The organism is Gordonia metallireducens (genome assembly GCF_021245825.1).
Classification (GTDB): Bacteria; Actinomycetota; Actinomycetes; order Mycobacteriales; family Mycobacteriaceae; genus Gordonia; species Gordonia namibiensis.
In genome coordinates this window covers 1-44,585 of sequence record NZ_JAJQJP010000036.1, presented here as the reverse complement: position 1 = coordinate 44,585, position 44,585 = coordinate 1, and the positions used below count along the sequence as shown (strand labels likewise).

Sequence of the window (44,585 nt, the reverse complement as noted above, 5' to 3'; positions counted from 1 at the left end):
CCCCCCCCCCCCCCCCCCCCCCACCCCACCCCCCCCCCACCCCCCCCGCCCCCCCCCCCCCCCCCCCCCCCACCCCACCCCCACCCCCCCCCCCCCCCCCCCCCCCCCCCCCCCCCCCCACCCGCGCACTGTTTTTAATTATAGGGCGACCACCGAGATCTACACCCTCGAGTTCGTCGGCAGCGTCTGATTTGTATAAGCCGCCCCCCCCCCCGCTGGTTGAGTAGGCGAGGAGCTTGCGACGAGTTGCCCCCGCTGGTTGAGTAGGCGAGGAGCTTGCGACGAGCTGCCCCCGCTGGTTGAGTAGGCGAGGAGTTTGCGACGAGCCGTATCGAAACCAGCCCGACCTCGATACACGGCGTCCTCGCTCCGCTCTGTCGACGCACTCGGCCGGCAGCGACCCTCACACCTCCATCAGGCAGTACCCGATCGACTCGGGTTGGAGGAACGTCCAGCGGGCCTCGCCGGCGGCGCAGGTGATGGTCGACGCGCCTCGTCTGGTCACCTGCGCGAGCACCGTCCGCAACGCGGGTGCGCTCGCGCACGGGACCTCGCGATAGTCGGCCAGCGACCCGCCCTCCTTCGGGATCAGGTAGCAGAGTCCCTCGTAGAAGTTCGGCGTGAGGCACAGCTTCCGGGTGCTGTTCGGAAAGGTCAGCGTCGAATTCTGTTCGCTGGCACAGGGAGTCGCGGTGGGGACGATCGACGCGGTGTAGAAGTTCATGCCCGCCGAGTCGCAGTCCACCTTCGACGCCAGCACCGTCGTCGACGACCCGGCCTGCATGGCGATGTTCACGCACTCGCCGGCCTGCACGTCGTCAGGCCCCGTGACCGACAGCGGCGTCGTATCGGTGGTGCGCGCCGCGGGACTCTGGCTCGGGGTGGTCGCCGCCGGCGCCGACGCGGTCGTCGACGTTCCGGAAGCGTCGGGCGTCGACGACACCTTGGTCGCCACGTAGACGACGCCGGCGACGATCGCGAGGACCAGAACCAGCGCCACGGCACCGAGCGCGATCAGCACCCCCGCCCCCTTCTTCTCCGACGGCGGCGGCGGGTAGCCGGGTTGTGACGAATAGCCCTGGTATCCACCGGGATACGTCCCCGGTGGGAGCTGTCCGGGCGGATGGCCCTGTGTCCCAGGTGAGGCCGCAGCGGCCGGCCGGCCTCCATACGGCGGCTGCGGTGGCTGATGGGCATCCGGCTGCTGAAAGGAAGCACCCGGCGGTCCGGGCGCGGTCAGTGCACGTTGGAGTTCGACGCCGAACTCGCGGCACGACGGGTAGCGACGACCGGGCTCCTTGGCCAGCGCGCGGTTGAACACCGCGTCGGCGGCGGGTGAGATCCCGGGACGCAGGCTCGACAGTCGCGGCGGCATCGACTGCAGGTGGTGGGCGATGATCGACGCCGTGCTCGCGCCCTGGAACGGCGGTCGGCCGGTGAGGAGTTCGAAGACGGTGGCGGCGAGGGCGTACTGGTCGGCGCGGGCGTCGACCGCGTCGCCGAGCAGCTGCTCCGGCGCAGCGTAGGCCACGGTGCCGAGGAAGACGTTCGTCGACGTCAGGTGGCTGACGTCCTGCTCAGACTTCGCGATCCCGAAGTCCGCGAGCAACACTCGCGGTTCCGGACCGTCGAGTCCCTGGAGCAGGATGTTGGCGGGTTTGACGTCGCGGTGCAGCAGGCCGGTCGCATGGGCGCGGTCGAGGGCGGCGCCGACGGACCGGACGATCGCGATGACAGTGCGGGGGTCGAGGCCCTGCGGGGTCTTCCGCAGCAGTTTGAGGGCATCGATGCCGTCGATGTACTCCATCGCGATCCACAGATGACCGTCGTACTCACCGGAGTTGAAGATCGTGACGATCGACGGATGCACGACGCTCGACGCGTGTTCGGCCTCTTTGACGAAGCGTTGCCGGTACATCGGGTCGCGACTGAGTTCCGCGGGTAGGACCTTCAGCGCCTCGTCGCGCGGCAGATGTGGGTGCCGGGCCAGGTAGATCTCGCCCATTCCGCCTCGACCGATGAGTCGGATGATCGTATAGCCGGCGAAGTGCTCGCCGGGATTCCGCGGCATCGCCCCTCCTCATCCTTCTCGGGCAGGTGCGCCAAGTCTGCGCCTCCAGACCGTGTGCGGCGACCACAATGTGACCCGAAGTCGCTCAACCGGACCACTCCGGGTGGACCTGGCCGCGCGGCGGCGAGGTCAGCCGCCGGACAGCGACGCCAGGCAGAACACACGCGGCTCGGGCTTGTCGTAGGTGGCCTTGACCTGACCTTCGGCGCACTCGAGGGAGCCGTCGCCGTCCGTCTCGACGCGATAGATCACGGCTTCGGCGCCCGCATCGGCAGTGCAGTCGACCTCCTTGAAGTCGACCAGCGAGCCACCCGCCGACTGCGGGATCTCGTAGCACTGGCCCCGCACGAAATTCGGCATCAGGCAGAGCCGATCAGAGGTGTCCGGGAAGGTCAGATAGTTCTCGTACTCTCCGCATTCGCCGGGCACGACCTGGGAGGCGATGAAGGTCATCCCGTCGGCGTCGCACTCGGCCTTTGTCGCCTCGACGTTCGACTTGTCGCCGTCGGCCGACCTGACCTGTACACATTGCCCGATCGCCACGTCGGTCGGCTTCAAGACGTTGTTGGTCACGCGGTCGACCGAGGAACACGCGGCGAGGACGAACAGCGCGGCACACCCCACGATCGCGGTGACCCCATGTCCCGCGCGACCATGCTGGTGAACCACCACCGGCGCTGTCATGCGAGGGATCGTACGCTGCGGCGACGTGGCGAAACGCAGAAACAATCGGGCAGCTCGGAACGAGTCCCAATTCTGCGCCGCGAGCGATGTGCCACCCTGGACGCATGTCCTTCGAGAGCAGGACCGCAACCCGTCTGCGGCCGTTCATGACCACGATCTTCGCCGAGATGTCGGCCCTGGCCGTCGAGCACGACGCCATCAATCTGGGACAGGGTTTCCCTGACACCGACGGCCCCGAGTCGATGCTCGAGGCCGCTCGCCGCGCGATCACCGACGGCCGCAACCAGTACCCGCCCGGGATCGGCGTCCCGGAGTTGCGACACGCGGTCGCGCGTCACCAGCGCGAGCAGTACGGCCTCGACTACGACCCCGACCGCGAGGTGCTCGTCACCGTCGGCGCCACCGAGGCGATCGCCGGCGCCGTCGTCGGACTCATCGAGCCCGGCGACGAGATCATCATGATCGAGCCCTACTACGACGCCTACGCCGCCACCGCCGCGATGGCCGGAGGTGTTCGACGCGTCGTCCCGCTCATCCCCGACGGCGACGGTTTCCGCCTGGACCGCGAGCGTCTCGCGGATGCGTTCGGACCGAAAACCGCGGTGTTCATGCTGAACACGCCGCACAACCCGACCGGCACCGTGCTCTCCGACGACGATCTCGCCGAGATCGCCCGACTCTGCATCGAATTCGACGTGATCGTGGTCGCCGACGAGGTGTATGAACACCTGCTGTTCGACGGCCGCACCCACACCCCGATCGCGACCCTGCCGGGTATGAAGGAACGCACGCTCCGGATCTCCAGCGCCGCCAAGACCTTCAACTGCACCGGCTGGAAGGTCGGCTGGATCAGCGGACCGCCCGAACTGATCGCCGCGACCAAGACCGCCAAGCAGTACATGTCCTACGTCGGCTCCGGACCGTTCCAGCCGGCCGTCGCACACGCCCTCGACAACGAACTCGGCTGGGTCCGGGCATCGGCCGCCGCGCTGCAGAACAAGCGCGACATGATCACCGCCGCTCTACTCGACGCCGGTTTCGATGTACACCGCAGCGAGGCAACCTATTTCGTCTGCGCCGACCCACGCCCCCTCGGCGTCGACGACGGCATCGAGTTCTGCCGGTCCCTCCCCGAACGCATCGGCGTCGCCGCGGTCCCGGTCAGCGTGTTCGCAGACGACCGCCAACCCTGGCACCACCTCATCCGCTTCGCCTTCGCCAAACGCGACGACGTCATCGCCGACGCCGCGGAGCGTCTACGAAAGCTGTAACCTCGCTCCTTACGTAGCGAGATCGCAAGCACGGCGCCGCGCCTTGAGTAGCGAGAGCACCACTCCGCTCCTTGAGTTTGCGAGCTTGCGAGCACCACTCCGCTCCTTGAGTAGCGAGCTTGCGAGCACCACTCCGCTCCTTGAGTAGCGAGCTTGCGAGCGTATCGAAAGGAAGCGACGCCCCCCCGGCGACCCGAGCTCCAAACACGTTGCGGCAGCTGGCCCCGGATATCGGGACCAACTGCCGCAGGTGCAATCAGCGCAACGCCGGCACCACGTGCTGCTCGAACATCTCGAGGTCCTCGCGGTCATGAGCGATGTTCGGGAAGTAGAAAATCCCATAGGACATTCCGGCGTCCTCGAGTCCGCGGAGGTTCTCCGCGACCTTCTCCGGCGTCCCGACCGCGGGCATCCCGCGGAAGGCGCCCATGCTGCCCGACGCCGCCTCGGGTCCGACGATCTTCGCGAGCCGCGACTCGAGGTCGTCGAGCTTGCGTTCCACGTCGGCCTCGGTCTCGCCGAGCATGACGTTGTAGTTCGCGGACCGGACGATCGCGTCGAAGTCGCGTCCGAGGTCGGTGCAATGTTGTTGCAGCACAGATGATTTGTGGGCGAAGCCCTCAGGCGTGCCGTCGAAGTTGGTGTAGTCGGCGTACTGCGCTGCAATCCGGAGCGTCTTCTTCTCACCACCGCCGGCGATCCACAGCGGCAGCTTCCCGGCGGTCGGTTGCGGCTGACAGATGGCGTCGTTGACGGTGTAGTGCTTGCCGTCGAGGGTGGCGCGGCCGGTCTCCCACGCCTGCTTCATGATCTGCACGCCCTCGTCGAGCCGGGCGAGACGCTCACCGGCCGAGGGGAATCCGTATCCGTAGGCGCGCCATTCGTGCTCGTACCAGCCGCCGCCGATGCCCATCTGCACTCGGCCTCCGGAGATGAGGTCTGCGGTCGCCGCGACCTTCGCCAGGTACATCGGGTTGCGGTAGCTCATCGCGGTGCACATCTGGCCGATGTCGACGCGGCTCGTCGTCGCCGCGAGTGCGGAGACGAGGGTCCAGGCCTCGTGCGTGGCCTCGTCCGTCGGCAGCGGAACGGTGTGGAAGTGGTCGTAGACCCAGACCGAGTCCCAGCCTGCGGATTCGGCGCGGTTCGCGACCGACGACATCACCTCCCACTGGTTCGCCGGGTCGATACCCACGAGATCAAGCCGCCAGCCCTGGGGAATGAAGAGTCCGAATCGCATGCCGTCGAACCTACCCCGCGTCCGCAAACCCAGCCCTTTCCGTGTTTCGAGCCCCTCCAGGCCCGGCGGGTTCACACAACAGGGGGCCCGCCAAACACTTACAAGCAGTCCGGACTGTTTGTGTGTTACGCTCGCCACTGTGACCGAGCCCACCAGCACCCCGCGCCGGCGTACCCAGGCCGAACGCACCGCGGCGACCCGCACCCGGGTCCTCGACGCCGCGGTCGAAGCATTGGTCGAGGTCGGCTATGCGGCCACCACGACCCAGGAGGTCAATCGGCGCGCAGGTGTGTCCCGCGGCGCATTGCTGCATCACTTCCCCACCCGGGAATCGCTGGTCGTCGCAGCCGTCGGACACCTCGTCGATCGTCGCCTCGAGGAAGTCCTGTCGCGCCCGCGTACGGGCGATGAGGGACTCGAGGTTCTGATCGAGTCGTTCAGCGGACCGCTGTTCGACGCAGCGCTCGAACTCTGGGTGGCCGCGCGCTGCGACGTCGAGCTGCGCACCGCGCTGATCCCGCTCGAACAGCGGGTCTCCGACGCCCTGGCCGTTGGGTGCGCCGAGATCTTCGGCGACCGCTACACCCCGGCCGAACTCGAGCTCTCCATCGAACTCGCACGCGGCCTCGCGGTGTCGCGCATCCTGCGATCCCCCGACGCCGACCGCGAATACATCGACCGACTTCTGCCCATCTGGAAGGACCTGTTGAACCATGGCTGACATCAGTTCGCTACCCGAGCACGTCGACGTTCTCGTCGTCGGCGTCGGATTCGGCGGCCTCGCCGCACTGCACCGGCTGCGCAAGGATCATCCCGGTCTGACGACCCTCGCGATCGAGCGCGCCGAGGGCGCCGGCGGGGTCTGGCGCGAGAACGACTACCCCGGCGCGGCCTGCGACGTCCCGACCTCGCTCTACTCACTGTCGTTCGCCCCGAACCCGGACTGGTCGCACACCTACGGTCGACGCCACGAGATCCACAGCTACCTGCGTTCCGTCGCAGCCGATTACGACGATCGGATCCGCTACAACTGCGCCCTGACCGCCGCTCGGTGGGACGGTGCCGCCCAGGAGTGGGTCGTCGACACGACGCAGGGTCAGATCCGGACCCGCTTCCTCGTCGCCGCTCCCGGCGCACTGTCGGAACCCGGCGTGCCGGATGTCCCCGGCGCCGACGAGTTCACCGGCAAGATCTTCCACTCCGCCCAGTGGGATCACACCCACGACCTGCGCGGACGCAAGGTCGCCATCGTCGGCACCGGCGCGTCGGCAATCCAGATCGTGCCGGAGATCGTCGACACCGTCGGACATCTCACCGTCTTCCAGCGCACCCCCGCCTGGGTCGTGCCGCGCCTCGACCGCAACATCGGCCCGGCCGAACGCGCCCTCTACAAGCGTGTCCCCGGCGTGCACCGCCTGGTCCGCAAGATGGTGTGGGCCTACCGCGAGGCCTACGTGCTGATGATGGCCCGCAACCCCAAGCTGCTGCCGATCGCGAAAACCCTTGCCCTGGCCCAGCTCCGGGTCCAGGTCCGCGACCGCTCCCTCCGTAAGCGCCTCACCCCCGAGTACACCATCGGCTGCAAGCGGATGCTGTTGACCAACAAGTGGTTCCCGGCCCTCCAGCGCGACAACGCCACCGTGACCGGCGCCATCACCCGCCTCACCGCGAACGGCGCCGTCGACGATCAGGGTCGTGAGCACGAGGTCGACACCGTCGTCTTCGCCACCGGGTTCACCCCCACCCAGCCGCCCATCGCGAAGGCCGTCACCGGCCGCGACGGACGCACCCTGGCCGAGACCTGGCAGGGATCGCCTCAGGCCTACCGCGGCGTCGAGGTCCACGGCTTCCCGAATCTGTTCTTCCTGTACGGACCCAACACCAACCTGGGCCACAGCTCGATCGTGCTGATGCTCGAGCCGCAGGCGTACTACATGTCGAAGACGATCGCCGAGGTCACCGGCTCCGGACACTCCTCGTTCGAGGTCACCCAGGCTGCACAGGACGCCTACAACGCCGAGCTCGACCCCGAACTCGCACGCACCGTGTGGAATTCGGGCGGCTGCTCGAGCTGGTACCTCGACTCCACCGGCCGCAACTCCGTCATGTGGCCCAAGTTCACCAGCGACTTCCGCCGCCAGATGGCGTCCTTCGTGGCCGCCGACCACCGCTTCGACGACGCCATCCCGGCCGTTGCCGAAACCGTCGAGGCCTCCGCCACCGACACCGATCCCGAAAGGACCCTCGCCCAGTGAAAAGACTTGGTCGCAACGACGCCGACCACTACGACGCCATCGTCATCGGTTCCGGATTCGGCGGCTCGGTGGCCGCACTCCGGTTGACCGAGAAGGGTTATCGCGTCGCGGTCATCGAGTCCGGCCGTCGTTTCGCCGACGGCGACCTGCCCAAGACCAGTTGGCGCCTCAAGGATTACGTGTGGGCCCCGGCCCTGGGCATGTTCGGCGTGCAGCGGATGCACCTCCTGCGCGACGTGTTGGTCATGGCCGGCGCGGGTGTCGGCGGCGGATCGCTCAACTACGCGAACACGCTCTACCGTCCGCTCCCCGCGTTCTTCGACGACCCGCACTGGGGTCGGATCACCGATTGGGCCGCCGAACTCGACCCCTACTACGACCAGGCGTCGCGGATGCTCGGCGTGACCACCTACCCAAAGGTCACGCCGGCCGACCGCGTCATGCGCAAGGTCGCCGAGGACATGGGCGCGGGCGACACCTTCGTCCACACCCCCGTCGGCGTGTTCTTCGGCGAGCCGGGCAAGACCGTCGAGGACCCGTTCTTCGGCGGCGCCGGCCCCGCCCGCACCGGCTGTACCGACTGCGGCGCCTGCATGACCGGTTGCCCCGTAGGCGCGAAGAACACGCTGGTCAAGAACTATCTGTATCTCGCCGAACAGGCCGGTGCGACCGTCATCCCGATGACGACCGTCGACACCGTCCGCCCGCTGTCGGAGGGCGGGTACACGGTGGGGACGCATCGAACCGGCCGACGCTGGTCGCGTCGGGGCCGTCGCTCGTTCACCGCCGACCACGTGGTGTTCGCGGCCGGCACGTACGGCACCAACAAGCTGCTGCTCGACATGCAGCAGAGCGGCAACCTGCCCGGCCTGTCGTCGCGTCTGGGCAAGGTGGTCCGCACCAACTCGGAGGCCGTCCTGGCCGCAACCGCCACCGACCTGAAGGTCGACTACACCGAGGGTGTGGCGATCACGTCGTCGTTCCATCCGAACGAGCACACCCACATCGAACCCGTGCGATACGGCAAGGGCAGCAACCTGATCGGAATGCTGCAGGCGATGCTCATCGACGGCGACGGCCGCCTGCCGCGTCCGCTGGCCGCCCTCGTCGAGATGATCAAGCATCCGCTGGTCACGCTGCGTGGACTCTCGGTTCGACGCTGGTCGGAACGCACGATCATCGCCCTGGTGATGCAGACCGCCGACAACTCGCTCGAACTGTTCGCCCGCCGCGGCCGTTTCGGTCCGATGCTGCGCAGCAAGCAGGGTGCCGGCGATCCCCCGCCGACCTGGATCCCGGTCGGCCATGAAGCCGTCCGCAAGATGGCCGACGAGATCGACGGCGACGCCGGCGGTTCCATCGTCGACTGGCTGAACATCCCGATGACCGCGCACTTCCTCGGCGGTTGCTCGATCGGACGGTCCGCCGCCGACGGCGTCGTGGACCCGTACCACCGCGTGTTCAACCACCCGGGTCTACACATCGTCGACGGTTCGACGGTGTCGGCGAACCTGGGCGTGAACCCGTCGCTGACGATCACCGCTCAGGCCGAACGCGCGCTCGCCATGTGGCCGAATGCCGGTGAGGCCGACCCGCGTCCGGAGCTCGGGTCGGCGTACCAGCCGATCTCCCCGGTGCCGCCGGTGCGTCCGACGGTGCCCGACTACGCACCCGCCGCGCTGCGGTTGCCGATCACGCCGATCTCCAACGCCGGCTGAGGATTTCGTAGAAGTTGTGGGCGTATGGCGTCCACAACTTCTACATCCCCTCCTTACTGATCACCACACCCCCGGCGGCCGCAGCTGAATGCTGATCCGGGCGCCGACGCCGCGCACCTTGGGGACCGCGTGTTCCCACGTGCGCTGGCAGCTGCCACCCATGACCAACAGGTCACCGGACGACAGGGTGAACTTCAGCGACTTCCCGCCGCCCCGCGGCCGCAGCATCAGCGGCCGTGGGGCGCCGAGGGAGATGATCGCGACCATCGTGTCGTGCGTCGACGCCCGGCCGATGCGGTCCCCGTGCCACGCCACCGAATCGTTGCCGTCGCGGTAGAGGCTGATCCCCGCGGTCGCGAAACCTTCCGGCAGCTCGTCGCGGTAATGCCGCGAGAGCGATGACCGTATCTCGGTGATCAACCCGTCTGGGAACGGATCGTCTTTCTGATAGATCGAGACCAGCCGCGGGACGTCGACGACGCGGTCGTACATCTGTCGTCGCTCGGCTCGCCACGGCACATGACGTCGAAGCCGATCGAACAACTCGTCCGGCCCGCTGATCCAGCCCGGGCACAGGTCCACCCACGCGCCGTCGGTGAGTGGACGCCGCGTCATCGAGGTCGACAGGTCCGAGAGCGCCGGTTCCGCGGCGACCTCGGCGAACAACGAGCCCTGGATGCCGATGGACATGCACCCACCGTACACCTAGATCGAACGCACGTTCGATAAACCGCTCACTGGTTCCGTTCGCGCTCACCTTTGACGAGTGAGCGCGAACGGAACGAGTGAGCGAAAGTCGGGCTACTCCCCGCCCAGATGTCCGCTCAACCGGCCGTGGCGTTCGGCGCTGGCGTCGTCGAGCCCAACGATCGTGACGTCTTTGCCCTTGGCCTTGTACTTGGTGGTGATGGCGTCGAGGGTCGCAACCGACGACGCATCCCACACGTGCGAGTCACTCATGTCGATGACGACGTGGGACTCGTCGGCGGTGTAGTCGAACTGGTAGACGAGGTCATTGCTCGACGCGAAGAACAGCTCGCCGCGGACCTCGTACACGCGGGTGTCGGGGTCGGGCCCGGCGACCACCACGACCTCCGTCATGTGCGCGACGCGACGCGCGAACAGCACCGACGCGGTCAGTACGCCGACGACGACGCCGTACGCGAGATTCGACGTCGCGACCGTCACCGCGACCGTCGCCAACATCACGGCGGTCTCCGACCGGGGCATGCGCCGCAGCGTCTTCGGGTAGATGGAATGCCAGTCGAAGGTGCCGACCGACACCATGATCATCACCGCGACCAGTGCCGCCATCGGGATCTTGGCGACCACGTCACCCAGTCCCACGACGAGGATCAGCAGAAAGACACCGGCCAGGAACGTCGAAATCCTTGTGCGCGCACGGGATTCCTTGACGTTGATCATCGTCTGCCCGATCATCGCGCAACCGCCCATGCCGCCGAAGAAGCCCGTGACGAGGTTGGCGATCCCCTGCCCGACGGCCTCGCGGGACTTGTTGGAGTGGGTGTCGGTGATGTCGTCAACGAGCTTGGCGGTCATCAGCGACTCGAGGAGGCCGACGATCGCGATCGCGAGAGCGTACGGCGCGATGACGGACAAGGTGTCCCAGGTGAACGGAACGTCGGGCAGCAGCAGTGTCGGCAGACTGTCCGGGAGTTCGCCCTCGTCACCGACATTCGGCACCTTGAGGCTCGCGATGAGGGTGACCGCGGTCAGCAGCACGATGGCGACCAACGGCGCCGGCACGATGGTCGTCAGGCGCGGGAACAGGACGATGATCGCGATGCCGATCGCCACCATCGGATACACCAGCCACGGCACGCCCAGCAGGTGCGGCACCTGCGCGGAGAAGATGAGGATGGCCAGCGCGTTGACGAAGCCGACCATCACGCTGCGCGGGATGAACCGCATCAGTTTCGCGACGCCGAGCGCGCCGAGGAGCACCTGGAGGATGCCGCCGAGCAGGACCGCGGCGATCAGGTACTGCAACCCGTGGCTCTCGACCAGTGGCGCGACCACCAGCGCGACGGCTCCGGTGGCGGCCGAGATCATCGCGGGACGACCGCCGACGATCGCGATGGTCACCGCCATGGTGAACGACGCGAACAGGCCGACGCGCGGGTCGACGCCGGCGATGATCGAGAACGAGATGGCCTCGGGGATCAGGGCCAGTGCGACGACGAGTCCGGCCAGGATCTCGGTCCGCAGCCGGCTCGGCGAGCGCAGCGTCAACAGGACGGACTGGCGGTCGGCCGGGGAGATGGCTTCGGGGGCGGCCTTTGCGGAACTCCGCACCGCGGACTCCTCTGTATCGGGAATTGTCGAACCTGCGGACTCTATACGCGCGCGAGGCGTCACTCACACTTTCGAGCCAGGCCGTGAAGCCCGTCCACGCAGGTCAAGCGGCCCCCACCCGATCCGGCAGTGGCCAAGTGCACATTCCACCCACCGCGCAGAGGTCGAAATGTGAAATGGCCCACAGCACTCTATTCGAGTCGATGCTTTAATCATTCCGTTATAAAACGTTACAAGGGGGAACTCGATGAAGCGCTCCGGTATCGCCGGCCTGTTGGCTGCTGCCGCCATGCTGATCCCGATCGCTCCGGCGACCGCCGATCCGGTCGGCGACCTGTTCGGTAGCGCCAGCGGCAGCCTCGACGCCGGAAGTTCGGCCTTCGGGTCGTCGGGTGACAAGGTCACCCACTACGGCAAGCTCGGCCGCCCGGACGCACGCAACGGCGTGAAGTCCATCAACGTCTGGGTCTACAACCCGAAGGGCGTCCGTGAGATCACTCCGGGCACTTTCCCCAAGAACTCGCGTCTCGGCGTGCGCTGGAACTCCATCATCGACGCCGGCCCCATCGTCGACGGCAACGAGTGCCGCATGGAGGTCCGCCTCGCCGGACCCAAGGTTCCCAAGGAAGCCGCGCTGTACAAGACGCAGGACTGCACCGCGGTGAAGTCCTACTTCTTCAAGGGCGGCGGCAACTTCACCATCCGCGTCACCGACCTGGTCTCCGGCGCGTCGAACAGCATCGCGTTCTCGGTCCAGTAGTCACACCCGGATCGCTGGTTGAGTAGGTCCGAGGCGCAAGCCGTCCCATCGCCGGCCGAGTAGGACCGAGGCGCAAGCCGTCCCATCGCCGGCCGAGTAGGACCGAGGCGCACGCCGCCCCATCGCTGGCCGAGTAGGACCGAGGCGCACGCCGCCCCATCGCTGGTTGAGTAGGTCCGAGGCGCTAGCCGTCCCATCGCTGGTTGAGTAGGTCCGAGGCGCTAGCCGTCCCATCGCTGGTTGAGTAGGTCCGAGGCGCTAGCCGAGGACCGTATCGAAACCACTTGTGGACAAAGTGAGATGCCGGCACGGCGCTGTGCGTTTCCGGACCGAGCGCTCAGTCATCTCGATCGATAGTCCTTGCATGGGCGCGTACCTTTACATTCTCGAATGCTCCGACGGCAGTCTGTACGTCGGAAGCACACGAAACCTAGAGAATCGGATCCAGCAACACGACAGCGGGCGGGGTTCGGTGTACACCCGATCTCGCCGACCAGTACGGCTCGTCTACCAACAAGAGTTCGAGCACGTCGGCGAGGCATATGACGCCGAAGTACATCTCCACGGCTGGTCGCGAGCAAAACGCTTGGCGCTCATCAATGGGCAGTTCGAGTTGCTGCCGGAGCTGGCGCGCAAGAAGTGGAAGCGGGACGCCGCCCCGCCGGGCGAATAAGCCCGCTGCGGAGCTGGTTTCGATACGGCTCGTCGCTAACGCTCCTCACTACTCAACCAGCGGTCCCGCTGGCCGAGTAAGTGGGACCGATAGCCAAACCAGACACGACCCCTGCTGACCGAGTAGGCCCGATAGCCAAACCAGACACGATCCCCTGCTGGCCGAGTAGGACCGAGGCGCTAGCCGAGGTCCATATCGAGGTCAGCCCACCAGCCTGGTTTCGATACGGCTCGTCGCTAACGTTCCTCACCTACTCAACCCGCAGAACCCGCCGACACGTCGAACTTCTCCCCTGTCAGCTTCTCCGATTCCGCCCAGAGCGCCGCGCGGAAGTCGGCGTCGTCGGCCGCCTTCTTGTACTTGTTGCGTCCGGGAGCACCGTGCAGCCCGAAGAACTTGGTCGGTCCGTAGTAGGTGCCGGACGGCAGGCTCGACATCGTCGCGGCGTAGAGCTGAGGCAGTGCCCCGTCCGCGGCCGGCTGCGCGATCGGCAGCTTGTTCGACAGCTTCGCGAGGACGTCCACGAAGTTCTCGCTCCGACCCTGCAATTCCGTTGCGGCGTAACCGGGATGGGCGATGAACGACTGCTTCGACGACCCGGCCTCCTCCAGCCGCTTGGCAAGCTCGAGCCCGAACATGAGGTTGGCCATCTTGGAGTCGCCGTAGGCCTGCCAGCGGCGGTAGCGGCGCTGCTCCCAGTTGAAGTCGTCGAGCTGGATGTTCCCGATCTGGTGCACGCCCGACGACACGGTCACGACGCGGTCGGTGATCTTCGGCAGCAGCAGTGCGGTGAGCGCGAAGTGGCCCAGGTGGTTGGTGCCGATCTGCATCTCGAAGCCGTCTGCGGTGCGGCGGAGTGGCACGGCCATGAGTCCGGCGTTGTTGATGAGGACGTCGGCGCCGGTGAAGCTCGATGCGAACGCCCGAACCGACGCCAGGTCCGCAAGGTCTAGTTGGGCGACGGTCGCGTTGGGTCCGAGCTTCGACGCCACGGCGTCGGCCTTGGCGGTGTTGCGGCACGCCATGATGACGTTGGCGCCGGCGGCGACGAGCGCCTTGGCCGACTCGGCCCCGAGGCCGCTGTTGGCGCCGGTCACCACGAAGGTGCGCCCCGTCTGATCTGGAATGTTCGCTGACGTCCAACCGCTCATCGCAGCCCCCTGGGATGGTGTGTCGGTCCGGCGTCCTCGCCGCGACCCTGCGGCCCACGCTATTGACGCCCCGGAACGCCGTCAACGATTCGTCTCGAGTTGCGGGGGGTTTCGACACCGCCCTCGGTTTTCGCCTCGGCCGGGCTCAGCCAGCAGAGGGTCCGGTCAGCCGCCGAAGAACGTCGTCAGCCGCAGGGGGTTGGCGCCGACGATGCGTCGTGCGGGGCGCAGCAGTTCGGCGATCAGGTTGCCCGACGACCCGAGCCGTTCGACGAGTTCGGAGGGAGCGTAGAACTCGGTCGGCTGGGACCGGCCGCGCATGATCCGGCTGCCGAGAAGTTCCCATTCGTCGGATTCGGGACCCGCGGATTCGATGGCGGCGCCGCTGGCGAGGGCGGGGATGCGACCCGTTTTGGCCATGTCGGACAGGCGGGCGCACTCGTTTACCGGATCGCCGATGACGGTGTATTCGTAGCGTCGTTCGGCGCCGATGTTGCCGGCGAAGACCTCGCCGTGGGAGACGCCGATCCCCCAGCGGATGTCGAGACTCTTGGCGAGGCGGTCGGCGAGCTCTCGGGCGGCGGCGAGCGCATGGCCGGCCGGATCGTCGATCTCGACGGGCGCGCCGAAGACGGCCAGCGCGGCGTCGCCCTCGAATTTGTTGACGAAGCCGGAGTGATGGTCGACGACGTCGAAGACGATGCTGAAGAAGGCGTTGAGGAGTTCGGCGACGTCGTCCGGACTGCGGTGCTGGGAGAGTCGCGTCGAGCCGACGATGTCGACGAAGAGGACGCCCACCTCGGTGTTGGTGCCGTGCATGCCGACGCCATCGGAGATGGCGAGGTCGGCGACGGTGTCACCGACGTGCCGGGCGAAGATCTCGCGCATCCGGTCGCGTTCGGCGAGTCCTTGCACCATCACGTTGAATCCGTGTTGCAGGACACCGAGTTCCGACGAGTCGTAGACGGGCACGCGGGCGGCGTAGTCGCCGTGATCGACGCGGTGGACGGCACGACGCATCTCGGTCAGCGGATCGGTGATGGCCTGGCCGACCAGGTAGATGACGCGGATACCGGCGGCGAGTCCGACCACGGTGAGGATCACGGTCGTCCAGTCGACGGCGCCGGCCACGTCGGGCAGCATGCCGGTGAAGCGCCCCGCGTTGACGGTCAGCAGGCCGATCATCGGTACAGCCGAACTCACCGCCCACACGGCGAACAACCTGACGCGGACGCCGTTCATGACGTGGTTGGCGGGGAAGTCCTCGAGGACGACGATGGCCAGCGGCCGGGCGGCGCGCTCGACGAACAGGTAGGTCAGACACGAGCTCGACAATCCGGCGAGCGTGAACGCCACCGCGACGCCGGCAACGGTCGCGACAGTGAGGTCGTCGGCGACCAGTACATAGAACAGTGCGGCGCTGAACCACGCCCCAACTGTGGCGAGCAGTTGGTAGCCCGGGATGCGTTGCACGGCGCGTCGACGCGCATGGTCGGCGGGTTGGCAGCTGACGAACCATTTCAGCTGCGGCCGGAAGACGAGCAGGCCGAGTATCAGGTTGACGAGGATGCCGGTGATGATCGCGCCGACGACGGCCGGGAAGTTGGGGGCGCCGAGGGTCTCGGCGAACGTGAGCTGTCCGCCGTTGAAGGCGAGTTGCACGAGAAGGAAGGTCTCGACACCGATCAGTGCGTTGCTGGCCACGACACCGGTCATCGCCGTGACGGTCGCGTGGCGGGCGATCCGCGCCCGCATGTCCGGTCCGACCCGAGCCCACGCCTTGGGGCTCGGAACCGTGGGCAGTCCCCACAACATCCCGGAGGTGCGGCGTCTCAACCGCGACCACGGCACGCCACGGCGGGTGCGGCGCCTGCGTCCCATGGACCTCTCCTGCCTGCTGGCGATACTCGCAGCGTACCGAAGTCGGTGACGTCCATGTCACATCCAAGGTCCCGATGTGGGTGGTTCCACTGACTCACGGCCTTCTGCTTACCGGCCCACCCGTACCCGCCGGTCGACACTGTCGAAACCTGCACCGAGAACAACAGACCGGCACCGACGCGGGGTCGCGCGGTGCCGGTCCGTGGGCCGTCCGGACTCTGGGGTGTCGAGCCCGGACGGGGTTTGTGGGCGATCAGGCCTGGAGAGCCTCGATCTCGAGCGTGATGGTGATCTTGTCGCCGACGACGACGCCGCCACCCTCGAGCGGCATCTCGATGTCGATGCCGAAGTCCTTGCGGTTGATCACGGTCTTGGCGTCGAAGCCGGCGACCGTGCCGTGGCCCATGCCGGGGTTGGTGCCGTTGAACTCGAGGTCGAGGGTGACCGGCTTGGTGATGCCCTTGAGTGTGAAGTCACCCTCGAGGGTGTAGTCGTCCCCGTTTTCGCGGACGCCGGTCGAGACGAAGGTCGCGGTCGGGTACTTCTCGGCGTCGAAGAAATCGGCCGACTTGATGTGGCCGTCGCGCTGGGCGTTGTTGGTGCTGATCGAGGTCACGTCGATCTCGGCCTGCACGGACGGTGCGCCGTTCTCGTCGACGGTGATGGTGCCGGAGAAGTTGTCGAAGGTGCCGCGGACCTTGCTGACCATGAGGTGCTTGACGGAGAAGCCGACAGTCGAGTGGGTGGCGTCGATATTCCAGGTACCTGCGGGAATGGGTGCCTTGACGGTGGTTGCTGAGGTCATGGTTGCGTCCTTCCAGACGGGGCGAGTTCATCTCGGTTCGCATGGGCCTTCGCGACCCATTGACACTTTAAACGGACCGCGGTCCGATTACATTCCCCGGCCACGCATCAACCAACGTGATCTCGGTCACGATCGAACAGGTCGGGCCCGACCTCCTCGTCGCTCTCGGGACCGCTCGCCCGACCCGTTCCATAAGTCGACAAATAAACCGGAAGTCGACCGATGGGTTTTCGATATCTCGCCACACTCAAAAGACCCGTAAAAGAAAGTCAAAACAGGAGGTCATGAGCCATGCGAAAGTGTTCCGGAGCCCTGATAACCGCCGCGGTGGGGATATTGGCGGTTTCCGCCACGACCGTCGCGTCTCCTGCGTCGGCGGGACCGAACGACGTCCTGGCGATGCCGCCGTTGGTTCAAGGTCAGGAGGTGACGGTCACGATCGTGAACAACTCCGACAATCCGAAGCTGTGTGCGGTCGAGACCCTCCCGGTTCCGGAGGTCCCGGTGCGCGGCGATTCGTCGTTCAACGAGAACCCGTCCGATTCCTTCGAGGCCCCGCAGGGCAACACGGCGAAGACCATGACGCTCGCGCAGGGCAGATACAACGTCTTCTGGGCATGTTCGGGTTACGCCAGCAATTCCGACGAGTTCAACGGTTTGGGTTGGACCGTCTGGGGCACCAATCCCCCGGTCCCGATCCAGAATGCCGAGGAGACCATCAAGCAGCAATTCCCCAGCGATCCGCTGCCGGTCAACGTGACGGCGCGGGACTGCTATCTCTCGATCTGTTAGTCCTCGAAGGGATCCGAGACGAGGTCGGACCGACGACGGGGGACTACCGCGAGCCGATCACCAGCGCCGCGACCATGAACGCGATCACGACCAGCGAGATCGCGCAGCCCAGGATGACCTGGTTGCGCATCGACATGGGTGCGTAGGGATCTTTGTACTCGTAGCGGTACACGACCTTGGCCGGCTCGATCGCAGGCGGCTGCGGCGTCGTGCTCGGTGCCGGAGCCCATTCACTTGAGCGGACCTCGAAGGACGGATCGGCCGCCGTATTCGAAGTATTGGCATTGTTCACGCCCGTAATCATGCCTAACCGGTGGGTGAGGTGCCATACAAATGCGTGTCGTCCGGTTAGTGGAAATTCGTGCCGCAGAGCGCATCTGAATACGTCGACAATTAGATGGGACGATCGTACATGTATGACGATTGACCCAAATGGCGATTCATTTCCAGGCGAAAACGGGCTGTTCGAAACCGTCGACGCGAGTCTGCCGATCCCGCAGAACCACCTCCGCGAACTGGTAGATCACCGCTGCGGTCGGCGCATGCACCAGCGATTCGACGATGGGCAGTTGAATCACCGGACGATCCGATTGCGGGATGTTCAGGAACCGCGGTTCCACAGCCAATTCCTGGAAGGTCACGAAGAACAGCTGCGCCACCTCGGCCGGATTCGGCGTCGGCTCCTGATACTCCTCGGCCCAGCAGACGATCGGGGTGATCACGAAACCGGACCGGGTCGGATAGTCGTCGAGTGTCCCGAGCACCGAACCGGGCGACAACTGCACACCGAGCTCCTCGTCGAGCTCCCGCAGCCCCGCGGTGATGTGGTCCTCCCCCGGGTCGAGCCGGCCACCGGGAAGCGCGAACTGGGCCGCGTGGCGACGCATCGTCGGCGGTCGCTTGCAGAGCCAGATGCCCTGTCGGCCGTCCTTCTCCGCCACCGCCAGCACGACAGCCGCTGCTGCCGATCCGGGGACGTCGACGGTCCGGTGCTGAAATCGTTCGACCCGTTCGGCCGCCACTGCCCGCTCGAGGTGAGTCACACCCTCAGTTCATCACGCCTGTCGTTCGACGCCGTGACGGCCTGCGCCAGGTGGTAGCCGAGCACGCTGAGTGTGAACAGGCCGATGGCCACGTTCAGCAATGCCCCGAAGCCCTCCATCGCGAAGTCCACCAGGGCGTTGCTGAGCATGAACACCAGCGCCGCGATGCGCAGTGTCCGCAACGGCCAGATGCCCGCCAGGCCCCGCCGGCGCGCGACCATCGCAGGTAGGGCCATGACGAAGACCACGATGCCGCTGATGAAGAGAATCCAGGTGGCCGGAGCGTTGTCCGCGAGCTCGAGGTAGAAGTCGACGTCGTCCGAACGATGTTCGGGGAAGACGAAACTCAACGCGCCGACGACCACCGCGAGCCCCGACGCCACCACGAGGCCCCAACCGACGATCGACACCCACCGTGGGCTGCGGAAGAAGTCCGGGATCAGTCCCACGGCCCGACCCCGCAGGATCATCAGCCGATCCGGCGTACCTCTGCTCGATTCCAGCAGGGCGCGCACGTTGGCGATGGTGGCGGTGTCGAAGCCGTTCGTCTCGGCGACGACGAGAAAATCCTCGGCCAACTGTCGACGACGCTCCGGGAGCCCGTGTGCGACACCTTCGGCTGCGATCGACGCCGCGTTGGCGAGCGCCTCGGCACCTGTGGGCGGTTTGAGGTCGCGGACGATACGACTGGCCAGGAGGACCAGGACCACGAGGACGTACATGATCTCCGGGGCCGGCCCGTAGAAGTAGTCGTTGTCGCGGGTGACGAACTTGCCGACTTCGTCTAGGAACAACCCGAAACCTATACCGCCCACGATGACCGCGGTGACACGCGCGTTGGCACCCAGGAACAGCCACCCGATGACGAGCGCCACCATCATGAGCGCCCCGCCCCACAGCGCGTGCGCGATGTGCAGGGTGCCGTTGCCGACCTGGGGGTAGCCGGTCAGCTCGAGATACAGGCGGGTGATGAGGATGGTGGCGATCGCGATGATGAGGAACCATTCGACGGCCGCGGTGCCGTGGGCGCTGCGGACGATCACCGAAGTGGTGCGAGTTCTCATGAAGTGAGTATTGCGGGTCGACGACCCGGCACCACGACAAACACTGCGGGTGGCACGAAACAAACGAGACCGCACCGCGACAAGCCGATTTGCTCGGCTCGTCGCGGTGCGGTCGTCGTTGCTTCTCAGGCCTCGAGCAGATCGGGGTCTAGGTCCCGTCCACCTGCCGGGCTGCCGATGCCGCGGATACCGAAACCGCTGTCCGCCCAGAGGCATTCACCGGTCACGACGCGTGCTGCGTCGGACGCCAGGTAGACGAAACCCTCGGCATAGTCGCTGGGCTCGGGGATGAAGCCGAGCGGAATGACCTCCTCGGCGCCGGGCAGCACCGCGTCGAGCGGTTCCTGGCCCAGGGCGGCGAGGCCTTCCATCTTCGTCCGGGCCACGCCGATGGCGACGCCGTTCACGCGGACCTTCGGCGCGAACTCGAACGCCAGTCCACGCACGATGCCCAGGTTGGCGTGCTTCGTGGACACGTAGAGCGTGCCGTCGTCGACGGCGCGGTAGCTGGCGATGGAACACGAGAAGATCATGTTGCCGCCGGTGCGCAGCAGGGCGGGCAGTGCCGCGCGGGCACCGAGCAGGTAGCCCTTGACGTTGATCGCGTAGATCTCGTCGATCGCCGCCTCGAGCTTGTCGAGCGGGACCTCGGCGAGGGAGAGATTGCCCGCTCCGACACCTGCGTTGCCCACGAAGACGTCCAGCTTGCCGAAGGCCTTCACGGCCTCGTCGACGGCGCGCTGGTTGTCGGCGAGGCTCTCCACCGACCCCAGCGTGGTGACCACGTTGTCGCCGAACGTCTCCGCCAGCTCGCCCAGGCGTTCTGCGTCGCGGTCGAGCACGGCGACCTTCGCGCCGGCCTCGACGTAACCCTCGACGACCGCACGCCCGATCCCGCCTGCACCGCCGGTGACGAGTGCGACCTTTCCGTCCAGTGTTGCCATGTGCTCGTTCCTCTCAGGCACTGACCGCGCCTCCGTTGATGTTGATGACCGCGCCGGTGGTGAAACTCCCCTGCTCCGATGCCAGGAAGGGCACCGCCGCAGCGATCTCACCGGGACGACCGAGCCGGCCGACCGCGATACCCGACGCGATCGACTCCTCGGTGACCCCGGACGCTTCGAAGTACTCGCCGAGATGTTCGGTCTTGATCGTCCCGGGATTGATGACGTTGGCGGTGACCCCGTGGGATGCGACCTCCGCCGCCAGTTGTTTGGTGAACCCGACCAGACCGGACTTGGCGGCCACGTATCCGATCGCGTTACCCAGTTGCGGTGCCGCGACGACCACCGAGCCGATGTTGATGATCCGACCCCACTTGCGGTCGATCATCTGCGGCAGCACGGCCTGGCAGAGCAGGAACGGAACGGTCAGATTGAGATGGAGCTGTTGATTCCACTCGTCTTCCGTCGACGTCAGGGTGTCCACGACGTCGGTGAAACCGCCCGCGTTGTTGACCAGGATGTCGACCTTCGGCGCCGCGCCGACGAGTGCGGCCCGGCCGGCCTCGGTGGTGAGGTCCGCGGCGCATCCGTACACGCGTCCCGGCGCGATCTGTTCCAGGCGTTGCTGCAGGTCGCCGAACTGGGCCGGGTTCCGACCGCCGACGACGACCGACGCACCATGTTCGAGCAGGGCGGTCGCGATGGCGAAGCCGATGCCGCGGCGGGCACCGGTCACCAGGGCGACGCGCCCCTCGAGATCAGTTGTCGCCATCGCGGCGCACACGTCCGCCGGGCTTGCCGATACCGCGGATCGACAGACCGCTGTCGACCGAGACCATCGTGCCGGTCATCGCGGCGGTGCCGACGCGCGAGGCCAGCAGGGTGAACACCTCGTTGTAGGCGTCCACACCCGAGACCTCCTGCAGCGGAAGCGCTTCGCGGGTTCCGTCGAGGACCGAGTCGGCTGCGGCCTGCCCCAGCGATCCGGTGCCCTTGAGGCGCGTGGGTGCGACGCCCGGCGCCACGCCGTTGACGCGAACGTCCGGTGCTAGTTCGTAGGCGAGCTGCTTGACCAGACCCAGAACCGCATGCTTCGACGCGGTGTAGAGCGCACCACCACCGCCGGCGTTCGAGCTCGCGTACGACCCGGTCAGGATGACGTTGCCCTGCGACTTGATGAGCTCGTCGAGGCAGGCCCGCACACCCAGCATCGGCGCCAGGACGTTGACTCCGAAGAGTTCGCCGAAGGCCGCACCCAGACGATCACCGGGGATGTCCTCGAGCGGGCGGGCGGCGTCGGTGATCCCGGCGTTACCGACGAAGACGTCGATCTTGCCCCAGGCCTCCGTGGCGGCATTGGCCGCCGCGAGGTTGCCCTCCCAGGTGCTCACGTCGGCGACGAGCGGAATGACCTTGTCACCGAACTCATCTCGCAGACTCTCCACGGCGGAGGAGATGTCGACGGCGACGACCCGCGCGCCCTCGTTGATGTAGCGCGACACGACCGACCGGCCGATACCCGCGCCCGCGCCGGTGAACACGATGACCTGATCGCTCAGAGCACTCATTTTGTTTGCCTTTCTCTCATTGCTTCGATCCACCGCCCGTACGCGTTGGCGTTCCTTCTTCGTCCGTCAGGCGGACCGTTGTGTCGCGGAAACCCCTACCGAGCAATGCATTTCGTTGATTCTAGCAGTCCCGGACCGGGCCACTTCCGGCGCCCCGTCGTCAGTTCCCGAGACCGGATCCGACAGTCGTACTGTCCTTCTCGTCTCGCTTCGACGCCACCAGGTAACCCACGGCGTAGAGGACGATGGACGAGAACAAGACGACCAGCTGCGCCGACTGGTTCCAGATCGCCGGAACCGTGGAGCTCTCCAGCAGGATGACACCCACGATCGACGGCACGATCCAGGCGATCAGACCCCAGCCCAGGCGGGGCAACCGCGCGTCGTCGACCTTCGGCCCGAAGGCGCGGTCGCGGGCGTTCAGGGCGAAGTGGGTGAGGACGACACCGACCCAGCCCACGACGAACACGCCCTGCCAATTCAGCGCGGTCTGCACGTAGCTGAACACGTCGGTCAGCATGAGCAGGAAGACCACAACCGCCACGGCAGCCACCCACGCCGCATGCGGCAGGCGGATCTTGGTGAAGGTGCTGAGGATTCGCTCGAAGTTCGTCGTCGACTGGTAGTAGTTCAGGGTGTTCACGCGGGTCTGCGAGATGACGATGAACAGCAGGCCGAAGAGTCCAGCGCTCATGAGGACTGCCTGGACGACACCGATCTCCGACGCCGGTTCGGTCGGCAGGGCCACCTGCACCAAGAAGATGCCGGCCACGCCGTTGATGATGAACAGGACGGCGTAGAAGACCCAGCCGAAGGTGACGTTCTCGTGGAACCGCTCGTCTTCCTTCTTCGCGAATCGTGCGAAGTCGACGGTGGTCGGCATCGTGATGAGGATGCCCAGGTAGAGGACCACACCCAGCAGCCAACCGGGCAGCGCACGTCCCTCGTCGGGGACGACGCCCTCGAAGCTCGTCCACGATCCGGAGTCGAACTTCACTGCTGCAGCGACGATAACGACGATCAGACCGATGAAGTAGAACGGCAAGAGGTATCCGTTCAGCTTCGCCATCCAGTCCTGGACGCGCCCCAGCATGAGCGGCAGCATGCCGAGCACCACCACGGCGTACCAGATCCGGATGTCGCCGGCCTCGAAGTACACCTGGAACGCGACCGCGAGCGTGCTGCTCTCGAAGATCGCGTAGTAGAGCACGGTCGCCGCCACCAGCAGTGCGGTGAGGGTCGCACCCCAGCGTCCGAAGATCGCCTTCGTGAGCATGGTGGTGTTGAGTCCGTAGCGGATTCCGAGGCGGGTCATGACGATGCTGACGGCACCGTAGAGGACCGTCGACACCACGACGGCGATGATCGCGTTCACGGTTCCGTACAGGCTGGCCGCGAGTGCGCCGTAGAAGAGCCAGACCATCGCCGACAACAGGGACCAGTACGACATGGTCACCTGCCAACGACCCAGCCGCATGGAGTTCGGGACCGCGGCGGTACTGAAGTTGGCGTCCGAACCCTCGTGTTCCGAGTGTTCGGTGGGGGGACTTGCCGGCAAAGCTGGCATCGATTACCTCCGGTTTTGCACACAGTTTTGAATACAGTGCGATCAGTGTGTACGAAGGACCCGCCCGAGGTAAGTCTTTCGTGTAACAGTTGCGTTACACCTCACGCCCTGATTGCGACTTCCCCTGGCGCGCAACGCCGCCGAGGTTCCCACTGAGTCGGATCGAGTTAGGAAAGCCTTGTCATCCGGCACGTTTTTGATACTTTGGGGACAATGTTGAATACAGTCGGCAACGCCGGCAGAAAGGCGGGGCGAGTGGCCAGCAGTCCGAAGACGCGGTCCGGAACAACGGTTGATGAACTCTGCACCGCACTTCGGGATCGCATCGTCGCCGGCAAGTACTTCCCCGGGCAGCGCATGTCGCAGGAACAATTGGCGGCGGAGTTCAAGGTCAGCCGCACCCCGCTTCGCGAGGCGTTCCAACGCCTGGAGGCCGACGGGCTCCTGGTCTCGACCGCCAACCGCGGCGTCCACGTCGCCCCGATCGTCAATTCCGAGACCGAACAGAGTTACGCCCTGCGCATCCTGCTCGAGCCGCCGACCGTCGCCGCGGTGCTCGAGTCGCTGTCCGACGCCGACATCGACCAGATGCAGACGGCGTTGCGCGACATGCGCGACCACCGCGATCACAGCAGGAGGTTCCAAGAGGCACATCTGGCGTTCCACGACGTGATCCGCGTCCGCTACCCGAAGTCCTTCGCGGACCTCACGCAGAACCTGTACACCATGATCTACCGGCATCAGAGCGTGTACCTCTCGCATCACCGGGCACCGGAGGACTTCATCGAGCTCGATCAAGACCTCCTCGACGCGATCACCGAGCGCCGCACGGGCTCGGCCCGTCGCGTGCTGGAATTCCACCTCATCGATGCGGCGCTGGGACTCGTCCTCGATGCCGATCCCGACCACGAGTTCGATTCCCTGCTCGTCGCGCTCAAGGGCCGCGACATCGTCCTCGAACACGACGACGCGGGCCGTGTTCCCCGGCCCGCACGTATCTACTGGCTCGACCACGACGAGGTCCTGCCGGAACGGACGACGTCGAACCTGATCCTCACCTACGCACCCAAATGACAAACCGCGGTCCCCGGTTCGCACCGGGGACCGCGGCTTTCGTCTGTCAGGGAGCGAGCAACGCACCGGCACGCGGCACGACCGGGTCGAGACCCAGCCGGTTGAGAATCCGCCACGTGGTGGCCGCGGACGCGGTGAGCACCGGGATGTCGAACTGCTGCTGCACGGTGTCGAGCACCGGCAGCGACGGCATCTGCACACATGCGCTGAGCACCAACGCATCTGCGTCGCTGGTGTCGACCTTCTTGACGTGCTCGATCAGGTTCTCGGGGTTCAGTCGCCCGACCTCGAGGTTGTCGGCGACCTCCAGGCTGAGCGAATCGACCACGGTGAACCCCTCGTGGGCGATGTAGTCGCACACCGTCTCGGTCAGCGGCTTCATGTACGGGGTCACGACCGCGATCTTCTTGACCCCGAGATGGGTCAGGGCCTCGGTCAGGGCACCGGCCGAGGACAGGACCGGGATGTCCTCCCCGCTCTCCTCCTTGGCCACCTGGGCGAGCTTCGGTTCGGCGCACGTGTGGTAGCGCAGGCCCTGCGACATGATCGCGACCAGGCAGGCGTAGGCCATCACGTCGACGCGGGCGTCGGCCAACTCCGCCGCGCACCGCAGCGAGTCGTTGTCCATCGCGGTCAACTCTTCCGGCGTCACCTTCTTCATGCGCATGCGCGAGGAATGGAAGGTGAACCGTTCGGGCCGGATCTCCTCGCGAGCGCGAAGCATCGCCGGGATCTCGGTCTCCATCGTGGTGTTGGAGCTCGGAACGATCATCCCGATGCGGTAGTTGTTCGTCATAGTGCCTGCCTAACAAAATAATTCATTACGGACCGACCCCGGCGGGCCGGCATGAACTGGGTTGCCCGGGCCGCCTCAGACGACCCGCAGGTGCGTGGTCTCGAGTTCCCGGACGACATCCGTCGTGCGGTGACGCCAGGAGATCTGTGCTCGCCGCCCGGCCCGCAGATCATCCAGACCGCCGAGCCCGAATGCCTGCCCGCGGATCGCGATCGGCAACGAGCAGAAACGATGGCCCGGGTCGGCGGTCGCGATCACACCCAACGCGGTGTCGAGCAGATGGAACGTGAGGATGTCCCGGGCCGAACCGGCGTCACCGGCCTCGACGGCCTCGAGGAACTTCTTGTCGGTCTCCATCACGTCGGAGACGGCGACCGGACGGGAGAAGTACAGGCGCTGATGCCGATCGATCTGGGTCAGCTGCGATTCGATCATCGTCTCGACCCCGGGCGGACACCGCTTCAGGAGTGCACGGTGGAAGTCCCAGTGGGCCAACTGAAATGTCCGCGAGCTCAGGTCGTTCTTCCCCATGGCCGCCAGGGCCTGTCGCATCTCGTCGAGATCCGCAGGGGTGACCCGCCCGAGGATCGCCGACACCACCGCGGGCTCGACGAGGAGCCGCAGCGCGTAGGACGCCTCGAGATCAGCGAGGTCGATCGGCGCCACCACCACTCCGCGATTCGCCTGGCTGACCACGAGGCCTTCGGCCTCGAGTCGCTGCAGCGCCTCGCGGAGTGGCGTACGGGAGAGTTCGAGCTCGCGCGCCAGTTGCACCTGCGAGAACGCGAATCCCGGTTCATACGAGCCGGAGACTATGCGTTCACGGAGTGCCTGGTACGCGGTCTCGACGGCGCTACCCCGAGCGCCCACCGATGTCACGCATCCTCGGACCCCAGACGGGTGGCGATCAGGTGGGTGAAGAACTCCGGCGTCTGCTCGGCCAGCACCTCCAGCGCCATCGCGTCGAGGAGGACTGTCGCTTCGGTCTTGGGGACGTACAGCTGGAGCCGAGCCCCGTTGCGTGTCCACACCTTTCGGAACTGGACACCGGCGAACTCGTTGCCGATGCCGTCCCATTCCTCCGCGCGCTCGACGCCGGTCGGCAGCTGCGCTGCGACCGACTCCTGGCCTGCGATGCCTTCGTCACTCATGCGTTCACTCCTACCGTCCGGCTCGTCACCGAGATGACCTTCGGTTCCGAACCATAGATCTCCGGACCGCGGACACCCCGCAGCACCGAGAGCTTCGCGCGTGCCGCTTCCACGGCGTCGAGGTCCAGCGTGACCACCTCGACCGCCGCCGGGCTCTCGCCCAGATCGGCCATGACCTCGCCCCACGGGGAGACGGCGAGCGCATGACCGTAGGTCGGGAACGCGTCGGTGTACTCCGGCGACGGCGAACGCACCGTGGCCGGTGCGACGACGTACGCCAGGTTCTCGATCGCCCGCGCCCGCAACAGGGTGTGCCAGTGGGCTTCCCCGGTCGACTGGACGAAAGCGGCAGGCACCAGCAGGACCTCGGCGCCGGCGAGCGCGAGCGCCCGGAACAACTCCGGGAAGCGCACGTCGTAGCAGATGGTCAATCCGACACGCACGCCGTCGATGTCGAGCACGGCCAGCTCCGACCCCGGCTTCTCCACCGACGACGCCTCGAAGGACTGGCCCCCGATGTTCGCGTCGAACAGGTGCAGCTTGTCGTATCGACCGGCGACGGTCCCGTCGGAGTCGATCACGATGGCGGAGTTGACGACCCCGTCGGCGGTCTGGTTCTTCATGCCGCCGACGATCACCGACACCCCGCGCCGCGCGGCCACCTCGGCCAGCGCCGCGATGGCCGGGCCGTCCTCGGTGAACGCCGAGGCACGCATCTGGACGTTCGAGCCGAGCATCAGGCCGTTCTCCGGCAGCACGACCAACGCCGCGCCCCCGTCCGCCGCCTGCTCGACCAGCGAGACGGCGACGGCGAGGTTGGCGTCGATGTCGGTGGTGGCGTGCCACTGCGTCAGGCCGACCTTGAGCGACCGTCCCGTCGTCTCCGTCATGACGAGACGCCTGCGGCGCTGTTCGCGGCCGCAGCCTTCGCAGCCGCCGCGTCGAGGTCCATGTTCACCACGGTCCAGCCGCCGCCGGAGGCCTCCATCGGCTCGTAGCTGTACACGTCGCCGAACACACCCGGACCGGTGATGCCGAGCATGATCATCCAGTTCATGATCTCGTACTGGCCGTGTGCGAGAAGCGGATACGGCTCGAGCGCGCACATGTCCAGACCGCGTCCGGTCGCCAGCAGCTTCAGCAGGTAGGTGTCGAACTCGACGTCGACGCCGCCGAAGTGGCCGGGGTCGAGCCAGTGCGACAGGCCACCGGTGGCCAGGACCGCGACCTTGAGACCGGAGTTCTCGATCGCGTCGCGCATCGCCACACCGAACTCGCGTGCGTTGAACGGCGAGAACGAGCGGGCCGGCTGGGTGATGATCGGGATGACCGGCAGGTCCGGCCGCGGCAGCAGCAGTCGCAGCGGGACGATGAGCCCGTGGTCGAGCTCGACCTTCTGTGCCTCTTCGACTTCCAGCCCGTGAGCGCGGACGACGCGGGCCAGCTCGGTGGCGAACTCGCGGTGACCGGTCAGCTGCAGATCGAGATCGGGGCGCTTGAAGAACTCCATCGAGCCGACGTGCTCGTCGCCGACACCCAGGACGAAATGCCCGGTGTTGAAGCTCTGGAAGTGGCAGTCGGCCGACACCAGGATGACGTCGGGATCGGCGGCCGCGATGTCACGGGCGAGCTTCTCGTAGCCGGCGAGCAGACGCTCGACGGCCTCCGGCGGGTCGATCTCGGGACGGGCCAGCAGGTCCGGCACATGCGAACAGCCACCGGCGAACACGAGGTTGCGCGGCAGGTCCGGCGTCGGGACCGGGATGCTGTCGTCGACGATGAAACCGCCGGTGCTCGCGGCGTCGCCGAGGTCATCGTTGAACCAGCGGCTGACCAGGATGGTGACACCGTCGTTGAGACCGATGGCACGCAGCCGGTCGCGGTTGCCGGACAGGATGGTCTCGGCCCATTCGGCGTCGATGCCCAGCAGTTCCGGCGCCCGCTCGGGGCTGGCCTTCACCGATGCGAGAAGGTCGGTGTCCTTGGCCATCTCGAGGATGGCGCGCTCGATGGAGCTCTTGTCGACACTCATTCGCTGACCAGCTTTCCGTCCCGGACCACGGCGACGCCGTCGATCTCGACCGTGCAGTTGCGCATCGGCACGTCGAGGTGTGCCGGGGTCTCGCGGTTGGCGAACCGGTTGGAACCGGTCGACCACATGAAGTTGCCTGCGGTGGAACGCAGTTCCTGGCCGTACAGCGAGCGCGGGTCGTAGACGTCGAACGCCGACCAGCGGGCACGCTCGAGCAGGCCCCAGCCCATGTGACTCAGTGCCCACACCTCGCTGTCGTTCCATGCCTCGAAGTAGTCGCGCAGCACGTGTGCGTCGGCACCGTCGCCCTTGATCTCCTGGATGAAGCCCTTCTCGACCTCGATGGTCACGGTGTCGCGGACGTAGCGCTGCCACGGGATCAGGGCGTCGCCCGGCTGCAGGACGATGCGGCCCTCGGCGGTGCGGTCGTTCGGGAAGCAGGCGACGAAGCCGGACGGCCAGTGGTCCCAGCGACCCGGCTCGTCGACGTAGCCCCACTGGTGGGTGATCGGCAGGTTCTCGCCGGAGATGTCCGCGGTCAGGTCGGTGCCGGCCGCGCTGGTCACGTGCAGGGTGCTGCCGGCACGGAGCTTGTTGCCGCCGTTCTCCACGGCCTCGCGCAGTTCGATGTTGCCGGCGAGACGCTCGAGGACGTCGTTGGGCTCGGCGACGAACAGCATCCGCTTGCCGTTGCCGGTGATGCGGGTACGAACGTCGGAGTGGATGAGGCCACCGACGGTGACGTCGATGACGATGTCGCACTCGCCGGCCGCGGCCAGCAGCGGGGCGACCTCACGGCCGTCCGCCTCGTAGGGCGGCAGGTTCGGATTCGACAGACTCGATGCGTGCAGGACGAGAGCGCTGGCGCCGAGCTGACGTGCGGCGGCGACCGCGGCGGAGACATACTCCTCCTTCTGGCCGAGCTCGGCGATGATGCCGACGGTCTCGGATGCGGTCACCTTGCAGAGCTTGAACTGCTCGACGAAGTTCTCGGTCAGGGTCTTCGGCATTTCTGGATTCCTCTGTTCGACGTTCGGTCAGATGTTCTGTGTTGTTGACGAATTCGCGGGGTTCGTCAGTGAGCGGCGCGGACCGCTCCCCCATCGACGGCGACGGCGTTGCCGGTCATGAAGGACGCCCGCGGCGACACGACGAAGGCGATGGTGTCGGCGATCTCGGCGGCCTCGGCCCAGCGGCCGAGCGGGATGTCCTTGACGATCTTCTCGATCTCCTGATCGACGGTGGTGCCGTTTCCGGCCGACTTCGACTCGACGATGTTCTTCATCCGGTCGGTGCCGGTGGCGCCGGGCATCACCTGGTTGACCCGCACACCGAAGGGGGCCAGTTCGGTGGCGAGCGACTTCATGAACGCCGACGCCGCCGAGCGGTACGAAGCCGAGAGCACGCCGCCGGGCGCCGGCTGGCGGACCCAGGTCGACGAGATCAGCACGATCGCACCCGACTTCTGCTCCCGCATCTGCCGTCCGGCGTCGAGCGCCAGCTGGACCACCGGACGCAGCAGCGTGTCGTGCGCGGCTTCCCAGTCCTCCCAGGTGGAGTCGAGCACCGGCGTGATCTTGGGGCCGGGGGTGTTGAGGACGACGACGTCGAGACTCCCGTACTGCTCCACGATCTCCTCGACGAGGCCGGCGGTGGCCCCGCTCTCGGAGAGGTCGGCCTGCCAGGGCACGATCTGTCCGTCGTCGAACTTCTCCGGCTCGCCTCCGCTACGCGAGAGAGCGATCACCGTCATTCCCTCGGTGGCCAGACGTTCGGCGGTCGCCCGGCCGATACCCCGGGAGGCTGCCGTGACGAGTGCAACCCCGTTGTCCAAACCCAAATACACCGATGACTCCTTTGTTGATGTTCGCTCGCTGTCGGCGACGGCTTCCGCCGGTGCCGGTCAGGAGATCTCGCGGATCGCCTGCTCGGCGCAGAGCGAGATCGCCCGTCGCGCATTGCCTTCGTCGCCGGCGGGGACGGTTCCGTCACCCTCTACCGACGCATAACCCCATTCGTCCGACCGGAGGACCGACGGGCACATGTCGAAACACGTTCCGTAGCCGTCACATTTGGTTGCATCGACCGCAACTCGCATCACCGGTCTCCCTTCTCGGCGCCTTCACGGCGGGTCAGTTCCAGCCCCGCACTGCGGGCCAGTGCGGAGGCTCCGTCGATGAAGCTGCAGGCACCTCGACCGCTGAGTGTCGAGCCCCACCTCATCAACTTCTCGGTGGCGTCCGGCTGGGTGACACCGCGGCTGATCTGGCGCAGGGTCCGGGCGATGGCACCGGTTCCGCTGACGCAGACGCCGCACTGCTTGGCCGACTCCATCTGGTACCAGGCGGCCAGTTCGGTGGCCGTCTCCAGAACGTCGTCCTCGGGGCCCAGCACGGTCACCGCCGCGCAGCCCAGTCCGCCGCCCGCCGCCGCGAACGCGTCGTAACAGCACGGCAGCGCGACCGCCGAGGCGTCCAGGACACCGCCGAACCAGCCACCGACGAGCAGACCCCTGACGTTCTCGACCGAGCCGCCCGCGGCGGTGATCAGGTCGGAGACGGGCCGGCCCAGTTCCATCTCGTAGACGCCGGGCCGTTCGAGGTCGCCGGTGACGGTGAACAGCGCGGTCCCCTTGGCGGTCTGCGTTCCGACCGAGGCGAATTCGGCTCCACCGTGGATGCGGATCCAGGCCGCGTGCGCCAGCGACTCGACGTTGTTGATCAGCGTCGGCAGACCACGGACACCCGCTTCGAAGGGCCGCGGCGGCTTGCTGGTCGGCAACGCCGGACCACCGTTGATCGCCTGGCAGATCGCCGATTCCTCACCGGCGACGTAGCTCATGCTGGTCCGGAACACCCGCAGGGTGAGCCCCTCCGGCACCAGGCCGGCCTGGTCGAGGTCGGCGATCGCGGCCTCGACCGACGACGCCGCATCCTCGTGGGACACACAGACGATGGCCTCCGACGCACCGACGGTGGCCGCCGCGATCAGCAGGCCGTCGAGGACCAGGTGCGGACGGCGCGTCAGCAGCCAGCGGTCCTTCGACGAGGCCGGCTCGCCCTCGTGTCCGTTGGCGACCACGACGCAGTCGCCGGGTGCCGCGGCCACGGTGCTCCACTTGCGGAAGACCGGGAAGCCCGCTCCGCCGCGTCCGCGCAGACCGGAGATCTCCAGTTCATGCAGTATGACGTCGCGTTCGACCGGCCCGGCGAAGGCGCCGAGGCGGCGTTCGTCGTCCAGTCCCCAGCCGTCCTGCTCCACGCCCGGCACGACCAGACGCGCCCGCGTCCCGTCGACGACCTCGGCAGGCGGAATGATGTCGGCGGCGCGATACAAGACGGGCCGTAAAGTTGTTGTCATCCCACGCTCCTGACCATTCGAATTGCTTCCTGCACGTCAATGACGTCGCCGTACTTGGCGTCGATGTCCAGCAGCGAGGCGTCGTGCGGCGCCGCTTCCCGGTCGCCGACGCATTCCCGCACCACGAAGGTGGGGAAATCGGCGGCGCAGGCATCGACTGCTGTTGCCCGGACACATCCGGATGTCGTTGCACCCGTGACGATCACGCTGTCGGCACCCAGCTCCCGCAGCAGCTCGGCGAGCCCGGTGTAGGCGAACGCCGAGGCGGTCTGCTTGACCACCAGGTGTTCGCCCTCGCGCATCCCGAGCCGCGAGTCGATCTCCACCGGTCGCGTCCCTTCGCGCAGTTCCTTCATCGCCGGCATCTTCTGCAGCCAGGTGCCGCCGATGCCGTCGTTGTCGACGGGGAACGCGATGGTGGTGAAGATGATCGGCACACCGGCCGCGCGGGCGGCGGCGAGCAGATCGTTCGTCGCATCGACCACCGCGTCGAGGTCGCAGCCGGGGCCGTACTGCGGTTCGGTGAACCCGAACTGCAGGTCGACGACCACCACGGCGGGCGAGGTGCCCGGCGTCAGCCGGCCGAGGAGGCCACCGCGCCGGTAGCGTTCACGCAACTGCGATTCCGCTTCGGCGGCAGCGGTTTCGGTGCCGGCGGAGTCAGCGGTGGCGAGGTCGGCGCTCAAAACTCGAACTCCGGCCACTCCCCCGGCTCGGCCCGCATCATGTCGGCGTAGAAGCTGTACATGTTGCGCTGCACGCCTTCCTCGTACCGGGTCCAGAAGACCTTTCCGGGGCCGGGCCAGTCGTCGGGGTCCACCTCGGTGGCGATGCCGACACCGGGCATGCCCATCTGGTAGTTCAGGTCGAAGTCGAGCAGTTCGGCGGCCACCGAGCTGCCGTTCTTGGCCACGGTCAGCCACGGCTCGGTGTCGTCCATCTCGAAGGCACCGCCGAGCGAGAACGTGCCCAGGCCGGCACGGTAGGTGCGGTCCTTCTGCTCCGGGGTCATGTTCTTGTAGCCGATGAAGTAGTTCCAGATCTCGATCTGGCCCGGGCCCTTGGGCTGCCAGGTGCGGATCGTGAGCACACCGGTCGGCGCGTGGTTGGCGCCGTCCTCGGTCATCGGCAGGGCGAGGATCGAGAAGTTCGGGAAGACGTTGCCCACGAAAACGCGTGAGCGACGGGCGACCTCGAGCTGCTCGGGGCTGATGTCGGAGCCCTTGAAGGTGGCCGCGAGGTCCTCCGGGAAACCGAAGAAGTTGGGGCCCGGCTCGTCGGCGTACTCGGCCATCGAGAACGACAGCGAGTGACCCGGCGAGGCCTGGATGTGGTAGCCCATCATGTTCTCGCTGAAGGGAACCGGGAACGCGCCGATGCTCCACACCGACTTGTGCAGCGTGCCGAGGTGGTAGTCGTCGCCGGAGAAGTTGTCCGCACCGGACTTCCAGTTGGCGTCGACGACGAACCGCTGCGGCGCACCGAGCACCTCGACGCCGTCCTTGTCGAGACCGAACACCAGGTCGAGGTACCAGGCCATGCCGCCGAGGTATTCCCGCAGCGGGGGCGCCGAGGCGTCGAGCGTGGCGAAGATCAGGCCGTGGAAGGACTCGACCTGCGCGGCCCTGGCCAGCCCGTTCTCCGACTTCTTCATGTTGCCGAAGGCGTTCTTCCACAGCGGGGCTCCGACGAGCTCGCCGTCGGCGGAGTAGGTCCAGCCGTGGTACGGGCAACGGAAGTGCGAGGAGTTACCGGAGTCCGAGCGGCAGATCTGGACGCCGCGGTGCCGGCAGGCGTCGAACAGGACGTTGACCTTGCCCTGCTCGTCACGGGACACGATGAACGAGTCCTCGCCGATCTTGCGCAGGACGTAGTCGCCGTTGGCGGCGATCTCCGACTCGTGGGCCATGTAGACCCAGCTGCGGCCGAAGATCTTGCGCAGTTCGGCCTGGTAGACCTCGGGGTTTCCGAAGATGGCGGACGGGATGCGGCCTTCGGGGAGACCGGCCTCGATCTCGTCCATCAGACTCTGCACCCGCGGCGACAACGCGGACTGGGCTGGTGTGGGCTTCATCAGAATGCTCCTGGGCTGGAAGAGCTGGGAAGTGGTGCTAGAAGAACAATGAGAGGTTGTGCGTACCGATGACGGTCAGATCGAGATAGACGACCCGCTTGAGCAGGCGCCATCGGCCGTCCTCACGACGCAGGATGTCGTCACGCTCGCCGGAGAGCATCTGCGGCGTGGTCTGTTCCTGACGCGTGCGGTAGATCAGCACGTTGCTCTTGACCCGCAACAGATGGTCGCCGTCTTCGTGCTCACGGGTACGGATGTTGGAGACGAAGTGACGCACGCGCGACGGCGGGTCCTCGGCCCACGCGTACTTCGTCTCACCACGGGCCACCCGTGAGTTGAGCGAGCCGAGCGTCTCGTTCAGATGAAACGTCGACTCGGTGAACCCCTTGCCACGCGCTCGTTCGACCGTCTCGCGGACGGGAACCTGATAGACGATGTCCGGGCTGACCATGGTGCTGAGCCACTCGCGCTCGTTGTAGTCGTCCAGCAGTTCGCACTCGAACATCAAGAAATCGACTGCCTCGATGTGGCGCGGGTCCGCAATGGACAGCGGCGGCTTCGATGTTGCCGGCGAGTCTTCCACCCGGAGACCTCCTCGTAACTGAATACAATTTTGGATGCATGCAGAGTCTGCATACAGTTCGCGATCCCCGCAAGGGGGCGCCGAGTTCTGTTACACGCCCGTCACAATTTTGTCTGTCGCGGACGGAATACCTCCGGAACGAATATCGGCCGAAGACTTGCGCCGCCGGAGGTTTCCCCTGATCCTAACTGTATCCAAAGCTACATACACTTTAGTTAGGTCACCCAAAGTTCGGTCGTCGCAACGTTTCTCGACCGATCCCGCCCCATGCAGTGCTCCCCCAGTCAGCCCAAACGAACCGCTACACACGCGAGGGACCCACTATGAAACCGCCTCCGTTCGACTACGTCGCCCCTTCCTCGGTCGAAGAAGTCCTCGATCTGCTCTCCGATGCTCAGGACGGTGCATCGCTCCTGGCGGGCGGCCAGAGCCTGATGCCACTGCTCAACATGAGATTCGCCCGGCCCGAGCTGATCATCGACATCAACCGCGTGGACGGCCTCGACGGCATCGTCGTGTCCGCCGACAAGGTGACCGTCGGTGCCACCGTCCGTCTGGCCACCATCGAGCACGATCCCGACGTCGCCGCGGCCCTGCCGATCCTCGCGACGGCAGCGTCCTACGTCGCCCACCCGCAGATCCGGGCCCGCACCACCATCGGCGGCACGCTCAGCCACGCGGACCCGTCCGCGGAGATGCCCACCGTCGCCGTCGCCCTCGGCGCGACGATCAACCTCCGCTCGAAGACCGGCACCCGGTCGGTATCGGCCGAGGAGTTCTTCGAGTCCACCTTCACCACCTCGAAGGAAGCCGATGAGCTGCTGGTCTCGGTGGACTTCCCGCGCGAGGCCGGCATGACCTTCGTCTACGACGAAATCTCCCGCCGCCAGGGCGATTTCCCGTTCGCCGGCCTGTGCCTGGGCCTGTCGGTGCGGGACGGCGTCGTGGCGAGTGCGCGTGCGGCCGCCGCCGGTGTCGCCGACATCCCGCAGCGCCTCCCCGCGCTCGAGGCCGCGCTCGTCGGCCGGTCCATCGCCGAGGCCACCGAAGACGCCGCGGCCGCGGCCGCCGGTGAGGCCAACCCGCCCACCGACATCCACGGCACCGCCGCCTACCGGCGAGGACTCCTCCGGTCCCTCGTCCGTCGTATTTTGTCCACGCTTGACGAGGAGCAGAAATGACCGAACCGACCAAGTCGATCACGTTCACGCTGAACGGATCCGAGTGCACCAGAACGGTTCCGGTCCGCACTCTGCTGAGTGACTTCCTCCGCCACGACGAGGACCTGACCGGCACCCACGTCGGCTGCGAGCAGGGCGTCTGCGGCGCCTGCACCATCCTCGTCGACGGCACCCCGGTCCGGTCGTGCCTGATGCTGGCCGTGCAGGCCGACGGCGCGACGGTCGAGACCGTCGAATCGCTGGCCGACGAGGGCGAGCTGTCCTGCTTCCAGAAGGCGATGAAGGACGAGCACGGCCTGCAGTGCGGTTTCTGCACCCCCGGCATCCTGATGAGCGTGACCGCGGCCCAGCGTTGCGGGCGCACGGTCGAAGACACCGAGACCGAGGTTCTCGGTGGACACGTCTGCCGCTGCACCGGTTACACCGGCATCCGCTCGGCGATCCGCAAGACCTGGACGGAGGCCTCCGAATGACCCCCACGGAAACCAACCAGAACGCACTGATCGGCGCGTCGGTCCCGCGTGTCCAGGACGACCGCATGCTCGCCGGACAGGGCTGGTACGTCGACGACATCAAGGCCACCGACGCACTGCACGCCGCGGTGCTGCGCAGCCCGATCGCCGCCGGCCGCGTCACCGGCTTCGACGCCACCGAGGCCATGGCCGAGCCGTCGGTCCGCTTGGTGCTCGGCCCCGACGAGCTCGAGGCCGGCCTCGACACCCTGCCCGCGCCGTGGCTCATCCCCGGCCAGCAGGAGGTCGACTTCGTCCTGTTCGACCGGCAGATCCGCTACGTCGGCCAGCCGCTGGCCATCGTCGTCGCCGAGAGCCGCGCGGCCGCCGAGGACGCCCTGGAACTCATCGAGCTCGACTTCGAGGAGACCCAGGCGATCGTCTCCATCGAGGAGGCCCGCGCCGAGGGTGCCCCGCTGGTGCATCCCGAACTCGGCTCCAACCAGGTCGGCCAGATCCACTTCGGTGATCCCGTCGACGCCCTGGAGGAGGCCTTCGCCAAGGCGCACACGGTCATCGACCGGGTGTTCACCATCCCCCGCATCAGCCACAACTCGATGGAAGCGCGCGGCATCCTCGCCGAATGGATTCCGGCGACCGGGCAGATGACCATCCATTCGAGCACCCAGGTGCCGCACATGGTCCGCCAGGACGTCGCCAAGGCGCTGCGCCTGCGCGCCGACCAGGTGCGTGTCGTCGCCCCCGACGTGGGTGGCGCGTTCGGCCTCAAGACGCTGCTCTTCCCCGACGAGGCCTTCGTGTGCCTGGCCGCCAAGACCCTCGGCGCCAAGATCAAGTGGATCGAGGACCGCTCCGAGGCCCTGGTCTCCAGCTACCAGGGTCGCGGCCAGCTCGACCGCGCTCGTCTCGCCCTCGACGCCGAAGGCAAGTTCCTGGCCCTGCACGTCGACCTGCACGGCGACGTCGGCGCGCACTCGTGCACCGGCACCGGCGGCACCGGACCCTTCCAGGTGTCGGGTCTGATGGTCGAGGGCCCGTACAAGTACGCCGACGCCGCCGGCGCGACGGTGACCGCGTGGTACACCAACGCCGTCCCGACCGGCGCCTACCGCGGCTACGGCATGCAGGAGGCCACCTACGTGCGTGAGCGCCTGGTGGACGAGGCCGCCCGCGTGATGGGCATCGATCCGGTGGAACTGCGTCGCCGGAACATGCTCACCGAGGAGGAGCTGCCGTTCGTCACGCGTCTGCAGATGCCGTACGACTCCGGCGACTACCCGGAGTCCTTGCAGCGTGCGGTGGAGATGGCCGAGGGCAAGAACACCACCTCGACCGACCGGGTGCGTCGCGGAATCGGCTACGCCTCGTTCACCGAGATCACCGGCTTCGCCCCCACCGCCCTCACCGAGGTCTTCGGAATCCACTGGAGCACCTGGGATTCCAGCAAGGTCCGGGTCAACGAGGACGGTTCGGTCACGGTGTTCTCGGGTCTGACCGCGATCGGTCAGGGTGTCGAGACGGCCTTCGCGCAGATCGCCGCCGACGTGCTCGAGGTCCCGCTCGACCGTGTCTCGGTCCAGCTCGGTGACACCGCGGTCTCGCCGTTCGCCAACATGGCCTCGCAGGCCAGCCGCGCGCTGACCATCGGCGGTCCGGCATTGTTCGACGCCGCCACCCGGCTGCGCGATCGCATCCAGACGCTCGCCGCGAACACGCTCAAGACCGAGCGCGACAACGTCACCTTCGACGGGGACAAGTTCTCCACCCTCGACGGCTCGGCATCGGCGACGTGGCAGGAGGTCGCCCACCGCGGCTGGATGGGCTGGGGCCGCGGCGACAGCGACAAGATCGCCCTCGAGGAGCTCGGCGAGTACGACCCGCCGAGCATCACCTACGGTTACGCCACCCACGCCGCGCAGGTCGCCGTCGACCTCGACACCGGCAAGGTCGACGTCGAGAACTACTGGCTCGTCCACGACGCCGGTGTGCTGGTCAACCCGATGATCGTCGAAGGCCAGATCGTCGGCGGCGTCGCCATGGGCTTCGGCACGGCACTGCTGGAAGAGGTCGTGTACTCCGATGCGGGACAGCCGCTGACGACCACCTACCTCGACTACCTGCTGCCGGCGTCGGAAAACATCCCCGAGATCGAGATGGAGCACACCGTCCATCCGAGCGCGATCACCCCGGGCGGCTACAAGGGTGTCGGCGAGAGCGGCACCATCCCGCCACCCGCGGCCATCGCCAACGCCGTGGCGAACGCCGTCCCGGAGATCGCCGAGAACCTGGTCGCGCTGCCCATGTCCCCGACCCGGGTGTGGACGCTGCTCGACAAGGCCGGCCTGACCCGCTGATTTGCACCAGCCATCTAGAAAAGCAAGGCAGACAACATGATTCTCGAAAACACTTTCTCGGTTCCGGCCGGAATCGACGAGGCGTGGAAATTCCTCAACGATCCCGAACGCGTCGCCCCGTGCATGCCCGGCGCCACGCTGGACTCCTTCGAAGGCGATGACATCGCCGGTCGGGTGAAGGTCAAGGTCGGCGCCATCCAGATGAGCTACAAGATGAAGGGCCGCTTCGTCGAACGCGACGACGAGAAGCACCGCCTGGTCATCGAGGGCACCGGCAAGGAGAACCGCGGCGCGGGCACGGTCAACGCCACCGTCACCCTCACCCTGACCGAGAACGGCTCCAACACCGACGCTCTCGTCGAGACCGACCTCGCGATCACCGGCCGCCCGGCCCAGTTCGGTCGCGGCGCCCTGGAGGACATCGGCGGCAAGATCGTCGGCCAGTTCGCCAAGAACCTGGCCACCCAGTTCGACGAGCCGGCCCCGGCCGAGGAGACCGCCGCTCCGGCTGCTGCTTCGGCCACTGCGGCCCCGGCTGCGGCCGCGGCGGCGCCGAAGACCGTCGCCAAGCCGGCCGAGGCCGAGCCGCTGGACCTCGTCAGCGTCCTGGGCCCCGACCGCGACAAGGTCATCAAGGTCGCCGCCGCGGTGCTCGTCACCCTGGGCCTCGGCTTCCTCCTCGGCCGTCTCACCAAGCGCGGATAGGGGATTCGGCCATGATGCGCGACGTATTGGGGACGATCAGCCGGTGGCATGACGCAGACATCGACTGCGCGATCGCCACCGTCATCTCCTCGCAGGGATCGATACCGCTCCCCGTCGGCAGCATCATGGCCGTCTCCCGCGACGGCGCAGTCGCCGGAAGCATTTCCGGCGGCTGCGTCGAAAGCGACATCTTCCACGAGGCCCTGGACGTCCTCGACACCCGGGTGCCGGTGATCCGCACCTACGCCATCGACGACGACGAGGCCGGCTCCATCGGCTTGATGTGCGGCGGCTCGATGCGGGTTCTCGTCCACCCGGCCGGTCGCGCCGATCTGCCGGGCCTGTCGGCCATCGCCGACCCGCTGCCCGAGACCGTGCCGGTCTCCGTGGCCACCATCGTCTCGGCGGGTGAGCTCCAGGGCCGCACCATCGTGACCGTCGGCGACCAGGTCGCCGGCACCCTCGTCAATCCCCTTCTCGACGCGGAGGTCATCAAGCAGGCCCGCCGGCATCTCGAGGCCGGGTCGGCGGTCACGGTCGACATGGGCGTCACCGGCAACTGCCTCGAATCCGATCTGAGCGTGCTGATCTCGTCGACCGCGCAGCCGCCGCACCTGATGGTGTTCGGCGCCGTCGACTTCTCCCGCGCCCTCATCCGGTCGGCCAAGGCGCTGGGCTACCGGGTCACCCTGTGCGACGCCCGGCCGGTGTTCGCGACCCCCGAACGGTTCCCCGAGGCCGACGAGGTCGTCACCATGTGGCCGCACACATACCTGGAATCACAACCCATCTCGGCGTCGACGCTGATCTGCGTGCTCACCCACGACCCCAAGTTCGACGTGCCGGCGCTGACGGTCGCGCTGCGTTCCGGCGCCGGTTATGTCGGTGCGATGGGCAGCCGCCGCACCCACCACGATCGTCTCGCGCGGCTGCGCGCCGCCGGGGTCACCGACGACGAGCTCGCCCGCCTGTCCTCCCCCATCGGCCTGGACCTGGGTGCGGTGACCCCGGAGGAGACCGCGATCTCGATCCTGGCCGAGATCATCGCCCAGCGCCGCGGCGGCACCGGCAGCCCGCTCGGCCGCGTCGACGGACCGATCCACCGGTCCGTGGTGCCCGCGCTCACCCCCGGCTGAGCCGGTTTTACCCACCGCCGGCTGGGCCGGCTCATGAACCTTCTGCCCCCGGGTGTGTCTGTCCCCGGGGGCAGAATCCATTCTCGGGTGTATCAGGTTGGGGCAGTAATCATCTCGGGTTTGCCTGTTCCCGGCATAATCGGCCGTCGCGTGTGGTGCTGTCCCCCGGGCGTCAGTTCTACGGGTGTGCCTGTCCCGCTGGCGTGTCTAACCCCCGGTGAACGGGGGCATCACGTCGACGCGGGCGCCGACCTTCGTCGACAGCTCGCGGGTGAACTCGCCGTCGCCCCGGCCGTCGGCGGCGGGGCCGAGCAGGTAACCCGCCACCGCGAGGATGCGACCCAGGTCGGGGCCGTGCCGGTCGACGAGCACGGTGCGCAGTTCGCGGAGATCGGCGCGGGCGGTCAGGTGGACGACCTCCGACCGGATCCCGGTGACCGCCTCCGCCGCTGCGAAGTAGCGCACCTCAACCGCTTTCGTGCCGTCAGCCACCGATAGCTCCCATACTCCGTTGCGGGGGAACGAAGTCCGCTGCTGCGACTCCGTGTCCGGCCCATTTGTTCCACATGGCGCCACGCCACAGGTCGGCGATGTCGTCGTCGGTGGCGTTGCCGCGCAACGCCGCCCGCAGGTCGGTCTCGTCGTCGCTGAACAGACACGACCGGACGGTGCCCTCGGCGGTGAGCCGGGTGCGGTCGCAGTCCGAGCAGAACGACCGGGTGACCGAGGCGATGATGCCCACCGTCGCGGGGCCGCCGTCGACGAGCCACCGTTCGGCCGGCGCGGACGGGTCTTCCCGACCGGTCGGGGTCAGTGTGAACCGCGTGCCGAGGACGTCGAGCAGCTCCTGCGCCGACACCATCTGGTCGCGGGTCCACGTCTGGTCGGCGTCGAGGGGCATCTGTTCGATGAACCGCAGTTCGACGCCCTCGTCGAGGCACCACTGCAGGATATCCGCGGCCCCGTCGAGGGTGTCGGGCATGAGGACCGCATTGACCTTCACGCGCCCGATGAACGTTTTGGCGGCCCGGATGCCCGCGAGCACCGAATCGAGGCGGTCACGGCGCGTCAGGGCCGCGAAATGGTCCCGGTCGACGGTGTCGAGGGAGATGTTGATGCGGGTGAGGCCGGCCAGCGCCAGACCCTGCGCGCGGTGTTCCAGTCCGACGGCGTTGCTCGTGATGGCCAGCGGCACATGCGGTGCGACGTGCACGCAGCCGCGGATGATGTCCTCGAGGTCGCGGCGCATCAGCGGTTCGCCGCCGGTGAACCGCACCTCCTGCACGCCGAGCTTGTTCACCGCGATCCCCACCAGGCGGACGAGTTCGCCGGCGTCGAGGAGCCGGTCACGCGGAATGGCCGGCAGACCCTCGGCGGGCATGCAGTAGGTGCACCGCAGCGAACACTTCTCGGTGATCGACACCCGCAGGTCCCGCGCGACCCGGCCGAACCGGTCGACGAGGGTGCCGACCAGCGGCCGGTCGGAGACGTCGGCCGTTCCCGTCCGGATGGACGGCATGCCCATCGCCACCTGCACCACGAAAGTCCCCGTCCGGTCCGTCGATTCCTACTACATACAGAATTGTATTCAGTTGATCTTGGCTGGTCCGGTGGCAGTTCGCAAGCGCTGGCGGCAGAGATCTCCGGCGGGAGCCCCACCGAGGGGAACCGGCGGCACTTCGCGTGCGTCTCATCTCCGACCGACCCCCGTCGTGCAGGAGGAATCATCATCGCCGCAGAGCTGCCGTGCCGCCGCTGCCCCGCCGTGCGCGGGATGCGGCCGCCGCGCCGACGCCCATGAGCATCACCAAGTACCGGACGGCCTCGGGTGCCGCCCGCTGGCGGGTGAGCTGGCGTCTCCCCGACGGCCGCACCCGCAGCAAGGCGTTCGGCACGCTGCGCGAGGCCCGGGCGTTCGAGGCGGAGGCGGTCGCGTCCCGCAACCGGGGTGTGGTGTTCGATCCGCGGCGCGGCGACGCGGTCACCGTGGCGTCGGTCTATGCGTCGTGGCTGGCCACCCGCCAGGATGTGACGCCGAAGGTGCGACGCGGGTTCACCGACAACTGGCGGCTGCACGTGGCACCGGCGTTCGGGACCTGGCCGGTGACCCGGGTCGACCGGGAGTCCATCCAGATGTGGGTGAACGAGATGGACTGTTCACCGCGGACCAAGCGGTGGCGGCATTCGCTGCTGCGGATGATCCTGGCGCATGCGGTGCTCGAGGGTCTGCTGATGAAGAACCCGGCCGAACGGACCGTGTTCCCGCCGCTAGATCTGGCCGAACACCTCTACCTCACCCACGCCGAGGTCGACGAGCTGGCGACCCGCTGCGGCGCCCAAGGCGACATCGTGCGCATCCTCGCCTACACCGGGCTGCGCTGGGGTGAGCTCACCGGGCTGAGCGTGGCCGACGTCGACCTGATCCGCAGGCGGATCTCCGTGCGTCGCTCGATGACCCAGGTCGGCGGCACGCTCGTGACCGGTAAACCCAAGAGCCGGGCCGGAATCCGCAGCGTGCCGCTCCCCCGGTCGCTGGTCGCGGTGCTGGCCGCCCGTATCGACGGCCGGGCCCGCACCGCGCCGGCGGTCACCTCGCCGCGCGGGGCGCGGTTGAGCCGGGAGAATTGGGTGCGGGCGGTGCGGTGGCGGGAGCAGGTCACCGCGCTGGGCTATCCGGCGCTGCGGGTGCACGATCTGCGCCACACCTATGCGAGTCTGGCCCGCGCCGCCGGCGCCGATCTGCGGCTGCTGCAGGTGGCGATGGGCCATGCCTCGATCACGGTGACCGCCCACACCTACGCGGATCTGTTCGACGGCGAGCTCGACGCGGTGGCCGATGCCCTGGATGCCCGCGTGGTGGAGATCACCGGTCCGGCGGTCCCCGACGAACCGTGACCGGCGCGGCTCGATCCGACCCCGGAAACCAGAAAAACCTCCCGGAGCAACCGGGAGGTTTTCGTGGTGGCCAGAGTCGGGATCGAACCGACGACCTTCCGCTTTTCAGGCGGACGCTCGTACCAACTGAGCTACCTGGCCCTAAGACGACCGGCGCATCCGGTAGAACCGAATGCGCCGGTCATCTTTGGCGACCCTGACGGGACTCGAACCCGCGACCTCCGCCGTGACAGGGCGGCGCGCTAACCAACTGCGCCACAGGGCCTTGTTTAATTGTTCTGTCCGACTCTCGTTTCCGAGTGCCGCACAGGCGTACCCCCTACGGGATTCGAACCCGCGCTACCGCCTTGAAAGGGCGGCGTCCTAGGCCGCTAGACGAAGGGGGCCGGTCTCGCTTCTCCGCTGGGAGCTCGCATAGCTTATGACAGGTTTTGCGCGCAACACAAATCGGCTGGTCAGAGCTATAAAACGGCGATTTACGCACCCTCGCTGCCTGACGTGCACCCCCTCGCTGCTGGAGGCGCGAAGCCGCCCCCCCGCCGCCTGAGGTGCGAGGAGTGATAGCGACGAGCCACGAAGGCCTCGCAACAAGCCTTGAAACCAAGTGCCCTCACAGCCCCACCGGACACAGTCCCCGCGGCCGGCTCGACACACCCACAGGCCCTCGTTCACCCCGTCCCGGCAAGCTGTAAACTCATCGACGCCCCGGCTCGCCTGGGGCATACGCCCCTATAGCTCAGTTGGTAGAGCTACGGACTTTTAATCCGCAGGTCCCAGGTTCGAGCCCTGGTGGGGGCACCATCGTGACCAGGCGATTCGCTTTCGAGCGAGTCGCTTTCGTCGTTCTGGGCCATTGTCGTAGGCGCAGTGGAAAGTGTTGGGGTGATGCGGGTGCGTAACGACATGCGAATCCCTCCCACGCGGGTCGACCATGGGAGCCCAGACCAACAGACGCTGCCGACGAACTC

At 67.1% G+C, this 44,585-nt stretch carries 43 protein-coding genes and 4 tRNA genes; 15 read left to right on the top strand and 32 right to left on the bottom strand.

Annotated elements, in window-relative coordinates; genetic code table 11:
* Positions 1 to 403 precede the first annotated feature (403 nt).
* Positions 404 to 2,071 (bottom strand): serine/threonine-protein kinase, encoded by a 1,668-nt coding sequence (locus tag LQD00_RS15330; protein WP_232718038.1) that lies wholly within the window; start codon positions 2,069 to 2,071, stop codon positions 404 to 406.
* Positions 2,072 to 2,200: 129 nt separating this feature from the next.
* Complete coding sequence (locus LQD00_RS15325) at positions 2,201 to 2,755, bottom strand: pyridine nucleotide-disulfide oxidoreductase (protein WP_232718037.1); 555 nt, start codon at positions 2,753 to 2,755, stop codon at positions 2,201 to 2,203.
* Between the two features lie 104 nt (positions 2,756 to 2,859).
* Between LQD00_RS15325 and LQD00_RS15320 the strand changes: the two genes are divergently transcribed.
* Entirely contained in the window at positions 2,860 to 4,026 is a 1,167-nt protein-coding gene (locus LQD00_RS15320; RefSeq protein WP_232718036.1) for a pyridoxal phosphate-dependent aminotransferase, read from the top strand.
* A 256-nt stretch (positions 4,027 to 4,282) separates the two neighbouring features.
* Here LQD00_RS15320 and LQD00_RS15315 read toward each other — a convergent pair whose 3' ends face one another.
* Positions 4,283 to 5,266, bottom strand: coding sequence for an LLM class F420-dependent oxidoreductase (locus tag LQD00_RS15315; RefSeq protein WP_232718035.1), 984 nt, complete (start codon positions 5,264 to 5,266; stop codon positions 4,283 to 4,285).
* Positions 5,267 to 5,405: 139 nt separating this feature from the next.
* On the opposite strand from LQD00_RS15315, the gene LQD00_RS15310 reads away from it, so the two are divergent.
* Genes LQD00_RS15310 through LQD00_RS15300 form a run of 3 tightly spaced genes read left to right on the top strand, consistent with a single transcriptional unit; the run spans position 5,406 to position 9,239 of the window.
* Positions 5,406 to 5,987, top strand: a complete 582-nt coding sequence (locus tag LQD00_RS15310) for a TetR/AcrR family transcriptional regulator (RefSeq protein WP_232718034.1) — start codon at positions 5,406 to 5,408, stop codon at positions 5,985 to 5,987.
* Positions 5,980 to 7,521, top strand: coding sequence for a flavin-containing monooxygenase (locus LQD00_RS15305; protein WP_232718033.1), 1,542 nt, complete (start codon positions 5,980 to 5,982; stop codon positions 7,519 to 7,521). The genes LQD00_RS15310 and LQD00_RS15305 overlap by 8 nt, the downstream gene beginning before the upstream one ends.
* Positions 7,518 to 9,239, top strand: coding sequence for a GMC oxidoreductase (locus LQD00_RS15300; RefSeq protein WP_232718032.1), 1,722 nt, complete (start codon positions 7,518 to 7,520; stop codon positions 9,237 to 9,239). The genes LQD00_RS15305 and LQD00_RS15300 overlap by 4 nt, the downstream gene beginning before the upstream one ends.
* A gap of 60 nt (positions 9,240 to 9,299) precedes the next feature.
* Here the strand turns inward: LQD00_RS15300 and LQD00_RS15295 are convergent, their stop codons facing one another.
* Both LQD00_RS15295 and LQD00_RS15290 read right to left on the bottom strand, forming a co-directional pair.
* Complete coding sequence (locus LQD00_RS15295; RefSeq protein ID WP_232718031.1) at positions 9,300 to 9,929, bottom strand: alpha-ketoglutarate-dependent dioxygenase AlkB; 630 nt, start codon at positions 9,927 to 9,929, stop codon at positions 9,300 to 9,302.
* Positions 9,930 to 10,040: 111 nt separating this feature from the next.
* On the bottom strand, positions 10,041 to 11,555 hold the full coding sequence (locus LQD00_RS15290; protein ID WP_232718030.1) for a SulP family inorganic anion transporter: 1,515 nt from the start codon (positions 11,553 to 11,555) through the stop codon (positions 10,041 to 10,043).
* A gap of 247 nt (positions 11,556 to 11,802) precedes the next feature.
* Between LQD00_RS15290 and LQD00_RS15285 the strand changes: the two genes are divergently transcribed.
* Together LQD00_RS15285 and LQD00_RS15280 are read left to right on the top strand one after the other, a co-directional pair.
* A complete protein-coding gene (locus LQD00_RS15285) occupies positions 11,803 to 12,315 on the top strand; it encodes a hypothetical protein (RefSeq protein WP_232718029.1) in 513 nt (170 codons plus the stop codon).
* Positions 12,316 to 12,679: 364 nt separating this feature from the next.
* Positions 12,680 to 12,988: a GIY-YIG nuclease family protein gene (locus LQD00_RS15280; RefSeq protein WP_232718028.1), complete on the top strand. Its 309-nt coding sequence runs from the start codon at positions 12,680 to 12,682 to the stop codon at positions 12,986 to 12,988.
* A gap of 254 nt (positions 12,989 to 13,242) precedes the next feature.
* On the opposite strand, the gene LQD00_RS15275 is transcribed toward LQD00_RS15280, so the two are convergent.
* The 3 genes from LQD00_RS15275 to LQD00_RS15265 form a co-directional block, all read right to left on the bottom strand.
* On the bottom strand, positions 13,243 to 14,139 hold the full coding sequence (locus LQD00_RS15275; protein WP_232718027.1) for an oxidoreductase: 897 nt from the start codon (positions 14,137 to 14,139) through the stop codon (positions 13,243 to 13,245).
* Between the two features lie 165 nt (positions 14,140 to 14,304).
* A complete protein-coding gene (locus LQD00_RS15270) occupies positions 14,305 to 16,020 on the bottom strand; it encodes an adenylate/guanylate cyclase domain-containing protein (RefSeq protein ID WP_232718026.1) in 1,716 nt (571 codons plus the stop codon).
* 253 nt (positions 16,021 to 16,273) lie between these two features.
* Complete coding sequence (locus tag LQD00_RS15265) at positions 16,274 to 16,825, bottom strand: YceI family protein (RefSeq protein ID WP_232718025.1); 552 nt, start codon at positions 16,823 to 16,825, stop codon at positions 16,274 to 16,276.
* A 426-nt stretch (positions 16,826 to 17,251) separates the two neighbouring features.
* On the opposite strand from LQD00_RS15265, the gene LQD00_RS15260 reads away from it, so the two are divergent.
* Complete coding sequence (locus LQD00_RS15260; RefSeq protein WP_232718024.1) at positions 17,252 to 17,617, top strand: hypothetical protein; 366 nt, start codon at positions 17,252 to 17,254, stop codon at positions 17,615 to 17,617.
* Positions 17,618 to 17,660: 43 nt separating this feature from the next.
* Here LQD00_RS15260 and LQD00_RS15255 read toward each other — a convergent pair whose 3' ends face one another.
* The 7 genes from LQD00_RS15255 to LQD00_RS15225 all read right to left on the bottom strand — a co-directional run bounded on the left by LQD00_RS15255 (position 17,661) and on the right by LQD00_RS15225 (position 23,803).
* A complete protein-coding gene (locus tag LQD00_RS15255) occupies positions 17,661 to 17,909 on the bottom strand; it encodes a hypothetical protein (RefSeq protein WP_232718023.1) in 249 nt (82 codons plus the stop codon).
* Positions 17,910 to 18,057: 148 nt separating this feature from the next.
* The gene (locus LQD00_RS15250; RefSeq protein WP_232718022.1) at positions 18,058 to 18,660 is read right to left on the bottom strand and encodes an NUDIX hydrolase; all 603 of its coding nucleotides are present in this window, start codon (positions 18,658 to 18,660) and stop codon (positions 18,058 to 18,060) included.
* The gene (locus tag LQD00_RS15245) at positions 18,657 to 19,703 is read right to left on the bottom strand and encodes a hypothetical protein (RefSeq protein WP_232718041.1); all 1,047 of its coding nucleotides are present in this window, start codon (positions 19,701 to 19,703) and stop codon (positions 18,657 to 18,659) included. The genes LQD00_RS15250 and LQD00_RS15245 overlap by 4 nt, the downstream gene beginning before the upstream one ends.
* A gap of 146 nt (positions 19,704 to 19,849) precedes the next feature.
* A complete protein-coding gene (locus LQD00_RS15240; RefSeq protein WP_232718021.1) occupies positions 19,850 to 20,668 on the bottom strand; it encodes an SDR family oxidoreductase in 819 nt (272 codons plus the stop codon).
* A gap of 13 nt (positions 20,669 to 20,681) precedes the next feature.
* Positions 20,682 to 21,440 (bottom strand): SDR family NAD(P)-dependent oxidoreductase, encoded by a 759-nt coding sequence (locus LQD00_RS15235; protein WP_232718020.1) that lies wholly within the window; start codon positions 21,438 to 21,440, stop codon positions 20,682 to 20,684.
* The gene (locus LQD00_RS15230; RefSeq protein WP_232718019.1) at positions 21,427 to 22,236 is read right to left on the bottom strand and encodes an SDR family NAD(P)-dependent oxidoreductase; all 810 of its coding nucleotides are present in this window, start codon (positions 22,234 to 22,236) and stop codon (positions 21,427 to 21,429) included. Before LQD00_RS15230 ends, LQD00_RS15235 begins: the two co-directional genes overlap by 14 nt.
* A 160-nt stretch (positions 22,237 to 22,396) precedes the next feature.
* On the bottom strand, positions 22,397 to 23,803 hold the full coding sequence (locus LQD00_RS15225) for a purine-cytosine permease family protein (RefSeq protein WP_232718018.1): 1,407 nt from the start codon (positions 23,801 to 23,803) through the stop codon (positions 22,397 to 22,399).
* A gap of 255 nt (positions 23,804 to 24,058) precedes the next feature.
* Between LQD00_RS15225 and LQD00_RS15220 the strand changes: the two genes are divergently transcribed.
* Entirely contained in the window at positions 24,059 to 24,877 is an 819-nt protein-coding gene (locus tag LQD00_RS15220) for a GntR family transcriptional regulator (RefSeq protein ID WP_232718017.1), read from the top strand.
* Positions 24,878 to 24,923: 46 nt separating this feature from the next.
* Here LQD00_RS15220 and LQD00_RS15215 read toward each other — a convergent pair whose 3' ends face one another.
* The 12 genes from LQD00_RS15215 to LQD00_RS15160 form a co-directional block, all read right to left on the bottom strand.
* Positions 24,924 to 25,673, bottom strand: coding sequence for a maleate cis-trans isomerase family protein (locus LQD00_RS15215; RefSeq protein WP_006865112.1), 750 nt, complete (start codon positions 25,671 to 25,673; stop codon positions 24,924 to 24,926).
* A 75-nt stretch (positions 25,674 to 25,748) separates the two neighbouring features.
* Positions 25,749 to 26,552: a GntR family transcriptional regulator gene (locus LQD00_RS15210; protein WP_232718016.1), complete on the bottom strand. Its 804-nt coding sequence runs from the start codon at positions 26,550 to 26,552 to the stop codon at positions 25,749 to 25,751.
* Complete coding sequence (locus tag LQD00_RS15205; RefSeq protein ID WP_232718015.1) at positions 26,549 to 26,824, bottom strand: hypothetical protein; 276 nt, start codon at positions 26,822 to 26,824, stop codon at positions 26,549 to 26,551. Before LQD00_RS15205 ends, LQD00_RS15210 begins: the two co-directional genes overlap by 4 nt.
* A complete protein-coding gene (locus LQD00_RS15200; RefSeq protein WP_006865115.1) occupies positions 26,821 to 27,714 on the bottom strand; it encodes a nitrilase-related carbon-nitrogen hydrolase in 894 nt (297 codons plus the stop codon). The genes LQD00_RS15205 and LQD00_RS15200 overlap by 4 nt, the downstream gene beginning before the upstream one ends.
* Positions 27,711 to 28,856, bottom strand: coding sequence for a DODA-type extradiol aromatic ring-opening family dioxygenase (locus LQD00_RS15195; RefSeq protein ID WP_232718014.1), 1,146 nt, complete (start codon positions 28,854 to 28,856; stop codon positions 27,711 to 27,713). The genes LQD00_RS15200 and LQD00_RS15195 overlap by 4 nt, the downstream gene beginning before the upstream one ends.
* On the bottom strand, positions 28,853 to 29,866 hold the full coding sequence (locus LQD00_RS15190; RefSeq protein WP_006865117.1) for a M29 family metallopeptidase: 1,014 nt from the start codon (positions 29,864 to 29,866) through the stop codon (positions 28,853 to 28,855). Before LQD00_RS15190 ends, LQD00_RS15195 begins: the two co-directional genes overlap by 4 nt.
* Before the next feature lie 65 nt (positions 29,867 to 29,931).
* Positions 29,932 to 30,702 carry an SDR family oxidoreductase gene (locus tag LQD00_RS15185; RefSeq protein ID WP_232718013.1) on the bottom strand — a complete coding sequence of 257 codons (771 nt, stop codon included), beginning with the start codon at positions 30,700 to 30,702 and terminating at the stop codon, positions 29,932 to 29,934.
* Between the two features lie 57 nt (positions 30,703 to 30,759).
* Positions 30,760 to 30,954, bottom strand: coding sequence for a ferredoxin (locus LQD00_RS15180; protein WP_232718012.1), 195 nt, complete (start codon positions 30,952 to 30,954; stop codon positions 30,760 to 30,762).
* Entirely contained in the window at positions 30,954 to 32,216 is a 1,263-nt protein-coding gene (locus tag LQD00_RS15175) for an NADH-ubiquinone oxidoreductase-F iron-sulfur binding region domain-containing protein (protein WP_232718011.1), read from the bottom strand. Before LQD00_RS15175 ends, LQD00_RS15180 begins: the two co-directional genes overlap by 1 nt.
* A complete protein-coding gene (locus tag LQD00_RS15170) occupies positions 32,213 to 32,902 on the bottom strand; it encodes an isochorismatase family protein (protein WP_269785053.1) in 690 nt (229 codons plus the stop codon). Before LQD00_RS15170 ends, LQD00_RS15175 begins: the two co-directional genes overlap by 4 nt.
* A complete protein-coding gene (locus LQD00_RS15165) occupies positions 32,899 to 34,290 on the bottom strand; it encodes an aromatic ring-hydroxylating oxygenase subunit alpha (RefSeq protein WP_232718010.1) in 1,392 nt (463 codons plus the stop codon). The genes LQD00_RS15170 and LQD00_RS15165 overlap by 4 nt, the downstream gene beginning before the upstream one ends.
* A gap of 37 nt (positions 34,291 to 34,327) precedes the next feature.
* Complete coding sequence (locus LQD00_RS15160; protein ID WP_232718009.1) at positions 34,328 to 34,873, bottom strand: aromatic-ring-hydroxylating dioxygenase subunit beta; 546 nt, start codon at positions 34,871 to 34,873, stop codon at positions 34,328 to 34,330.
* Positions 34,874 to 35,196: 323 nt separating this feature from the next.
* On the opposite strand from LQD00_RS15160, the gene LQD00_RS15155 reads away from it, so the two are divergent.
* From LQD00_RS15155 to LQD00_RS15135, 5 genes are read left to right on the top strand one after another with little or no spacing between them, the layout of a single operon-like run.
* Positions 35,197 to 36,054 carry an FAD binding domain-containing protein gene (locus LQD00_RS15155; RefSeq protein WP_232718008.1) on the top strand — a complete coding sequence of 286 codons (858 nt, stop codon included), beginning with the start codon at positions 35,197 to 35,199 and terminating at the stop codon, positions 36,052 to 36,054.
* Complete coding sequence (locus LQD00_RS15150) at positions 36,051 to 36,527, top strand: (2Fe-2S)-binding protein (RefSeq protein WP_232718007.1); 477 nt, start codon at positions 36,051 to 36,053, stop codon at positions 36,525 to 36,527. Before LQD00_RS15155 ends, LQD00_RS15150 begins: the two co-directional genes overlap by 4 nt.
* Positions 36,524 to 38,881, top strand: coding sequence for a xanthine dehydrogenase family protein molybdopterin-binding subunit (locus LQD00_RS15145; RefSeq protein WP_232718006.1), 2,358 nt, complete (start codon positions 36,524 to 36,526; stop codon positions 38,879 to 38,881). The genes LQD00_RS15150 and LQD00_RS15145 overlap by 4 nt, the downstream gene beginning before the upstream one ends.
* 36 nt (positions 38,882 to 38,917) lie before the next feature.
* Positions 38,918 to 39,586: an SRPBCC family protein gene (locus LQD00_RS15140; RefSeq protein WP_232718005.1), complete on the top strand. Its 669-nt coding sequence runs from the start codon at positions 38,918 to 38,920 to the stop codon at positions 39,584 to 39,586.
* 14 nt (positions 39,587 to 39,600) lie between these two features.
* On the top strand, positions 39,601 to 40,722 hold the full coding sequence (locus LQD00_RS15135) for an XdhC family protein (protein ID WP_406567034.1): 1,122 nt from the start codon (positions 39,601 to 39,603) through the stop codon (positions 40,720 to 40,722).
* Positions 40,723 to 40,929: 207 nt separating this feature from the next.
* Here LQD00_RS15135 and LQD00_RS15130 read toward each other — a convergent pair whose 3' ends face one another.
* Both LQD00_RS15130 and moaA read right to left on the bottom strand, forming a co-directional pair.
* Positions 40,930 to 41,214: a MoaD/ThiS family protein gene (locus LQD00_RS15130; protein WP_232718003.1), complete on the bottom strand. Its 285-nt coding sequence runs from the start codon at positions 41,212 to 41,214 to the stop codon at positions 40,930 to 40,932.
* Positions 41,207 to 42,262: a GTP 3',8-cyclase MoaA gene (gene moaA, locus LQD00_RS15125; protein ID WP_232718002.1), complete on the bottom strand. Its 1,056-nt coding sequence runs from the start codon at positions 42,260 to 42,262 to the stop codon at positions 41,207 to 41,209. Before moaA ends, LQD00_RS15130 begins: the two co-directional genes overlap by 8 nt.
* A gap of 257 nt (positions 42,263 to 42,519) precedes the next feature.
* Here moaA and LQD00_RS15120 point away from each other — a divergent pair, with 257 nt between their 5' ends.
* Positions 42,520 to 43,617: a site-specific integrase gene (locus tag LQD00_RS15120; protein ID WP_269785058.1), complete on the top strand. Its 1,098-nt coding sequence runs from the start codon at positions 42,520 to 42,522 to the stop codon at positions 43,615 to 43,617.
* 64 nt (positions 43,618 to 43,681) lie between these two features.
* On the opposite strand, the gene LQD00_RS15115 is transcribed toward LQD00_RS15120, so the two are convergent.
* The 3 genes from LQD00_RS15115 to LQD00_RS15105 all read right to left on the bottom strand — a co-directional run bounded on the left by LQD00_RS15115 (position 43,682) and on the right by LQD00_RS15105 (position 44,003).
* Positions 43,682 to 43,758: transfer RNA gene (locus LQD00_RS15115), tRNA-Phe, on the bottom strand.
* Between the two features lie 47 nt (positions 43,759 to 43,805).
* A tRNA-Asp gene (locus tag LQD00_RS15110) sits at positions 43,806 to 43,882 on the bottom strand.
* 48 nt (positions 43,883 to 43,930) lie between these two features.
* Positions 43,931 to 44,003 (bottom strand) — tRNA-Glu (locus tag LQD00_RS15105).
* 339 nt (positions 44,004 to 44,342) lie between these two features.
* On the opposite strand from LQD00_RS15105, the gene LQD00_RS15100 reads away from it, so the two are divergent.
* Positions 44,343 to 44,418: transfer RNA gene (locus LQD00_RS15100), tRNA-Lys, on the top strand.
* Positions 44,419 to 44,585 lie beyond the last annotated feature (167 nt).

Coding starts and splice junctions, on each gene's coding strand:
- LQD00_RS15330 (WP_232718038.1), bottom strand. CDS start 2,071: ATGCCGCGGAATCCCGGCGAGCACTTCGCCGGCTATACGATCATCCGA.
- LQD00_RS15325 (WP_232718037.1), bottom strand. CDS start 2,755: ATGACAGCGCCGGTGGTGGTTCACCAGCATGGTCGCGCGGGACATGGG.
- LQD00_RS15320 (WP_232718036.1), top strand. CDS start 2,860: ATGTCCTTCGAGAGCAGGACCGCAACCCGTCTGCGGCCGTTCATGACC.
- LQD00_RS15315 (WP_232718035.1), bottom strand. CDS start 5,266: ATGCGATTCGGACTCTTCATTCCCCAGGGCTGGCGGCTTGATCTCGTG.
- LQD00_RS15305 (WP_232718033.1), top strand. CDS start 5,980: ATGGCTGACATCAGTTCGCTACCCGAGCACGTCGACGTTCTCGTCGTC.
- LQD00_RS15295 (WP_232718031.1), bottom strand. CDS start 9,929: ATGTCCATCGGCATCCAGGGCTCGTTGTTCGCCGAGGTCGCCGCGGAA.
- LQD00_RS15285 (WP_232718029.1), top strand. CDS start 11,803: ATGAAGCGCTCCGGTATCGCCGGCCTGTTGGCTGCTGCCGCCATGCTG.
- LQD00_RS15280 (WP_232718028.1), top strand. CDS start 12,680: ATGGGCGCGTACCTTTACATTCTCGAATGCTCCGACGGCAGTCTGTAC.
- LQD00_RS15275 (WP_232718027.1), bottom strand. CDS start 14,139: ATGAGCGGTTGGACGTCAGCGAACATTCCAGATCAGACGGGGCGCACC.
- LQD00_RS15270 (WP_232718026.1), bottom strand. CDS start 16,020: ATGGGACGCAGGCGCCGCACCCGCCGTGGCGTGCCGTGGTCGCGGTTG.
- LQD00_RS15265 (WP_232718025.1), bottom strand. CDS start 16,825: ATGACCTCAGCAACCACCGTCAAGGCACCCATTCCCGCAGGTACCTGG.
- LQD00_RS15240 (WP_232718021.1), bottom strand. CDS start 20,668: ATGGCAACACTGGACGGAAAGGTCGCACTCGTCACCGGCGGTGCAGGC.
- LQD00_RS15235 (WP_232718020.1), bottom strand. CDS start 21,440: ATGGCGACAACTGATCTCGAGGGGCGCGTCGCCCTGGTGACCGGTGCC.
- LQD00_RS15230 (WP_232718019.1), bottom strand. CDS start 22,236: ATGAGTGCTCTGAGCGATCAGGTCATCGTGTTCACCGGCGCGGGCGCG.
- LQD00_RS15225 (WP_232718018.1), bottom strand. CDS start 23,803: ATGCCAGCTTTGCCGGCAAGTCCCCCCACCGAACACTCGGAACACGAG.
- LQD00_RS15215 (WP_006865112.1), bottom strand. CDS start 25,673: ATGACGAACAACTACCGCATCGGGATGATCGTTCCGAGCTCCAACACC.
- LQD00_RS15205 (WP_232718015.1), bottom strand. CDS start 26,824: ATGAGTGACGAAGGCATCGCAGGCCAGGAGTCGGTCGCAGCGCAGCTG.
- LQD00_RS15200 (WP_006865115.1), bottom strand. CDS start 27,714: ATGACGGAGACGACGGGACGGTCGCTCAAGGTCGGCCTGACGCAGTGG.
- LQD00_RS15195 (WP_232718014.1), bottom strand. CDS start 28,856: ATGAGTGTCGACAAGAGCTCCATCGAGCGCGCCATCCTCGAGATGGCC.
- LQD00_RS15190 (WP_006865117.1), bottom strand. CDS start 29,866: ATGCCGAAGACCCTGACCGAGAACTTCGTCGAGCAGTTCAAGCTCTGC.
- LQD00_RS15180 (WP_232718012.1), bottom strand. CDS start 30,954: ATGCGAGTTGCGGTCGATGCAACCAAATGTGACGGCTACGGAACGTGT.
- LQD00_RS15175 (WP_232718011.1), bottom strand. CDS start 32,216: ATGACAACAACTTTACGGCCCGTCTTGTATCGCGCCGCCGACATCATT.
- LQD00_RS15165 (WP_232718010.1), bottom strand. CDS start 34,290: ATGAAGCCCACACCAGCCCAGTCCGCGTTGTCGCCGCGGGTGCAGAGT.
- LQD00_RS15155 (WP_232718008.1), top strand. CDS start 35,197: ATGAAACCGCCTCCGTTCGACTACGTCGCCCCTTCCTCGGTCGAAGAA.
- LQD00_RS15150 (WP_232718007.1), top strand. CDS start 36,051: ATGACCGAACCGACCAAGTCGATCACGTTCACGCTGAACGGATCCGAG.
- LQD00_RS15145 (WP_232718006.1), top strand. CDS start 36,524: ATGACCCCCACGGAAACCAACCAGAACGCACTGATCGGCGCGTCGGTC.
- LQD00_RS15140 (WP_232718005.1), top strand. CDS start 38,918: ATGATTCTCGAAAACACTTTCTCGGTTCCGGCCGGAATCGACGAGGCG.
- LQD00_RS15135 (WP_406567034.1), top strand. CDS start 39,601: ATGCGCGACGTATTGGGGACGATCAGCCGGTGGCATGACGCAGACATC.
- LQD00_RS15120 (WP_269785058.1), top strand. CDS start 42,520: ATGAGCATCACCAAGTACCGGACGGCCTCGGGTGCCGCCCGCTGGCGG.